At 61.8% G+C, this 56,510-nt stretch carries 57 protein-coding genes (2 of these 57 cut by a window edge); 38 read left to right on the top strand and 19 right to left on the bottom strand.

What is annotated here, in order from left to right; translation table 11 throughout:
- On the top strand, positions 1-64 hold the 3' portion of the coding sequence (locus tag F7R90_RS16915) for a PAS domain S-box protein (protein ID WP_158058568.1). 1,442 nt of this gene lie to the left of the window's left edge; 64 of the gene's 1,506 nt are visible here — the last part of the coding sequence; the start codon falls outside the window, past its left edge; the stop codon is at positions 62-64.
- Positions 65-92: 28 nt separating this feature from the next.
- On the opposite strand, the gene F7R90_RS16910 is transcribed toward F7R90_RS16915, so the two are convergent.
- Positions 93-1,472: a hemolysin family protein gene (locus F7R90_RS16910; protein ID WP_158058969.1), complete on the bottom strand. Its 1,380-nt coding sequence runs from the start codon at positions 1,470-1,472 to the stop codon at positions 93-95.
- Positions 1,473-1,612: 140 nt separating this feature from the next.
- On the opposite strand from F7R90_RS16910, the gene F7R90_RS16905 reads away from it, so the two are divergent.
- The 4 genes from F7R90_RS16905 (at position 1,613) to F7R90_RS16890 (ending at position 3,887) form a co-directional block, all read left to right on the top strand.
- Complete coding sequence (locus F7R90_RS16905) at positions 1,613-1,888, top strand: glutathione S-transferase N-terminal domain-containing protein (RefSeq protein WP_158058567.1); 276 nt, start codon at positions 1,613-1,615, stop codon at positions 1,886-1,888.
- 1 nt (position 1,889) lies between these two features.
- Positions 1,890-2,408 carry a redoxin domain-containing protein gene (locus F7R90_RS16900; RefSeq protein WP_158058566.1) on the top strand — a complete coding sequence of 173 codons (519 nt, stop codon included), beginning with the start codon at positions 1,890-1,892 and terminating at the stop codon, positions 2,406-2,408.
- A gap of 95 nt (positions 2,409-2,503) precedes the next feature.
- A complete protein-coding gene (locus F7R90_RS16895) occupies positions 2,504-3,244 on the top strand; it encodes a peptidoglycan DD-metalloendopeptidase family protein (protein ID WP_158058565.1) in 741 nt (246 codons plus the stop codon).
- 43 nt (positions 3,245-3,287) lie between these two features.
- Positions 3,288-3,887, top strand: a complete 600-nt coding sequence (locus F7R90_RS16890; RefSeq protein WP_158058564.1) for an L-threonylcarbamoyladenylate synthase — start codon at positions 3,288-3,290, stop codon at positions 3,885-3,887.
- A gap of 3 nt (positions 3,888-3,890) precedes the next feature.
- Here F7R90_RS16890 and F7R90_RS16885 read toward each other — a convergent pair whose 3' ends face one another.
- The 3 genes from F7R90_RS16885 to F7R90_RS16875 all read right to left on the bottom strand — a co-directional run bounded on the left by F7R90_RS16885 (position 3,891) and on the right by F7R90_RS16875 (position 5,980).
- Positions 3,891-4,556 carry a CRISPR-associated protein Cas4 gene (locus tag F7R90_RS16885; protein WP_158058563.1) on the bottom strand — a complete coding sequence of 222 codons (666 nt, stop codon included), beginning with the start codon at positions 4,554-4,556 and terminating at the stop codon, positions 3,891-3,893.
- Between the two features lie 60 nt (positions 4,557-4,616).
- On the bottom strand, positions 4,617-5,090 hold the full coding sequence (locus F7R90_RS16880) for a hypothetical protein (protein ID WP_158058562.1): 474 nt from the start codon (positions 5,088-5,090) through the stop codon (positions 4,617-4,619).
- Between the two features lie 287 nt (positions 5,091-5,377).
- The gene (locus tag F7R90_RS16875; protein WP_158058561.1) at positions 5,378-5,980 is read right to left on the bottom strand and encodes a conditioned medium-induced protein 4; all 603 of its coding nucleotides are present in this window, start codon (positions 5,978-5,980) and stop codon (positions 5,378-5,380) included.
- A gap of 120 nt (positions 5,981-6,100) precedes the next feature.
- Here F7R90_RS16875 and F7R90_RS16870 point away from each other — a divergent pair, with 120 nt between their 5' ends.
- The 4 genes from F7R90_RS16870 (at position 6,101) to F7R90_RS16855 (ending at position 10,306) form a co-directional block, all read left to right on the top strand.
- The gene (locus F7R90_RS16870; RefSeq protein ID WP_158058560.1) at positions 6,101-6,682 is read left to right on the top strand and encodes a biotin transporter BioY; all 582 of its coding nucleotides are present in this window, start codon (positions 6,101-6,103) and stop codon (positions 6,680-6,682) included.
- 19 nt (positions 6,683-6,701) lie between these two features.
- A complete protein-coding gene (locus tag F7R90_RS16865; RefSeq protein ID WP_158058559.1) occupies positions 6,702-7,400 on the top strand; it encodes an energy-coupling factor ABC transporter ATP-binding protein in 699 nt (232 codons plus the stop codon).
- Positions 7,397-8,104 (top strand): energy-coupling factor transporter transmembrane component T family protein, encoded by a 708-nt coding sequence (locus F7R90_RS16860; RefSeq protein WP_158058558.1) that lies wholly within the window; start codon positions 7,397-7,399, stop codon positions 8,102-8,104. The genes F7R90_RS16865 and F7R90_RS16860 overlap by 4 nt, the downstream gene beginning before the upstream one ends.
- A gap of 84 nt (positions 8,105-8,188) precedes the next feature.
- Positions 8,189-10,306, top strand: a complete 2,118-nt coding sequence (locus tag F7R90_RS16855) for a heterodisulfide reductase-related iron-sulfur binding cluster (protein ID WP_158058557.1) — start codon at positions 8,189-8,191, stop codon at positions 10,304-10,306.
- 331 nt (positions 10,307-10,637) lie between these two features.
- Here the strand turns inward: F7R90_RS16855 and F7R90_RS16850 are convergent, their stop codons facing one another.
- Positions 10,638-11,399 carry a DedA family protein gene (locus tag F7R90_RS16850; RefSeq protein ID WP_394352012.1) on the bottom strand — a complete coding sequence of 254 codons (762 nt, stop codon included), beginning with the start codon at positions 11,397-11,399 and terminating at the stop codon, positions 10,638-10,640.
- Between the two features lie 105 nt (positions 11,400-11,504).
- Here F7R90_RS16850 and hemB point away from each other — a divergent pair, with 105 nt between their 5' ends.
- From hemB to hemL, 3 genes are all read left to right on the top strand, one after another.
- Entirely contained in the window at positions 11,505-12,491 is a 987-nt protein-coding gene (hemB, locus tag F7R90_RS16845) for a porphobilinogen synthase (RefSeq protein ID WP_158058556.1), read from the top strand.
- A gap of 390 nt (positions 12,492-12,881) precedes the next feature.
- Entirely contained in the window at positions 12,882-14,546 is a 1,665-nt protein-coding gene (locus tag F7R90_RS16840) for an ammonium transporter (RefSeq protein WP_394352011.1), read from the top strand.
- 140 nt (positions 14,547-14,686) lie between these two features.
- Positions 14,687-16,027 carry a glutamate-1-semialdehyde 2,1-aminomutase gene (gene hemL / locus F7R90_RS16835; protein ID WP_158058555.1) on the top strand — a complete coding sequence of 447 codons (1,341 nt, stop codon included), beginning with the start codon at positions 14,687-14,689 and terminating at the stop codon, positions 16,025-16,027.
- A 19-nt stretch (positions 16,028-16,046) separates the two neighbouring features.
- Here the strand turns inward: hemL and F7R90_RS16830 are convergent, their stop codons facing one another.
- Entirely contained in the window at positions 16,047-16,781 is a 735-nt protein-coding gene (locus F7R90_RS16830) for a competence/damage-inducible protein A (RefSeq protein ID WP_158058554.1), read from the bottom strand.
- Positions 16,782-16,869: 88 nt separating this feature from the next.
- On the opposite strand from F7R90_RS16830, the gene F7R90_RS16825 reads away from it, so the two are divergent.
- The 8 genes from F7R90_RS16825 (at position 16,870) to F7R90_RS16790 (ending at position 22,546) form a co-directional block, all read left to right on the top strand.
- Complete coding sequence (locus tag F7R90_RS16825; RefSeq protein ID WP_158058553.1) at positions 16,870-17,166, top strand: winged helix-turn-helix domain-containing protein; 297 nt, start codon at positions 16,870-16,872, stop codon at positions 17,164-17,166.
- A gap of 54 nt (positions 17,167-17,220) precedes the next feature.
- The gene (locus tag F7R90_RS16820; RefSeq protein WP_158058552.1) at positions 17,221-17,523 is read left to right on the top strand and encodes a hypothetical protein; all 303 of its coding nucleotides are present in this window, start codon (positions 17,221-17,223) and stop codon (positions 17,521-17,523) included.
- Between the two features lie 93 nt (positions 17,524-17,616).
- Positions 17,617-18,270 (top strand): COG4315 family predicted lipoprotein, encoded by a 654-nt coding sequence (locus tag F7R90_RS16815; RefSeq protein WP_158058551.1) that lies wholly within the window; start codon positions 17,617-17,619, stop codon positions 18,268-18,270.
- 75 nt (positions 18,271-18,345) lie between these two features.
- A complete protein-coding gene (locus F7R90_RS16810; RefSeq protein WP_158058550.1) occupies positions 18,346-18,819 on the top strand; it encodes a hypothetical protein in 474 nt (157 codons plus the stop codon).
- Positions 18,820-18,904: 85 nt separating this feature from the next.
- Entirely contained in the window at positions 18,905-20,038 is a 1,134-nt protein-coding gene (gene hemC, locus F7R90_RS16805; RefSeq protein WP_158058549.1) for a hydroxymethylbilane synthase, read from the top strand.
- A gap of 13 nt (positions 20,039-20,051) precedes the next feature.
- Positions 20,052-20,795: a uroporphyrinogen-III synthase gene (locus F7R90_RS16800; RefSeq protein ID WP_158058548.1), complete on the top strand. Its 744-nt coding sequence runs from the start codon at positions 20,052-20,054 to the stop codon at positions 20,793-20,795.
- A gap of 67 nt (positions 20,796-20,862) precedes the next feature.
- On the top strand, positions 20,863-21,039 hold the full coding sequence (locus F7R90_RS16795; RefSeq protein WP_192498347.1) for a hypothetical protein: 177 nt from the start codon (positions 20,863-20,865) through the stop codon (positions 21,037-21,039).
- Positions 21,040-21,109: 70 nt separating this feature from the next.
- Positions 21,110-22,546: a single-stranded-DNA-specific exonuclease RecJ gene (locus tag F7R90_RS16790; protein ID WP_158058547.1), complete on the top strand. Its 1,437-nt coding sequence runs from the start codon at positions 21,110-21,112 to the stop codon at positions 22,544-22,546.
- Here F7R90_RS16790 and F7R90_RS22325 read toward each other — a convergent pair.
- On the bottom strand, positions 22,543-22,683 hold the full coding sequence (locus F7R90_RS22325; protein WP_192498346.1) for a hypothetical protein: 141 nt from the start codon (positions 22,681-22,683) through the stop codon (positions 22,543-22,545). The genes F7R90_RS16790 and F7R90_RS22325 overlap by 4 nt on opposite strands.
- 239 nt (positions 22,684-22,922) lie before the next feature.
- Between F7R90_RS22325 and F7R90_RS16785 the strand changes: the two genes are divergently transcribed.
- The 4 genes from F7R90_RS16785 to F7R90_RS16770 all read left to right on the top strand — a co-directional run bounded on the left by F7R90_RS16785 (position 22,923) and on the right by F7R90_RS16770 (position 27,096).
- Positions 22,923-23,255 (top strand): DUF5783 family protein, encoded by a 333-nt coding sequence (locus F7R90_RS16785; RefSeq protein WP_158058546.1) that lies wholly within the window; start codon positions 22,923-22,925, stop codon positions 23,253-23,255.
- 143 nt (positions 23,256-23,398) lie between these two features.
- Positions 23,399-24,640 (top strand): ABC transporter substrate-binding protein, encoded by a 1,242-nt coding sequence (locus tag F7R90_RS16780; protein WP_158058545.1) that lies wholly within the window; start codon positions 23,399-23,401, stop codon positions 24,638-24,640.
- A 496-nt stretch (positions 24,641-25,136) separates the two neighbouring features.
- Positions 25,137-25,496, top strand: a complete 360-nt coding sequence (locus F7R90_RS16775; protein WP_158058544.1) for a NifU family protein — start codon at positions 25,137-25,139, stop codon at positions 25,494-25,496.
- A 94-nt stretch (positions 25,497-25,590) separates the two neighbouring features.
- Positions 25,591-27,096, top strand: a complete 1,506-nt coding sequence (locus F7R90_RS16770; protein WP_158058543.1) for a sulfatase — start codon at positions 25,591-25,593, stop codon at positions 27,094-27,096.
- Positions 27,097-27,136: 40 nt separating this feature from the next.
- Here F7R90_RS16770 and F7R90_RS16765 read toward each other — a convergent pair whose 3' ends face one another.
- The 6 genes from F7R90_RS16765 to F7R90_RS22320 all read right to left on the bottom strand — a co-directional run bounded on the left by F7R90_RS16765 (position 27,137) and on the right by F7R90_RS22320 (position 36,040).
- Positions 27,137-28,174: a lysylphosphatidylglycerol synthase transmembrane domain-containing protein gene (locus F7R90_RS16765; protein ID WP_158058542.1), complete on the bottom strand. Its 1,038-nt coding sequence runs from the start codon at positions 28,172-28,174 to the stop codon at positions 27,137-27,139.
- A 189-nt stretch (positions 28,175-28,363) separates the two neighbouring features.
- The gene (locus F7R90_RS16760; protein WP_158058541.1) at positions 28,364-29,266 is read right to left on the bottom strand and encodes a ketopantoate reductase family protein; all 903 of its coding nucleotides are present in this window, start codon (positions 29,264-29,266) and stop codon (positions 28,364-28,366) included.
- A gap of 375 nt (positions 29,267-29,641) precedes the next feature.
- Positions 29,642-29,980 (bottom strand): DUF7130 family rubredoxin-like protein, encoded by a 339-nt coding sequence (locus tag F7R90_RS16755; RefSeq protein ID WP_158058540.1) that lies wholly within the window; start codon positions 29,978-29,980, stop codon positions 29,642-29,644.
- Between the two features lie 336 nt (positions 29,981-30,316).
- On the bottom strand, positions 30,317-35,353 hold the full coding sequence (locus F7R90_RS16750) for a DNA polymerase II large subunit (protein WP_158058539.1): 5,037 nt from the start codon (positions 35,351-35,353) through the stop codon (positions 30,317-30,319).
- 1 nt (position 35,354) lies between these two features.
- Positions 35,355-35,774, bottom strand: a complete 420-nt coding sequence (locus F7R90_RS16745; protein WP_158058538.1) for a PPC domain-containing DNA-binding protein — start codon at positions 35,772-35,774, stop codon at positions 35,355-35,357.
- A gap of 98 nt (positions 35,775-35,872) precedes the next feature.
- Positions 35,873-36,040: a DUF7556 family protein gene (locus F7R90_RS22320; protein ID WP_192498345.1), complete on the bottom strand. Its 168-nt coding sequence runs from the start codon at positions 36,038-36,040 to the stop codon at positions 35,873-35,875.
- 334 nt (positions 36,041-36,374) lie between these two features.
- Here F7R90_RS22320 and F7R90_RS16740 point away from each other — a divergent pair, with 334 nt between their 5' ends.
- The 11 genes from F7R90_RS16740 to F7R90_RS16690 all read left to right on the top strand — a co-directional run bounded on the left by F7R90_RS16740 (position 36,375) and on the right by F7R90_RS16690 (position 48,814).
- Entirely contained in the window at positions 36,375-38,225 is a 1,851-nt protein-coding gene (locus F7R90_RS16740) for an ABC transporter substrate-binding protein (protein ID WP_158058537.1), read from the top strand.
- Positions 38,226-38,409: 184 nt separating this feature from the next.
- Entirely contained in the window at positions 38,410-39,441 is a 1,032-nt protein-coding gene (locus F7R90_RS16735; RefSeq protein ID WP_158058536.1) for an ABC transporter permease, read from the top strand.
- Position 39,442: 1 nt separating this feature from the next.
- Complete coding sequence (locus F7R90_RS16730) at positions 39,443-40,843, top strand: ABC transporter permease (protein WP_158058535.1); 1,401 nt, start codon at positions 39,443-39,445, stop codon at positions 40,841-40,843.
- Positions 40,843-41,922: an ABC transporter ATP-binding protein gene (locus F7R90_RS16725; protein WP_158058534.1), complete on the top strand. Its 1,080-nt coding sequence runs from the start codon at positions 40,843-40,845 to the stop codon at positions 41,920-41,922. Before F7R90_RS16730 ends, F7R90_RS16725 begins: the two co-directional genes overlap by 1 nt.
- Positions 41,919-43,253, top strand: a complete 1,335-nt coding sequence (locus tag F7R90_RS16720; RefSeq protein WP_158058533.1) for an ABC transporter ATP-binding protein — start codon at positions 41,919-41,921, stop codon at positions 43,251-43,253. The genes F7R90_RS16725 and F7R90_RS16720 overlap by 4 nt, the downstream gene beginning before the upstream one ends.
- Positions 43,254-43,718, top strand: coding sequence for a DUF7555 family protein (locus tag F7R90_RS16715; RefSeq protein ID WP_158058532.1), 465 nt, complete (start codon positions 43,254-43,256; stop codon positions 43,716-43,718).
- 76 nt (positions 43,719-43,794) lie between these two features.
- Entirely contained in the window at positions 43,795-44,406 is a 612-nt protein-coding gene (locus F7R90_RS16710; protein WP_158058531.1) for a DUF7529 family protein, read from the top strand.
- Positions 44,407-44,498: 92 nt separating this feature from the next.
- Positions 44,499-45,347: a CBS domain-containing protein gene (locus F7R90_RS16705; protein WP_158058530.1), complete on the top strand. Its 849-nt coding sequence runs from the start codon at positions 44,499-44,501 to the stop codon at positions 45,345-45,347.
- A complete protein-coding gene (gene glyS / locus F7R90_RS16700) occupies positions 45,344-47,095 on the top strand; it encodes a glycine--tRNA ligase (protein ID WP_158058529.1) in 1,752 nt (583 codons plus the stop codon). The genes F7R90_RS16705 and glyS overlap by 4 nt, the downstream gene beginning before the upstream one ends.
- Before the next feature lie 3 nt (positions 47,096-47,098).
- The gene (locus tag F7R90_RS16695; RefSeq protein ID WP_158058528.1) at positions 47,099-47,674 is read left to right on the top strand and encodes a dolichol kinase; all 576 of its coding nucleotides are present in this window, start codon (positions 47,099-47,101) and stop codon (positions 47,672-47,674) included.
- Positions 47,675-47,890: 216 nt separating this feature from the next.
- Complete coding sequence (locus tag F7R90_RS16690) at positions 47,891-48,814, top strand: TSUP family transporter (RefSeq protein ID WP_158058527.1); 924 nt, start codon at positions 47,891-47,893, stop codon at positions 48,812-48,814.
- A 7-nt stretch (positions 48,815-48,821) separates the two neighbouring features.
- Here F7R90_RS16690 and F7R90_RS16685 read toward each other — a convergent pair whose 3' ends face one another.
- Positions 48,822-49,160 (bottom strand): DsrE family protein, encoded by a 339-nt coding sequence (locus F7R90_RS16685; RefSeq protein ID WP_158058526.1) that lies wholly within the window; start codon positions 49,158-49,160, stop codon positions 48,822-48,824.
- A 67-nt stretch (positions 49,161-49,227) separates the two neighbouring features.
- Positions 49,228-49,665 carry a hypothetical protein gene (locus F7R90_RS16680; protein ID WP_158058525.1) on the bottom strand — a complete coding sequence of 146 codons (438 nt, stop codon included), beginning with the start codon at positions 49,663-49,665 and terminating at the stop codon, positions 49,228-49,230.
- A 104-nt stretch (positions 49,666-49,769) separates the two neighbouring features.
- Here F7R90_RS16680 and F7R90_RS16675 point away from each other — a divergent pair, with 104 nt between their 5' ends.
- Positions 49,770-52,232 (top strand): DEAD/DEAH box helicase, encoded by a 2,463-nt coding sequence (locus F7R90_RS16675; RefSeq protein ID WP_158058524.1) that lies wholly within the window; start codon positions 49,770-49,772, stop codon positions 52,230-52,232.
- A gap of 202 nt (positions 52,233-52,434) precedes the next feature.
- Entirely contained in the window at positions 52,435-52,737 is a 303-nt protein-coding gene (locus F7R90_RS16670) for a hypothetical protein (RefSeq protein WP_158058523.1), read from the top strand.
- On the opposite strand, the gene F7R90_RS16665 is transcribed toward F7R90_RS16670, so the two are convergent.
- Complete coding sequence (locus tag F7R90_RS16665; RefSeq protein WP_158058522.1) at positions 52,724-53,116, bottom strand: universal stress protein; 393 nt, start codon at positions 53,114-53,116, stop codon at positions 52,724-52,726. The two genes, F7R90_RS16670 and F7R90_RS16665, sit on opposite strands and share 14 nt — an antisense overlap.
- A 25-nt stretch (positions 53,117-53,141) precedes the next feature.
- Entirely contained in the window at positions 53,142-53,882 is a 741-nt protein-coding gene (locus F7R90_RS16660) for an Sjogren's syndrome/scleroderma autoantigen 1 family protein (protein WP_158058521.1), read from the bottom strand.
- Positions 53,883-54,052: 170 nt separating this feature from the next.
- Here F7R90_RS16660 and mdh point away from each other — a divergent pair, with 170 nt between their 5' ends.
- Positions 54,053-54,967, top strand: coding sequence for a malate dehydrogenase (gene mdh, locus F7R90_RS16655; RefSeq protein WP_158058520.1), 915 nt, complete (start codon positions 54,053-54,055; stop codon positions 54,965-54,967).
- 45 nt (positions 54,968-55,012) lie between these two features.
- Here the strand turns inward: mdh and F7R90_RS16650 are convergent, their stop codons facing one another.
- Together F7R90_RS16650 and F7R90_RS16645 are read right to left on the bottom strand one after the other, a co-directional pair.
- Complete coding sequence (locus tag F7R90_RS16650) at positions 55,013-55,831, bottom strand: FkbM family methyltransferase (protein WP_158058519.1); 819 nt, start codon at positions 55,829-55,831, stop codon at positions 55,013-55,015.
- Positions 55,832-55,896: 65 nt separating this feature from the next.
- On the bottom strand, positions 55,897-56,510 hold the 3' portion of the coding sequence (locus F7R90_RS16645) for a metallophosphoesterase family protein (protein WP_158058518.1). It continues 46 nt past the right edge of the window; 614 of the gene's 660 nt are visible here — the last part of the coding sequence; the start codon falls outside the window, past its right edge — the gene reads right to left on this strand; the stop codon is at positions 55,897-55,899.

Below are 56,510 nucleotides of genomic sequence, written 5' to 3'. Positions count from 1 at the left end.
CGCCGACGGTGGCGCGCAGTTCGAGTTCGAGAACGTAACGCAGATGCAGAAGACGGAGAAGTAAACAGTGGTCTTTCGGGCGGCTTCGACCCTTAATTGCTCTCCGGTTCGACGCCCTCTTCTATCTCGATTTCTTCTTCGCTCTCGACTTCCGCGCGTTCTTCGTCGTCCAGTTTCGTCACGCGCGCTTTCATGATGCGGGTGTTTTCGACCTGTTCGACGTACAGGCGCACGCCGTCGTAGGTGATGTCTTCGCCTTCCTCCACGAGGCGGCCCGCGCGGTTGAAGATGAAGCCTGCGATGGTCTCGAACTCTTCGCCTTCGGGGAGTTCGATGTCGAGCGCGTCGTTGACCTCGTCTATGTTGAGTTCGCCGCGGACGATGACCGTGTCGTCGTCAACGTACTCGACTGGCTCTTCTTCCTCGCCTTCGAGGATGTCGCCGACGATTTCCTCGACCATGTCCTCCATGGTGATGAGCCCCTCAGTGGTCCCGAACTCGTCGATGACGATGACCATCTGCATGCGGTTCTCCCGCATCTCGGTGAGCAGTTCGTCTACGTTCTTGCTCTCGGGGACGTGCAGGGTCGGTTGAATCACGTCTTCGAGTTCGAGGTCCGGGCGCTCGCCGTAGTTGTGTTCCCGGACCAAATCTCGGATGTGGACGATGCCGATGACGTTGTCGAGACTGCCTTCGTAGATGGGGACGCGCTCGTGGTCGCTCTGGATGCACGTCTGAATCGCCTCCTCGATGGTGGCGTCTTTCGGCACCGCGGTCATATCGAGGCGCGGCGTCATGACCTCCTTGGCGATGGTGTTGTTGAACCGGAAGATGCGCTGGAGCATCTCGCGTTCGTCTTCCTCGATGACGCCCTCGCGCTCGCCAGTCTCGATGAGGTTCTGAATCTCGTCGCGAGTGACGTAGGAAGTTTCGATGGCCGAGCGGCCACCCGTGACTCGATTGACGAGACGAGTGAGGTGGTCGAACAGGACGACCAAGGGCAACAGCGCGTACTCGGAGAATTTGAGCGGCTTGGCGATGCGGAGCGACCACGATTCGGTGTTCTCGACGGCGTAGGACTTCGGCGCGCTCTCGCCGAACAGCAAGACGAGCGCGGTGATGCCGAAGGTGGCGACGGCGACTGCGGTGCCTTGGTTCATGTGGAGCGCGAGGACACCGGTCGCTATCGACGACATCGCGATGTTGACGATGTTGTTACCGACGAGGATGGTGATGAGCAAGCGGTGGGGGTCGTTCTTCAGCGCGGCGACCGTCTCCGAACCGGGAACGCCGTCCTCGACCAGCGCATCCACTCGGTGTTTCGCAAGCGAGAACATCGCAATCTCGGACGACGAGAAGAACGCCGAGAGACCGATGAGAACGACGATAGCTCCTGCTCCGAGCCACGTGACGAGACTGTCTCCGAAGACTATACCGAAGTACTCAGGGGGAGGAGCCTCTTGTGCGAACATAACGGCGGACGTAGAGCGTGGTGCCATTCAGTATCCCAACTTTACAATGGGGACGATTAACTCTTTACTCTTTATCCGAGAGGTCGTGTGAGACTGCCGCGAGCGAAGGCCTTACGGCTAGTTCACACAAAGAAGAGAGTATGAGTGCGTCAACCGGTGACAGTGGCGATATCACGCTGTACCGTCTCCAAGCGTGCCCGTACTGTGAACGCGTCGTCAAGAAGCTACAGGAGTACGACCTCGACTACGACTCCCGGTTCGTCGAACCGATGCACAGCGACCGGAACGTCGTCAAGCGAATCAGCGGCAAGCGCACCGTCCCAGCAATCGTAGACGAGAACACCGGCGTCACGATGAGCGAGAGCGCGAACATCGTCGAGTACCTCGACGCGACCTATGGGACTGGAGGTGCCTGAGATGGTCGATTTCGACGTCGTGACTCTCCCCGACACAGACCACGTAGACGTGGGCGACACTGCGCCCGACTTCACGCGCCCGCTGGTCAACGAGGAGTTCTGGGAAGACGCGTCGCTGTCGGACCTCACGGACGAGGGACCGGTACTGTTGGTCTTCTACACCATGGACGGGGCGTTTCCCGCGACGTACGTCTGGAACGAGATTCGGGACCGAGGATGGGGTCGCAACGGGGAAGGCGACCTCACCGTCGTCGGCCTCTCCATCTCGGACCCCTACGCGCACAAGCAACTAATCGAGGAGCGCGGCATGGACTACCGACTGTTCAGCGACCCGCAGAACGGCGTCGCAGAGGAGTACGGCATCGTCCACGACTTGGACGGGATGGCCGGAGTCAGCGAACCGCGCCCGGCGGTCTTCCTACTAGACGAAGACCGAACCGTCGAGTACGCGTGGGTCGCCCAGGAGTGGCCCGACTTCCCCGACTACGACGAAGTCGAATCCGCCGTCGAGAATCTGTAAAGAAGTACATCAATACGTTCTAAGACTTAATTTCTAGATTAGTCCTAGGAGAATTTTATTCCTCTGTAGAAGGGACCTTGATTCGAGGTCTCACGATGAAAGACGAAATCAGCAGACGAAGTTTCCTGAAAGCATCGAGCGCGAGCATCGTGGGTGGAGTCGGCCTGACGGCCGCCTCCGGAAGTGCCGCGGCCCACTACGTCGGCCTCCCCGTCTACACGACGACTGGCCTCAGCGTCCGTAACGGTCCCGGAACGGGCTACGGTCGTAAGGCAGTCGCCGAGCAGTACACCGGCGGCTACATCATCGACGGCCCGACGAACGCCGACGGCTACACGTGGTGGAAGGTCCAGTACAACGGCGACGGCAACAACGGTCGCGTGACCGGTTGGTCTGCCGAAGGCGACAACTGGCTCGCCCACGCGGACTTCGGCTACCCCTGCGTCGGACAGGTCACTCAGGAACACAAGAGCGGCCACCTCGCGCTGGACATCGCCAACGACACTGGGACGAACGTCTACGCCGCACGAGGCGGCACGGTCGCCGTCACCGACTACGAGTCGGGTGGCTGTGGCTACTACATCAAGATAGACCACGCGAACGGCTATCGGACGATGTACTGCCACCTCAGTGACATCCTCGTCAGCGAAGGCCAGAGCGTGAACTTCGGGGACCACATCGGCGAGATGGGGAGTACGGGCAACTCGACCGGCCCGCACGTCCACTTTACCGTCGAGCAGAACGGCGCGCACCAGTACGTGCCCGGCGACTTGTACGACGAGATAGACAACCACGCAGGGTTGGCGAAAAACTACAGCGGCATCGGGTCGCTGTAGCGGAACACTACATTTTTCTTCGAAAGCGCCCGACGAGTAAGTGATGAGCGACGCGGACATCGAACGCGCAGTCGAAGCCATCCACGACGGCGACCTCGTCGTGTACCCGACCGAGACGGTCTACGGACTCGGCGCGGACGCACTGAACGAGACGGCCGTCAAGCGCGTCTTCGACGCCAAACGACGCGACCGCGACAAGCCGGTCTCGCTCGCGGTACCGGACGTTGACAGCGCCCTGAACTACGTTCACGCGAGCGACCGCGAGGAGACGTTCATGCGCGAATTTCTGCCCGGCCCGGTGACGGTCCTCTGCGAGAAGACCGACGAGGTGCCGGACGTGCTGACCGGCGGTCGGAGCCGCGTTGGCGTTCGGGTACCCGACCACGAGGGCGCGCTCGCACTGCTTCGAGAGGCCGCACCGACTCCCGTTACCAGCACGAGCGCAAACGTGAGCGGTCGCCCGAGCGCGACCAAAATTGCGGACCTCGATTCGGAGATTCGGGACGCCGTGGCGGTGATTCTGGACGGCGGCGAGACGGACGGCGGAACTGGAAGCACGGTCGTCAACGTCGAGACGGGCGAGATTCACCGCCGAGGCGCGAACGCCGAGGCGGTGGAGGCGTGGCTGGCCAAGCAGACGTAACCGTCACAACCCCAGCATCGACCTGAGCGACCGCGTCTTGACGCCACACTCCTCTCGGTAGTCGCAGGGCTCGCACTTCGAGTCGCCGCTGAGTCGCGGCGGTGGCCCGTCTATCGATTGGGCGGCTTCGAGCGCCTGCCGGAACGCCGCCTTTCGGCGCGTGTGCAGGTCTATTTCGCGGACGATTCCGTGGGCGGGATACTCAACGAACGCGCGCTCGACTGACTGTTCGTGTTCCCACGAGAGTGCCTTGGCCGCCGCGACTGCCCGGACGCTCTGGCCTTCCCAGACACCATTTTCTGGTGGGTCTCCGGTGAAGACCATCGATGGCGTCGGTACCCCGAGGTCCAGCACCTTGTGGACGATGCCACGACATTCACGACCGGTCGTCAGTCGCTCGCGCTCGTTCGGATTCCGAATTGCGGGCCACACCGCCGAAAATCGGTCGCGGGAGCGGTCGAGATTTCGTCGGAACTCCTCGGGCGAGACGTGGAGTGGGAGGCCAGAAAGTTCCGAAGCCGAGGCGTCAAGCAGGTCGCCGTACCGAAACGCCAGCTTTCGGCGGGCCTCGACTTCCTCGGGCATCTCGAACTCGTCGCGGCGCTGGTAGTAGAGTTTCCGGGGGCAGTACGCCGCTGTCGAGAGTTCGCTGAAGGGGACTTTGGACACGCAGCGAGTTGGTGCCGCCTCGGTATTTGAATCTACGGACGGCCTCTCGAACTTCAGCGACTACGACGTACCCTCTTGGAGCGTCCGGGACAGTAGGCGAACGAGGGCCTCGACCAGTCGCCAGACGAGGGTCGCAAAGACCACACAGATGGCCAGCACGACGAGTCCGAACCAGAGGATGATGCCGTACTGAAGTCCGACGACGAAACCCAGCAGAAGCCCGACGGCGAGTCCGCCCCCAATCAGGACACCTGCTCCCTTCAGCGCGAGGCGTTGGTACTCGTTGAACCCGAGGGGGTCGTCGCGTCCGAGTAGCGCGGGGAGACTGACGCCAACCGCGGCGAGTCCGAGCATCAGGACTATGAGTAGACCACCGATAATCGCCGCCATTCCGTGCGCGAACCCGTCACTCTCTGGCGGCGGTGGTGGCATCGTCACCAACGTATGAACGGTCATGGCCGTAACCCCGACGCCGGTGACGACGAACACGACGCGAACGGCCGCGAGAAGAGTGGATCTCCAGTTGGAGGGCATCGACGCGACTATTGTCTGAACCGTGGCATAAGCTTTCGGCCACGCTTCTCAAACTCCTGATTTCGCTTAGGAACTACCCACCAATTTCAGCCGACCAGTCGTCCACCAGAAGACACCGAAATCTACCGCGAGCGCAGGCGGCGCGCCTTGCGCGCCGCCGAGCGAGCGGGCCAAGGAACCCGTAGAAGAGCGCGCTTCGCGCGCTCTGTCGCGGGTGACGCAGTGCTTTTCATCGACGTTTTGCCAGCGGGTTGGCGCTCTGCGCCCACCCCGCAGGAAAAGGTCGTCTAGAAGGAAACGTTCGTCTCCATGCCCTCGGTCGCGTCCTCTAACCCGTCTTTTTGGGCCTCCTCGGTCATTCGGTCGGTGAGTTCGCGGTCTTTCAGGATGTTCTCGAACTCGTCGCGGAACTGGTCGCTGACCGTCAGGCGTTCTTGTTCGGTTTCGACTACGCGGCGGTACTTCCGAACGGTCGATTCGCTCACGTCCAGTTGCTCGGCGGCCTCGGCGTTCGTGACCTCGTCCTCCAGCAGTTCTCGCAGTTCGTCGAGGTCGAACGGCGCGTCGAAGTCAGTCTCGCGGAGTAGATGTAAGTCGATACGGGCGCGCGAGACGGTCTTGCCGAGCGATTCGTCGTCTAGCTCGCGGGCGATGTCGGCGTCGGAGTCCCCGGCGTAGAAGCCGCGGACGACGGTTACGAGTTCCTCGTCGGTCAGCGTCGTGCCGAAGTCGTACCGGTCGCGCATCCGAGCAACGACTTCGCGGAGTCGTTCCTCGACCTCCGCCTCCGAACTGAGCGAGCCGTGGGACTCCTCTTGTCGTTCGGTGACGGTGGATTCGTCGGTGACGTCCATGAAGATGTCACGCAGTTCCTCAGTCTTCTCGTCCATGCTCTATGGTTTTGGCCCCACGTGACGGTGTGATTTAAACCTGTCGGCGATGAGAACGACCACCACGCGACTGCGTCGTCAACCGAAGTTTTCATTTCCGTTGACGAGCGACGAGACTGTATGAGTACCGAAACGGAAACCGTCGAGTTAGTTGGCGAGGAAGCCGTCGAGAACGTCGCTCGCGCGGCACTGCTGGCCGCGCTCACTGGCGCGTTCGCGTACGTGTCGTTCCCCAATCCAGTGTCGCCAGTAACTATCAGTTTGCAGGTACTTGGGGTCTTTTTGGCCGGGATTCTGCTCGGCCCTATCTGGGGCGGCACGTCGATGGGGCTGTATCTGGTCGCGGGTGCGGTCGGTGCGCCAATCTTCGCTGGCGGGTCGAGTGGTGTCGGTGTACTGTTCGGTCAGTCGGGTGGCTATCTCTGGTCGTATCCCGTCGCCGCGTTTCTGGTCGGCGTCATCGTTCACGGTGGCCTCCGACTGACGAATCCGGGAGAGCGCAACGTGGTTCGACTCGTCGGAGCAATGGTCGTCGGTACCGCCGTCATCTACGCCTTCGGCGTCGTCGGTCTCTCGCTCGTCCTGGGCATGAGCCTCCAGAAAGCGTTCGTCGCGGGCGCGTTGGCGTTCATCCCCGCCGAAGCGTTCAAAATCGCCGCCGCAGTCGGCATCGTCAACAGCGACCAAATCGCCGCCGAGTGAAGAGTGAGTAGCAATTCAGATGATCGAAACGCGCGAGTTGGTGCATCGCTACGGCGATTTCGTGGCACTCGACGAAGTCAGCCTCGCCATCGATGACGGCGAGTTCGTCCTCGTCGCAGGACCGAACGGCTCCGGAAAAACGAGTCTCGTCCGGCAGTTCAACGGTCTGCTCGAACCCGATTCGGGCGAGGTGCTGGTCGATGGCACGCCAGTCCACGAGGACCTCGTGGCCGCCCGCACCAACGTCGGGATGGTGTTCCAGCAACCGCGCGACGGGTTCGTCGCCGCGACAATCGGCGCGGACGTAGCGTTCGGCCCGGAGAATTTGGGTCTCTCGCACGACGAAATCGACTACCGCGTCGAGCAAGCACTCGACGCCGTGAACATGGCTGGCCGACGCGACGAGCGCATCGACTCGCTGTCCGGCGGCGAGCGCGAGCGAGTCGCCATCGCTGGCGCGCTGGCGATGGAGCCGAACCATCTGGTGCTGGACGAACCCTTTACAGGACTGGATGGTCCGGCACGCGACTCGGTAGTCGAGCGACTCGCGGGGCTGAAATCAGACGGCACGAGCGTCATCGTCGTCACGCACGACCTGCGGGACGTGTGGGAGTTGGCCGACCGCGTGGTCGCGCTTCGAGACGGAAGTGTCGCGGTGGATGCTCCGCCGGAATCGGCCCCCGAACGACTCGCGGAGTTGGGGATTCGAGTGCCGTGACGCTCGCGTACCGGCCGGGCGACTCGTTCGCACACCGACTTGATCCCCGGAGTAAGTTGCTGTTTCAGGTCGTCTTCGCGGCCGCGGCGTTCGCGCACACGACGCCGCGCGGCCTGCTCGCGCTGACTGGCGTGGTCGGGGCCGTTCTCGTTGCCGGAAAAGTTCCCGTGCGCGAAACGCTCTACGAGTACCGATTCGCGCTCCCCTTCTTGGTCGGCGGACCGTTTCTGTCGGCGTTGACGCTCGGACCGCCGTGGATTCGCGTCTCGGCAGGCATCGACACCGCGCTGGCGAGTTATCGCGTGGTGCTGGTGTTGCTCGTCAGTGCCGCGTACCTCCGGACGACGCCGGTTCGAGACTCGCGCGCGGCGATTCAGCGTCTGGTTCCGGGGAAAGTCGGGCAGTTTTTGGGGTTAGGAGTGGGGTTCGTCTTCCGGTTCTTCCCCGTGTTGCAGGCCGACTTGCGCCGAATTCGGGACGCCTCGGTCGCGCGGTTGGGCGACGAGCGAGGACTGGTCGAGCGAATCCAGTTGGTCGGTACTGCTGGTCTCTCGCGTGCGCTGGGTAGGGCGGACAGATTCGCCTTGGCGCTTCGCGCGCGCTGTTTCGCGTGGAACCCGACGTTGCCGCCGTTGTCGTTTTCGAGAGCAGACGTCCCAGTGTTCGTCGGTGTGTTCGCGCTGGGCGCGTGGGCGCTCTTATAAATTGTAAACAGATTGTTCGTTCTCGGGAGAGGGAGGCGTCGCTACTCGGTAAAACTTAAGCGAATCCTGTCCGCGGGGTAAGACATGGCAACATTTGTGCTCTCACAGGCGGGGGCCGAGACGACCCGCCCGACGTTCTGGAAGATAGGCCACCTCGGTGAGCTTATCTTCTACTACCTCGCGGCGGTGGCCATCGCCTTCTTCGTCTTCGGCGTCTACCAGCGGTTCGCTCGCTACTCGCAGGGCGGCGAAGACTGGTTCGAGCGACTCGACGACCTCGGAAGTCGAGTCGCCTCGTCCGCGAAGATAGTGATTTCGAACGAGAAGCAGTTCAACAGGGACTTCTACGGCGGCGTGATGCACGCGTTCATCCTCTGGGGTTTCCTGACCCTGCTCATCGGGACGACCATCCTCGCCATCGACATGGACATCTGGACGAAGGCACTGGGCCGAGAGTCGTTCTTCACGGGTGCGTTCTATCTCTCGTACTCGCTCGTGATGGACGCGATGGGCCTGTTGTTCGTCGTCGGCGTCGGCATGGCCATCTACCGACGTTACTGGGTCCGCAACCAGCGACTCTGGGGTAAACACACCAGCAGAGAGGACGACCTGTTCATCTGGACGCTGTTCCTGCTGGGCGTCGGTGGCTACGTCACCGAGGGCGTCCGAATTCTGGGCACCAGCGCGACCCGCGACGTTTCCTTCGAGACGGTTAGCTTCGTCGGCTGGTTCCTCTACGACGTGATGCAAGTCGCAGGTGTGACCCCCGAGATTGCGACGGCGGCCTACCCCGTGGTCTGGTGGTCTCACGCGATTCTGGCCTTGGCGTTCGTCGCCGCGATTCCGTACGCCAAGCCGTTCCACATGATTTCCTCCTTTGCGAACGTCGTCACCCGCGACGAGAAGGCTGGCAAGCGACTGCCAGGCGTTCCCGAGGACGCGAGTCCCGAGGAAATCGGTGCATCGAGCATCGAGGACTTCTCGTGGAAGCAACTGCTCGACCACGACGCCTGCACGAAGTGTGGTCGCTGTTCGTCGGTCTGTCCGGCGAAGGCGTCCGGGCGACCCCTCGACCCGCGCGACGTGATTCTCGACCTCAAAAAATACCGGGAAGAACTGGACGCGGGCGAAACCGAAGAGAAGGCGATTGTGGCTGATGGCGGAACTTCCGTTATCAACTCCGAGACGATGGAGTCCTGCATGTCCTGCATGGCCTGCATGGACGCCTGCCCGGTCGAAATCGAACACGTCCCGCAGTTCACCGAGATGAACCGCCGACTCACCGAATCGGGTCAGATGGACGCCAACGTCCAAGACCGAATGATGGACGTGTTCCAGAAGGGCAACACCTTCGGCGACCCACAGCGTAAACGTGCCGACTGGACCGAGGACTTGGACTTCGAGATTCCCGACGCGCGCGAGGAAGACGTGGAGTTCCTCTGGTACGTCGGCGACTATCCGAGTTTCGACGAGCGCAACCAGAAAGTCGCGCGCTCGCTGGCGACGATTCTCGACGCCTCGGGCGTCTCCTACGGCATCCTCTACGACGACGAGCAGAACGACGGCAACGACGTTCGCCGCGTCGGTGAGGAAGGCCTCTACGAGATGCTGGTCGAGGACAACGCCGCGGCGATTCAAGACTGCGACTACGACAAAATCGTCTGCACGGACCCCCACAGCTACAACACCTTCAAGAACGAGTATCCGGAGTTCGACGCCTGCGACTGGACCGAGGGCGACGTCTTCCACTACACGCAGGTGGTCGAGGAAATCTTCCGCTCGGACCTGCTCGGCCTCGACGGAACTGAACTCGACTACACCGTCACGTACCACGACCCGTGTCACCTCGGACGGTACAACGACGAGTACGAGGCCCCGCGCGAAATCGTGAAAGCGACGGGATGCACCTTAGACGAGATGCCGCGCAACCGCGACAACAGTTTCTGCTGTGGCGGCGGCGGTGGCGGCCTCTGGATGGACTTCGAAGAAGACCCCAAGCCGAGCGAAGAGCGACTTCGTGAAGCCCTGAACGACACTGACGCCGAATCCGGCGTCGAGAAGTTCGTCGTCGCCTGCCCGATGTGCATGACGATGTACGAGGACGGCCGCAAGACCGGTGGCTACGAGGAGGACATCGACGTGATTGACGTGTCGGAGCTGCTCGTGGAAGCTATCGGTCGGAAAGAACAGGTCGAACTCTGAGCGGCTAAGTACGCTATTTTTCCGTTCGAGAGTGGCCGTTGCTCACGAAAACGCGACTGGCTTACAGGGATACAACTGGCGCTCGTGGAAGTAGTTACTTACAGAAACGCGCTCGCGTGGTGATGTTCATTGCATGGCACGCGATGAAGTTAGCACGCGAGCGCACAGTTAGGTACGTTACGGAAGTTGTTAGGTTTGTCGCCTCACAGTGCGTCGAGTCAAATCGATATCAGGCCCGGTGGCGGGTCAGACGACCGATAGACGGGAGAAACATTTGTTTCAGAATAATTTAACTTTGGACACACCGAGCTCGAAAGCAGTCAAGAACGACTCAGAGGAACCCGAGATAGCCAGATTTAGTGAGATACAGCGTCGCCACGGTGAGCCACGACTGGAAGATAAGAGTGCCAATCGCTGAGAGGACCACGAACTCCCAGTCGCGCATCTCCGCGAAGCCCGCAGGGACCGTCAGCATCCCGCGCGTGAACAGGAGCGCGTTACTGACCGGGACGATGACGCGGCCCCACTTCTGGAACCACCCGTCGAAGCGGTCGAGCGTCGATTCGTCCACGCGGAACCAACGCTTTTCGAGGAGGTACTCGCGGCCACCGCGCTTGGCGAGCAGGAACAGCGCGTACTGGCCGATAGTCGCCCCGACGACGGCGACGAGGATGACGGCGGCGATGGTTCCCCAGTCGTTCAGCGAGTCGGCAATCAGGGTGACACCGGTCGGGACTAGTATCTCGCTCGGTGCGAAATACAGCAACATCGCGCCCTCCAAGATGAGGATCAGAAAGAGCGCGACGAGTCCGTACTGGTTAAGCCACCGCTCTGCAACCGCTTGGTCCGCGGTGAAAAAGAGGTAGATGCCGAGGATGGCCGCGACCATTACAGCGCCCACGAGCATGAGGACGCCATTGTCCGCGAAGAACTCCCGGACCCGACCACTAGCAGTCGCCGAGGATAGCAAGACACCAGTCAGACAGAGCGTCAGAAGGCCAACGAGCGGAGTCACGTCGGCGACAGTTACCAGCGGTACCGCGAGGGCCGAGTTCGTCGCCGATGAAAAACCGACGAGCGCGGACAGTGTCATTGGCTGGTGTATCAACAGGAACCGCTAAAGGCGTTGTGTCACACGGAGGTCGCTCTCGGTGCTGGGAGCGACGCGGTTTTGCCAGTCGCGCAGGAACACTCACGCATGAATCCCATCGACCGGCCACGGCGACTGCGCCGGGACGGCATCCGCGAGATGGTCAGCGAGACCGACGTGGACGCCTCGGACCTCATCGCGCCCGTCTTCGTGGACGCGACGACAGACGAACGGACGCCAATCGAGACGATGCCCGGCCACGAGCGCGTGCCCGTCGAGCAGGCAGTCGCGCGCGTCGAAGAAGTGCTTGAGACGGGTGTAGAGGCGGTGATGCTGTTCGGCATCCCCGAGTCGAAGGACGAGCGAGGAAGTCGCGCGTGGGCCGAAGACGGCGTCGTACAGGAGGCGACCCGCCGCGTGGCAGCAGAAACGGACGCCTACGTTCTCACCGACGTGTGCTTGTGTGAATACACGAGTCACGGTCACTGCGGCGTGTTAGAAGACGACGCTCGGAACGAAGCCGAAGCTCGACTCACGGTGAAGAACGACGAGACGCTCGACCTGCTCGGCAAAATCGCCGTCTCGCACGCCGAGGCAGGCGCTGACATGGTCGCGCCGTCCGGAATGATGGACGGGATGGTCGGCACGATTCGGGAGTCGCTGGACGCCGCGGAGTTCTCGGACGTGCCCATCATGAGCTACGCCGCGAAGTACGAGTCGGCGTTCTACGGGCCGTTCCGCGACGCCGCGGACGGCGCGCCAGCGTTCGGCGACCGGCGACACTACCAGATGGACCCCGCGAACCGCCGCGAGGCGATTCGAGAGGTCGAACTCGACGTGGCGCAGGGCGCGGACGTGCTGATGGTCAAGCCCGCGCTTCCCTACCTCGACATCGTGCGTGACTTGCGCGAGGAGTTCGACCACCCCATCGCGGCGTACAACGTCTCGGGCGAGTACGCGATGCTCCACGCCGCCGCCGAGAAGGGTTGGCTCGACTTGGAGGAAGTAGCACTCGAATCGTTGCTGTCGATGAAACGTGCTGGAGCGGATCTGATTCTGACGTACTTCGCAGAGGACGTCGCATACGCGCTGTAGACACGTCGGCGTTTTCGCGGTCGTTTGCCGCTGGTTTGCAGTTTCGAAGTCGATGCGAAAATCTGCCGTCCGAGCGGTCGATTTTTGCGCGCAGTGGGGGTTCGGCGCGGACGTTGTCACTTGCTAACATCGGTGACCGTCCGTCCAGAAATAGAGCTGTCGAACGTCCGGTTTCTGGACGGTATACAACCTTATATCGATATTACCTGCTTTTAAATCGGACGGCCGTCTAATAGGTGCTTGAAAAATTTTCTTTTGTCAACACACAAGCTTATGTAGCACTCCGTCATCACGATATACCGTGAGCCAGAGTACGAACGCGGATGAATACTCCGTAATCGTGAACAGTTGTCCAGATGATCTCGTCGAGCTAGCGGAGGTGGACGATTCGTGAAGGCGACGTTGCTACAGGCGACCGACTTGCAAACCCTCGCGGAGGGTGTGAACCTGATGTGGGTGTTAGTCGTGACGTTCCTCATCTTCTTCATGCACGCCGGGTTCGCTATGCTCGAAGCCGGACAGGTGCGTTCGAAGAACGTCGCCAACCAGTTGACGAAGAACCTGCTGACGTGGAGTGTCGGCGTCCTGCTGTACTTCCTCGTCGGCGCGGGCGTCTCCTCGCTCGTCGGTGGCTTGACCGGCCCCGAATCGACCACCATCGCCGAGTCGTTCGCCTACATCAACGGCGGGTCGGCCGGATGGGTGAGTTGGCTCTTCGGCGCGGTGTTCGCCATGACCGCCGCGACCATCGTCTCCGGCGCAGTCGCGGGCCGCGCGAAACTCCGCGCCTACGTGACCTACACCATCCTGCTGGCGGGCATCATCTACCCCGTCGTCGTCGGCTTCACGTGGGGCGGCGGCATCCTCGCCGAACTCGGCTTCCACGACTTCGCGGGCGGGATGATCGTCCACGGACTCGGCGGCATCGCCGGTCTGACGGCCGCCTACGTCATCGGCCCGCGTCTCGGCCGCTTCAACGACGACGGTACGGTCAACGTCATCCCCGGTCACTCGCTGACGTTCGCGGTCCTCGGCACCCTCATCCTCGCCTTCGGCTGGTACGGCTTCAACGTCGGCACCGCCGCGACGGTGTTCGTCGTGGAGAACGGCAGCCTGCAACTCGACGCGTTCAGCTACGTCGGCCGCGTCGCACTGGTGACGACCCTCGGCATGGCCGCCGGAGCAATCGGCGCGGGTGCGGTGTCGATGTACAAGACCGACAAGGTAGACACGCTCTACGTCGCCAACGGCATGCTGGCCGGTCTAGTCGGCATCACTGGCATCGCCGACGCCATCGTCTGGCCCGGCGCGATTGCCGTCGGACTGCTCGCTGGCGCACAGTTGCCCGTGGTCTTCGAGTTTGTCGAGAAGCGCCTGAAGATAGACGACGTGTGTGCGGTGTTCCCCGTCCACGGCTCCGCTGGCGTTCTGGGCGCGCTCGCCTACCCCTTCGTCGCAGTCGAAGGCTTCAGCGTCTCCTCGCTGGTCGCACAGGTCGCAGGCGTCGCGCTCATCGCAGTCTGGACGATTGCGGCGACCTACCTTGTCTTCGGTATCGCGAAGAGTCTCGGACAGGCCCGCGTCACGGCGGACCACGAGCGCGACGGACTGGACAGTTCCGAACACGGCGTGGACACCTACCCCGAGTTCGGCCAACCGGAAGTCGAGGCTGGCGCGGTTCGCACGGACGGCGGAGGCCCGCCCAACGACGGGGGCATCAAGATGGTCACCGCAGTAATTCGCCCCGACCGTCTGAGCAACGTCAAGACCGCACTCGCACAGGTCGGTGCGCCGAGTCTGACGGTGACGAACGTTTCGGGCCGCGGCAGTCAGCCCGCGAAGACCGGACAGTGGCGCGGCGAGGAGTACACCGTCGATTTGCACCAGAAGGTGAAAGTCGAGTGCGTCGTCGCCGACGTGCCCGCCGACGAGGTGGTCGAAGCAATTCGTGAGGCCGCAGACACCGGCGAACCGGGCGACGGCAAGATATTCGTCCTGCCGGTCGAGGACGCCTGTCAGGTTCGCACGGGCATGCGCGGCCCGGAAGCGGTCTGAACGTCTGGTAACGGGAGCAGATAGAACTACAATCGTCACGGTCCTTTTTTACGGTCCCCGAAGCCGTCGCGGGAGTCGCGGGAACCGCCGCGCGCGCCGAATGAGCCAATGCTAAGAAGCCCGCGACTGAACCCCCGTGCATGAACCACGAGAACTCGCGGGAACTCTACGACCGGGCACTCTCCGTCTTGCCGGGCGGGGTCAACTCCCCGGTGCGGGCGACGCGACCGTACCCCTTCTTCGTCCAGCGCGGCGACGGCGCGCACGTCATCGACGCGGACGGCAACAAGTACATCGACTACGTGATGGGCTACGGTCCTCTGCTTCTGGGCCACGACCTGCCCCAAGAGGTCCAGAGTAGGATTCAGTCGCAACTGGCCGACGGACCGATGTACGGCGCGCCCACCGAAGTCGAAGTCGAGTTGGGCGAGTTCATCGCGCGCCACGTGCCGAGCATCGAGATGGTGCGGTTCGTGAATTCGGGGACCGAAGCAACCGTTTCGGCAGTGCGACTCGCACGCGGGCACACCGGCAGAGACAAAATCGTCGTCATGCAGGGCGGCTACCACGGTGCGCAGGACTCGACGCTCGTGGAAGGGAAGTCGGGCGGCGTCGGCGCGCCGAGTTCCGATGGCATTCCGGCGGCGTTCGCTGAGGAGACCATCACCGTACCGTTCAACGACGAGCAGGCAGTGAAGTCAGTGTTCGAGGAGCGCGGCGACGAGATTGCGTGCATTCTCGTAGAGCCGATTCTGGGCAACTGCGCGTCTGTCGGCCCTGTCTCGGGCTACCTCGAAACCTTGCGTGAAGTGACGAACGACCACGGCGCGCTCCTGATTTTCGACGAAGTGATGACCGGATTCCGCGTCGGCGGCTTGCAGTGCGCGCAGGGCAAGTTCGGCGTCACGCCGGACTTGACGACGCTCGCCAAGGTCATCGGCGGTGGGTTCCCCGTCGGTGCGGTCGGCGGCCCAGCCGAAATCATGGAGAATCTCACGCCGGTCGGCGACGTGTTCCAAGCCGGAACGTACTCGGGCCACCCGCTCTCGCTGACGGCCGGGTTGGAGATGCTTCGCTACGCCGCCGAGAACGACGTGTACGACCACGTGAACCGACTCGGCGAGAAACTTCGCTCCGGGCTGACCGACATTCTGGCCGACCACGCGCCGGAGTACACCGTGCTGGGCTACGACAGCATGTTCAAGGTCGCGTTCACCCGCCGTGGACCGCGCGACTTGGACGGCCAGTGCGAAGCAGGCTGCCGCCAGCGACCGGAGTGCCCGCGATTCGAGTACTGTCCGAAGGACAAGGGCGACATAAACAGTGCCGAGACAGAACGCTGGGAGCGACTGTTCTGGCCCGCGATGCGCGAACAGGGCGTCTTCCTCACCGCGAACCAGTACGAGTCGCAGTTCCTCAGCTACGCCCACACCGACGAGGACGTAGAGGAGACGCTGGAAGCGTACAAAGAAGCGTTGTAGTGCCGCGTCGCCGCGCGGACTACGCTTCGCGGGTGACCTCGACGCGCTCGCGCAACCACTCGACGGCGTCGGCGACCGTCTCGGGGTCGGTTCCGGTCACCTTCAGGCGATTGCTGGCCGCCGCGTCGGGGTAGCTACCGACCGTCACGTCGAACCGCTCGCGGACACCCGTGAGCGCGTCTAGCAACGATGCTTCCGGTTGCGGCGTGTACAGCGTCGTGGAGACGGCGTCTCCCTCGAACTCCGCCGCGACCTGTTCGAACAGGGCCTTCATCTCGGCCGGGACTCCCGGGAACGCGTAGACGTTCTCCAGCACGCACCCTGGACACAGCCCCTCGGAGTTCACCAGCGCGCGACTCCCCTCGGGCAGCGACGCCCACGCATCGACGTCTAAGTCTAGTTCGTGCGCTTCGACCGTCTCGGGATTCGCATCCCGGTAGGCGGCCACGGTCTGGAGGACGTCTCGGTGGACGGCGTCTTCGACTGTGAGTTCGCGGTCGAAGGCATCTGCCAACGCGTCCACGGTCACGTCGTCGTGGGTGCCCCCGAGGCCGCCGGTCACAACTACGGCGTCGAAGGCGTCTGCCCACTCTGCGACCGTTTCTGCCAGCAGGTTGCGGTCGTCGGGCACTGTGAGGATGCGGACGACCGTCGCGCCGCGCTCGGTCAACCGACGCGCGAGCCACGTCGCGTTGGTGTTTTCGGTGTCACCGGCCAGCACCTCGTCGCCGACGGTGAGAATGGCGACTTCCATCGAGAAATACGACGGGTGCCGCGGGGAAAAGAGGCGCGCCCTCCGCCGACCGAGGTTATTTTCAACCCCCTACCCATCGTCACGGACGATGGACGGCGTTCTCTGGTACGTGCTGGCGAGTTCCCGCGGTGGACCCACGAGGGTCCGCATCGTCCGGGCGCTCGACCAGCGGCCGCGGAACGCCAACGAACTGGCCGAGGAGTTGGACTTAGACTACACGACGATACGCCACCATCTGGACGTTCTGGGTGACAACAACGTCGTGAAGCAGAGCGCCGACGAGTACGGCGCTGTCTACCTGTTCACCGACCAGACGAAGGCGAACTGGACGACGGTCGAGGAGATTCTGGACACCGTGGAAGCGGATGCGGAGGAAGAGGAGTAACTATGGACGAAATTTGGACAGTACATATTACCGACGCGCTCCGAGGAGGAACCGATGGCAGTCTGGCTTGACGTGGCGAGGGCCGCCGCAGGCGTGAACGTCCTGTTGCTGGTAGCCCTCGGTTCGGTCTGGCTCCGGAACTATCGACGACACGGTGCCGCTCACACGCTGGGCTTGCTGGTGTTCGGTGGCTTTCTCCTCGTGGAGAACCTCCTCTGGCTCTACTACTACGTTCTCCACCCAGACTTCGTCGGCTGGTTCGTCAACGCTGGCACGGACGTCCAGGTCGGCATGACGTTCCTCTGCGGTCTCGAACTCGTCGCGCTCGTCTTCCTCGCTCGCATCACGTGGCAGTGACACCAGTTCGAAATCTCCGAAGCCGCGAACCTTGGACGAATTTTGGACTAACTTCGGAAAACGTTCTTTCCCCGGAGCGTCGTCGCTCCTGTCATGGATTCGACCCGACGAACCTTCCTCGCCGTGACGGCCGGTACGCTCTCGGTTGGACTCGCTGGTTGTACCGGAAACACGGGGAGCCAGAGTGACGACGAAACGACAGAGACGACCACAGCGGCACCGACGGAAGGACAATCCACGACGACAGCAGGAGCGACCACTACGATGGCCGGAGACGCGACGGTTCGAACGCGCTCGCACGCCGAGTTGGGCACCATCCTCGTGGATTCGGCCGGGATGACTCTCTACATGTTCGAGAGCGACACGCAGGGTGCAGGCGAGAGCGTCTGCACCGACTCGTGTGCCGAAGCGTGGCCGCCACTGACCGTGGAGAGTGCGGATGCTGTCTCGGCAGAAGAGGACGTTTCGGCCGAGTTGGGCACCATCGAGCGGGCAGACGGTTCGACGCAGGTGACGGCGAACGGCTGGCCGCTCTACTATTTCGCCTCCGACGAGGAACCCGGTGACGCGAAGGGGCAGGGAGTGAACGACATCTGGTGGGTTCTGGACGCGGAGGGGTCGGTGGTGAAGCCGGGGTCGATGACTACGACGGCAACGGAGACCACCACGTCGGAAGAGGAGACGACGACAGGAGGTGACGCGATGGGAGACGATACGACGACAGGCTCGTCTGGGGTCGATTACTGAGCGACTGGGGAGTCGAGCGACGACCTGCTACCAGAGTACGACACCCGTATTATCCCGGAGTCCTAACGACTCGCTATGAGCAGTTCCGAGTCGGGCTACGTACGACGGAGCCACGACCACCACCACTGGTACTGGGTCGCCGCGATTCCCGTCACGTTCTTGCTCTGGCTGGTGGCGTTGGCGTGGCTCGCAGTCGCGTCTCAGTTCGAGTCGTCGTTCGGGTTCGGCGGGAGCACGGTCCAACTGTCGCTGGTCGCTCTCGGAATTCCGTTCGCCTTCCTCACGGCGTACTTCCCGCTGGCGGTGTATCGGGACGCGAGCTACATCGACCGAACGAGCGGGCAGTGGGCTCCGAACCCGATGCGACAGGCACTGTTGGCGGCACCGGGGCTAGTCGTCGCGATTCTCGTCGCTTTCATCGTCGTCATCTCCGGTAATTCCCAGTTTTCACTGCCGGTCATCGCTGGCTTCCTCGTTAGCGTCCCGTTCGCCACGTACTACATCTACCGCCGACGCGCTCGCGTCGGGGTACCCGACGTCCCGTGGTAATTCGTCCTGCAGACGACGGCGCGCCCAGCGACGACGCGCCCGAAAAACGGACAAGTGTTTCAACTTCCACCGCCCAGATTTGGGTATGAGCACACGTGGGATACAACTCCGTCTCGCCACGCGCGGGTCCGACCTCGCGCTTCGGCAGTCGGGAGAAGTGAAAGCCGCCTTGGAGGACCGCCGGTTCGACGTCGAACTCGTGGAAGTCGAGACGACCGGCGACCAACTCGAAGACGCACTCATCACGAACTTGGGCAAGACCGGCGCGTTCGTCCGCGACTTGGACCGGAAAGTGCTGGACGAAGAGGTAGACGGCGCGATTCACTCGATGAAGGACATGCCGACCGACCACCCCGACGAACTCATCGTCGCGGCGATTCCCGAGCGAGCGAGTGCGGGGGACGTACTCGTCACGCCCGACGGGACGACGCTCGACGAACTCCCCGAGGGAGCTACGGTCGGTACGTCGAGTCTCCGCCGGAAGGCACAACTACTGGCCGCCCGGCCGGACCTGAACGTCGAGCCGCTCCGAGGGAACGTGGACACGCGCGCAGAGAAACTCCTCGCGCCAGCGCTCCAAGCGGAACACGAGGCCCGAACCGAAGCAGAGAAAGACGAGAAGGCCGCCGAGGAGATTCAGCGGAAGGGCCACAAGAAGGACTTCGACGCGGAGTTCGACCGCACCGTCGAAGAGTGGTTCAACGACCTCGCGGAAATCGAACGCCGCGCCATGGAGCGAGAGGTCGAGACCGAGTACGACGCTATCGTCCTCGCGCAGGCCGGACTCGAACGGAGCGGCCTCGCCCACCACCTCCAGTACGAAGAACTGCCGAAAGACGAGTTCGTCCCCGCACCCGGACAGGGCGCGCTCGCGGTGACGAGCCTCGACACCGAGACGGCACAGAACGTCAACACCGTGCTGGACCACCCCAGAACCCGAGTCGAGACGACCGTCGAGCGGACGATTCTGGCCGAACTCAACGGCGGTTGCGTCGCGCCAATCGGCGTCCACGGTCTGATTCAAGGCGAGAACGTCCACGTCGATGTCCAAGTCTTCTCCCAAGACGGCACCGAGAAAATCGAGCTCTCCCGCGACGTGTCCGTCGAACACCACGTAAGCGGTGCCAAGGACGTGGCGCAGGAACTGCGAAAGCAGGGCGCGGCCGAGCTCATCGAAGAAGCGCGCGCCGACGAACCGCGGGAAGCGAAGCGAGAGTGAGGAGGAACTTCGAATGACCCAAGACGTGAGAGTCGCCGTCTTCCGCCCGGACGACGAACGACTCGCCGACGCAGTCGAACTGCTGGACTCGCTCGGTGCGGAACCAATCGCCGACCCGATGCTCGAAGTGAGACCCACCGGGAATGCCCCCGAGGACGGCGAGTACGTGATTCTGACGAGTAAGACCGGCGTCGAATTAGCCGCAGACACAGGCTGGGACCCGGGTTCGGCGACGGTTTGCGCAATCGGTGATTCGACCGCCGACGCGCTTCGGGACCACGGCTACGAAGTCGATGTCGTGCCCGAGGAATTCTCCTCCGCAGGACTCGTCGAAGCCCTCGAAGCCGAAGTCGAGGGGAAACCAGTCGAAGTCGCCCGTAGCGACCACGGGAGCGCAGTTCTCACGGATGGCCTCGCTGACGCAGGCGCGGTCGTAAACGAAACAGTGCTATATGAATTGGTCCGCCCCGCCGACTCGGGCGACTCTGCGACGGCCGCCGCAGACGGGGAGATTGAGGCCGCTCTCTTCACTTCCTCGCTGACAGTCGAACATTTCTTGGCGGCCGCCGAGGAGCGAGGCGTCCGCGAGGAGGCGATTGGGGGATTGAACGAGGCGATCGTCGGGACGATTGGCGAACCGACCCGCGAGACGGCCGAGGCCGAAGGTATCGAGGTGGATGTCGTGCCTGAAATCGCAGACTTCGAGAAACTGGCTTGCGAAGTGGTTGAGGAAGCCGCACCGACGTATCACGAGTAAGCGACGGATTAGAGACGGCGAAATTTCGAGCGGTGAACCTTTCACTCCTGACGTCCTCTGTCGAATCATGGGACTCGACTGCACGTACTGCGGTTGTGACGTAGAAGCCCACGACCCGGTGTACGTCGAAGAGCGAGTCGAAGGGGCGCGCGAGCAGACAGGACAGTTTTGCAACTACGGTTGTCTCTCGGCACACGTCGAAGCGGAAGAGTTGGCGACTGGGACGGTCTGTAACCTCGAATAGAGCGGCGAATTCGAGGAGTCCTCGGTCGAGAGCGATACTTTATAACCGATAGCGACCAACTCCTCGGCGAATGGCTTGTGCTGGTCCCGTCCCCGAACTCACAGAGCGTGCCGCGGCGTGTGCCGACCGACTGCGCGACGCCGACGAAGTGCTGTTGGCGTCCCACATCGACGCCGACGGACTGACCAGCGCAGCGGTCGCCGCCTCGGCCCTCGAACGCGCTGAGATTCCGTTCGAGACAGTGTTCAGCAAGCAACTGGACGCCGAGGAAGTGGCGTCGATTGCCGAAACAGAGTACGAGACAGTTCTGTTCACCGACTTCGGGAGCGGCCAGTTAGACATCATCGCGGACCACGAGCAAGCAGGCGATTTCACACCGGTCATCGCCGACCACCACCAGCCAGCGGACCCAGATACCGAGTTCCACCTCAATCCGCTGTTGTTCGACATCGACGGCTCTTCGGAGTTGTCCGGCGCGGGCGCGAGTTACGTTCTCGCGCGGGCGTTAGAACCTGAAGGTGGAGACAATCGTGACCTCGCCGGGCTCGCCGTCGTCGGCGCAGTCGGCGACATGCAGACCTCGGGCGGCGAACTGGTCGGCGCGAACCAGCAAATCGTGGACGAAGGCGTCGAAGCGGGCGTTCTCGACACGGCCACCGACCTCGCGGTGTACGGCAAGCAGACGCGCCCACTTCCCAAGTTGCTGGAGTACGCCAGCGACGTGTACATCCCCGGCATCACCAACGACCAGAACGGCGCACTGCGGTTTCTGGACGGACTGGACGTAGAGTTGAAATCGCAGGGCGAGGAGGGAACGAGCGGCGAGTGGCGGCGCTGGGTGGACCTCAATTCGGCGGAGCGCCAGACCGTCGCCAGTGCGCTGGTCCAGCGCGCGCTGAGCAAGGGTGTCTCGCCCGACAAAATCGACGGCCTCGTGGGGACGGCGTACACGCTCGTCGAAGAACCGACCGGCACGGAACTGCGCGACGTGAGTGAGTTTTCGACGCTCCTCAACGCGACGGCGCGCTACGAACGAGCGGACGTTGGACTCGCGGTCTGTCTCGGTGACCGCGACGAAGCGCTCGAACGTGCTCGAAAACTGCTGAGCAACCACCGACGCAATCTCTCGGAGGGACTTCAGTTGGTCAAGCGCGAGGGCGTCACGAAGGAAGATAATTTGCAGTGGTTCCACGCCGAGGACCGAATCCGCGAGACCATTGTCGGCATCATCGCGGGCATGGCCGTGGGCGCGGACGGCATCGACCGCGGGACGCCGATTCTCGCCTTCGCGGAGAAGAACGACGACGAAGTCAAAGTCTCCGCACGCGGGACGCCGTCGCTCACCCGGCAGGGATTGGACCTCTCGGTAGTGATGCGCGAGGCGTCACAAGCAGTCGGCGGCGACGGTGGCGGCCACAACGTCGCTGCCGGTGCGACGGTACCGAAAGGCACCGAGGAAGAGTTTGTCGAGCGCGCGGACGCGCTCGTCGGCGAACAACTCGGTTAGGAGTCGTCGCGGTCGTCTTCGTCTACAGTCGTTTCGCCGTCACCATACTCCGGTGCTGCCTCGGCGGAATCGTCGTCTTTCATGGTTTCGCAGGCCCAGCGTCCCGCTTCGAGGCATTCGGTTGGAACATTAACCATTCCGGAGATTGCATCAACAGTCTTCGTTTTTCGAACGTCCGGTACAGAAACGAGGAGCAGTATTGATATCGTCGTTGTTGGTTTATCGGCGAAGTGCGCCCAACTGTCGCCAGAACGGCGAGGCTGTCGAGAAACGCCGAAAAGGCCCCAAGTGCCGGAACGAGCAGTATCGGTCGAGCAGAGAGCGCCGAATCAGACAGACCGCCTCACTTTTGTCCGGGCCACACCTTCGCTCTCGTATGACCGACTTCGACGCCGAGAAGTTCGAGGACAAGTACGTCCACTACTTCAACGAACTCCAGCGCGCGTACAAGAACGCGTTCAACCGACTGAACGAGCGATACGACTCCCAGCTCATCCACGCAATCGACCAACAGGTACTGAACGAGAGCGAACCGTTCTACGAGGGAGACGGCGAGTTTCGCGTGGACCTGCCGGAGAATCCGGCCGACCGAGTGACGGGCGTGCTGGTAGACGACGAGAAGTTCGAAGAGATTCTCGACATCTACGTCGAGGAGATAGAGACCGAGTTGCGGCGAGTGTTCGGGTTCGAGTCGGGAAGAGAGGAGTAACGCAGTTATAGCGCCAGTTCGAGAGGAATCGTCGGATCCACTGGTTGGACAGTGACTGTTCAGATACTACTAAACGGCAAATATATGCCATTAGTTTAGGCAGACCAAAATATCTAAGTCGCGTTTAGGTAAACCTAAATCGTATGCGTAGAACCTCGACGCCGTTTCTCACGCGGCGCAACTTTCTGAAAGGTGCGGGAGCAGTCGGTGCAGGTAGCGTCCTCGCTGGTTGCATGGGAGATAGCGACAGTGGCGCGAACGGGACCACGACTTCGAGTCCGTCGAAGACGACGAACGGGGGCAACTCAACTACCCAGACCGCGCAGTCAGACGGGCCGTACTCGGTCTCGATGTCTCCGATGGGCGAAGTCGAATTCGACACGGTTCCCGAGAGCGTCTTCACCGTATTCCCGCAGTACGCGGACATGGCGCTCGCGCTCGGTCACAGTGATTCGCTTAACTCGGTGTACGTGCCGGAGATGACCGGAACGACGCTAAACCACTACTGCCACCACCTCGACGGTGTCTCCTTCGAGTGGAAGGACCTCGAGGACCCGTTGAGCGGTGGACTCACCAAGGAGTTGCTGTTCCAACTCGACAGTGACGTACACTTCGCTGACCCGGCGTGGGCCACGACCCAGAAGAACTGGAACAAGTCGGACGTTGAGGAAGTGAACTCCCAAATCGCGCCGTGGTTCGGGAACTTCTACAGCGGGACGCAGGCGAACCCGCCCGAGAAGTACAGCGACTACGAGTACTACACACTGTGGGACATGTTCGGCAAGGTCGCCGAAGTGTTCCAGCAGACAGCGAGGTACGAAGCGCTCGCGGAGGTACACGCGAACCTCGTTTCTACGATTCAGGCGGACCTGCCGCCGAAGGAGGAGCGTCCGACCGCAGTCCGGGTCACGCTCGCGGCCGATGGCCAGTCGTTCTACACCTACCACCTGAACAAGCCGGGGTACTGGCTGGCCGACACCCGGCCGCTCGGCGCGAACGACGCCTTCGCAGACGAGGACTGGAGCAACCTCTGGGGGACCGTCGATTACGAGACGATGCTCGAAGCCGACCCGGACGTAATTCTCCACCTCTGGGGCCTCACACCGAGTTACAGCATGAGCGAGACGATGAAGAAGCTCGAGGACAACTCGGCAGGCAGTCAGCTGAAGGCCGTGAAGAACGACCGGGTCTACCCCGGCGGAATGCGGTACCAAGGTCCCATCATGAACCTGTTCCAGCTAGAGATGGGCGCGAAACAGCTCTACCCCGAGCAGTTCGGCGAATGGCCCGAGTACGAGGACGGCAACCCGTACCCGGAAATTCCGGAGGATGAGTGGCTGTTCGACCGGAAGAAGGTGGCCAGCATCATCACTGGCGGCGAATAGAAACACGCGGCGACACAACTCTTCGGTTTCGAAGTCCACAGCGGGCCGAACGTCATCCCGAAACCGCGATTTTTCTTGGAATCTACGCGACAGAGCAGTCAGGGTGCAAAACCAACGATTGGTGGGGTGCATTCCTGCCTTCGAGGGTTTATAAGATAGCCCAAGATAAATTATATTCCGATATATCGAATGAGGAGTGTCGCAGTTCGGCGACAGTCACCTGTATCGCCCGACTGGCCTCGTGCGGTAGTCGGGTACCCCGCTGAAAGTCGATGGATGTTCACCGCGAGCGGAGGCGGCGCGCAGGGCGCGCCGCCGAGCGAGCGGGCCAAGGAACCCGCAGAAGAGCGCGTTCCGCGCGCTCTGGCGCGGGTGACGCAGGCTTTTCATCAACGTTTTGCCAGCGAGGTCGTGTAGAAGCCGACGGCTTCCACCGACCGACCGCAACAAAAGGTTGAACCAAAGGCCTAAGCCGTCTCGAACCCAACCTCGGTTCATGAGCACGGACACACAGGACGACGGAGACGACCTCGAAGAGCGCGTCAGCAACTTCCTGCGGCGCAACTTCCCGCAGATTCAGATGCACGGAGGTAGCGCGGCCATCCAGAACATCGACCGAGAGACGGGCGAAGTACACATCCAACTCGGCGGCGCGTGCAGTGGCTGTGGCATCTCGCCGATGACGATTCAGGCCATCAAGAGCCGCATGGTCAAGGAGATTCCCGAAATCGAGCAGGTCCACGCCGACACCGGCATGGACGGCGGTGGCGGTCACGGCGGCGGCATGAGTCCGTCGTTCCCCGGCGAGACGAGCGACGACGGCGAGGACGACGAAGGGCCACAGGCACCCTTCTAAGTCCGACTTTCCACACCCTAAACCAACTACTTCTTCGGCTATCGCGGACTTAACATCAGGATATTTATCCCGACGGGGGTTGCACGGTACTGGTATGACCAACGACGACGACGGCGTGGGAAACGTCGTGTTCGTGGTCATGGACACGGTTCGCAAGAGCCACCTCTCCGTCTATGGCTACGACAAACCGACGACGCCCGGTCTCGAACGGTTCGCCGAGGAGGCGGCCGTCTTCGAGCAGGCGGTTTCGCCCGCTCCGTGGACCCTTCCGGTACACGCGTCGCTGTTCACGGGAATGTACCCGAGTGAACACGGCGCGAGCCAAGAGAATCCGTATCTCGAAGGTGCGACCACCCTCGCCGAGTCGCTGTCGGCCGAGGGGTACGACACTGCGTGTTACTCCTCGAACGCGTGGATTACGCCGTACACGCACCTGACCGACGGGTTCGACGACCAGGACAACTTCTTCGAAGTGATGCCCGGCGACTTCCTGTCGGGACCGCTCGCGAAGGCCTGGAAGGCGATGAACGACAACGACAAACTGCGGAAGGTCGCGGACTACCTCGTGAGCGTCGGCAACAAGATTCACGAGTACACGGCCTCCGGCGAAGGTGCCGACTCGAAGACCCCGCAGGTCATCGACCGAACCATCGACTTCATCGACGACGCCGACTCTGAGTACTTCGCGTTCATCAACCTGATGGACGCTCACCTGCCGTACCACCCGCCCGAGGAGTACCGCAAAGAGTTCGCTCCGAACGTCGATTCGACCAAGGTGTGCCAGAACTCCAAGGAGTACAACTGCGGCGCGCGCGACATCAGCGACAAAGAGTGGGGCGCAATCGAAGGGCTGTACGACGCCGAGATTCGCCACATCGACGACCAACTCCAGCGACTGTTCTCCTGGCTCAAGGAGAACGACGAGTGGGACGACACCATGGTCGTCGTCTGTGCTGACCACGGCGAACTCCACGGCGAACACGACCTGTACGGCCACGAGTTCTGCATCTACGACCCACTCGTGAACGTTCCACTGATGGTCAAACACCCCGAGATGGAACCGGGGACCCGCGAGGACCAGCAGGTCGAACTCATCGACCTCTACCACACCGTCCTCGACCACACGGGCGTGGAAGCGGAGCGTTCGACCAAGCCGTTCGAGTCGGTTCGGTCACTACTCGACGCGGACTATCGAGAGTTCGCGGACGACCAAGTGCAGGGCGGCGAGTACGCCTTCGTGGAGTACTACCGGCCGGTCGTGGAACTGAAGCAACTCGAACAGAAGGCGAGCGACGCGGGCATCTCGCTCGACACCGATTCGCGGTTCTACTCGCGCATGCGGGCCGCACGGCGACCCGACGCGAAGTACATCCGGAACGAGCGCATCGGCGACGAGTTCTACCACCTCGACGAGGACCCCGAAGAAGAAGACGACGCGTGGGGCGAAGGGAGCGACGAGGAAGTCGAACTGGAGGAGGCGCTCTCTGCGTTCGAGGAGAGCGTCGGCGGCGAGTGGAACGAAGTCGAAGACGACGACGTGTTGGACGAGATGAGCGACGACGCGAAAGACCGACTGCAAGACCTCGGTTACATCGACTGAGTCGCCGGTCGTAAAAGCGAACGAGTTTTTTCTGCGTTCTTTAGGACCCCTGTTGCACGGTATCGACGCCGACCACACTGAGGACGCCGCCGCCGATAACGACGGGGACCCAGTACACTGCACCGCGGTAGATGATAACCGCGGCGAGTGCGGCTTCCACGCCGATGGCCGTTCCCGGAAGACTCGACAACAGCGCGACCAGTACCGCTTCGATACCGCCCGCGCCACCGGGGAGTGGCGTAATTCCGGCGATAGCGCCCACCGGCACGACGAATAGCATGATAGAGAGCGGAACGGACTTGCCAATGGCGGCGAACGCCAACCACAGCGCCACCATCTGGAACGCCCACCCCGCCGTCGAAGCAGTGAGTGCGAGCGTGATTCCGCGGCGGTTGGTGGCGACGCGCTCGATGGAGTCCACGAAGTGACCGATGCGCGACCGGATTTCCTCTCTGTTCAGCGACGAACTGACCGGCAAGATTCGGGTGAGGTATTTGATTATCGGAGCGACGACGCCCGTAATTCTCCGTTGGATGCTGTCGCGTTTTCGCCATCCGACGTATGCAACCGACGGAACGAGGACCGAGAGCGCGACGAGGGCCGCCGTCGCGATTCGGAGGCGACGACCGAGGGAGCTCTGAGTTGCGTAGAACGCGGCACCGACCAGTGCGAGCGAGATAGAGGGGATGAAGTTGAGAGAGTCAACACTGGCGATAGCGGCCAGTCCTCGCTCGTACTCGGTGTCAGCTACCTTCGAGATGAGCAACGCGGTCACCGGTTCGCCGCCCGCCTGCCCGAACGGTGTGATGTTGTTCGAGAACATCGCGCCGTTGAGGATGAAGAAAGACTGCGGGAGGGAGACGTCAACGCCGAGTACGTCGAGGACCGTCTGGAGCGAGAACCCCCACGCCGAAAGCCAGCCGAGCGTGACCAAAACGACGAGCGCGACCGTCCCGTTGTCGGCCCGCCTCAGTTCTCCGATAAACCCGTCCACCCCGACGAAGTACAGCAGCAGCCCCAAGATGGAGAACGTGCCGACAAACCCCAGAAGAGTAGTCCGCAGTTGCTTGCCGTTCATGCGACTTTCTGCTTCGTCTACGTTAATCAGTATGTCGGAAGTCGGGCCCGGAACGATTCGACTTAGAACGTGGTAAGATGCCCGACGAAGACAGATAGAGTCGGTATCGAGGTGTTTCGCGGCGCTAGTTCGAGCCTAAGGAGACCAGCACAGTTCAGAGGAGGCGTGGTCAGTTCGGCGGAGACGGACTCAGTTCTCCGAGACGTTCTCACGCTCCCACGCACGGAGCAGTCTGGTCAGCGTCTGGTTCGTCGGGACGGCGACGTCGTTCGCCTCCGCGCGTGCGCAAAGATATTGGTTTATTGCGCCGACTTCGGTTCGGCGGCCCGCCAGCACGTCTTGGTGCATCGAAGAGGTGTTGGCGGCGGTCTCCTCGGCGACGCGCTCGACGGCTTCTGCGGCCGTCTTCTCGTCGAGTTCTATTCCTTCGGCGCGAGCGACGCGAGCGGTTTCCCGGGCCGCTTCGACCGCGACTTCGTGGGCAGGTCCGTCGAGGAGCGCACCGTTCTCGACGCGCCCAAGCGCAGTCGTCGCGTTGATGCCCGCGTTCACCGCGAGTTTCTTCCAGAGCCTGCGCGGCATGTCGGCGGCGACGGTGGCGTCGAACCCGGCGGTTCGGAAAGCAGTACCGACGCGGTCGGCCGTCTCGGAATCGCCACCCTCGCGTGCGCCGAGGACGATGCGACCTTCCCCCGTACACTCCACTGTGCCGGGGTCGAGGCATACCGCGCCGTAGGTTGCAGTGCCTGCGAGAACCGGGCAGTCGAGATAGTCGGCGAGGATTTCTTCGTTGCCCATGCCGTTCTGGAGCGAGAGGACTGCGTCGAAGTTGCCGGTCGAGAGGTCGCGGGCGGCCGACTCGGTGTCGAAGGCCTTGACCGTGACGACGGCGAGTTCTGCGGCGAGGCCGGTCCCGTCGATCGTCGCCTCGGGAGTGACTTCGAAGTCGAACTCGCCGGAGACGCGCAGGCCGGAGTTCCGGATTTCCTCGACGTGGGGGTTTCGGCCGACCAGCGTGACGGAGTGTTCGCGTGCGAGGAGGCCACCGACCAGGCTGCCGAGGCTTCCCGCACCGAACACGACGACGTTCATATCTCGACCTTGGGACCGGGGGTTGAAAAGGGGTTAGTTGTTGGTGGGGTTGGTCGGCGACTGGCCGGATGGCAGAAACGGCCGGTGACGCATTGACTAGTGACGCCCAGCGAGACAAACCACCGAAATACCCGACCGGCGAACCGACGGCAACGCCCGGTGCCACATTCACCATGGGTGGGAATGAAAGAGGCCGCCTGCTCGCGCCCGAAGGGCGTGGTCGTCTCAGTGACCACTATCCGCGTGCGGTTTGCGCGGATGTGTCACTGAGCGGCCGCGAGCAGGTGGGGGCTTTCGAGACTGTCACAGTCGAAATGGCTCTACAACTCTCACAGCCCGAAAAGCAGTCAGAAGATGCCCCAAATCTGCGTTCTGCTAGTCCTCGGTCCAGTACATCAGGTCGGTCTTCGGGGCGTCGCAGTTCGGGCAGACGTCCGGAATCCCCTCGTCGATTTCGCCCATCTCGCCACACTGGGTGCAGCGCCACATGAGTTCGGCTTCGCCGAAGTCGTGGCCAGCGCGGGAGTGTTCGATGCTCATGCTCTCGACGCCTTCTCGCGTCGAGACGAAGAACCCGCCCTTCTCCAAGCCTCGAACGCGACCGATTTCGTTGCCATCTTCGTCGTAGACGGTCTGGCCGAAGTTGACTTCGAGTACCGCTTCGACTGCTTCCTCGTCTCCTTCCTCGGCCGGAGTTTCGCCGTGTCCACTCATACGGGACAGAGATACACCGGCATGGAAGATAAAGGCGGAGGCCGACCAGGAGGAATGTTTCGCCAGCCGAAACCACACCCGAGTCGGCCGGTGGACCTCGTGTGGTTGCTGTCGAGTTACGCTACCGCGAGCGACGCGAGATTCCTCCGGAATCTCGCTAAGTGAGCGCGTCCGAGGGACCCTCGTCGGCGCGGCTTCGCCGCGCCAGAGGGGGTGACGACGTGTCATCGGGAGCGTAGCGACCGATTGCTCGGAAGACGCGGTTTGTCTTCCGGTGGTTTTCATGAACGTTTTGCCAGTGGGTGGGCGCTCTGTGCCCACCCCGCAGGAAAAGGTTCACATGAAGTCCGCGATACCTGACTGCTTGTTTTTGTCGTTCTCGAAGATGCTCTCTAAGCGGGTGTTCATGATGTCGAGTCGCTGTTTCGTGTACTCCCGGCAGTCGTACTTCTCGGCCACCTGAATCGCGGTGTCCATGTACTTGTTGACCGACCCTTGGTGGACGGTCAGGTTGACGCGCCCGCCACACTCACGGCAGTCGCCAGTGAGCGGCATCCGGCGGTACTTCTCGCCGCAGTCGAGACAGCGCGTCTCCTGTCGGGAGAACGCCCGCAGGTTGCCGATGAGGTCCGGCAGGAAGTGGTACTCGATAACCCGCTCTGCCACGTCCGTCTCTTCGACGGCCCGGAGTTTCCGGGCGAGTTCCAGTTGGGCGTCCATCTTGTCCATCATCGACCCGAGCGTCTTGTACGCCGAGAGGTCCGGGCCGAGCGCGATGTTGCTGGTGTCGTGGCTGTGGTGGAAGTCGGTGTACTCGCGGTCGGTGCCCAGCGTCTCCTCGGCGATTTTCATCACGTCTTCGACCTCGCCGGGGTCGGCCATCTCGCGAGTCGCCTCGTAGAACTCGCGGGGATACTGCCGGACGATGTCCATGTTGTGCGCCTCGTCGTCGATTTCCGAGGGGTCGATGCGCGAGGACATGACGAGCGGTGCGTCCATCTGCCCACCGCGCTTGTCGGGGAGGAACTCCTTGCTGAAGTTGAGTAGGCCGTCCATCAGGAGCATCACGCAGTCCTCGTCGCCGTCGCACTGACCGACGAAGAGGTCGTTTGCGACGAGCGTGTGGGTGTCTTCGACAGTTACGCAGTAGGTATTCTCCACATCGCTTTCTACGATTTCAATTGATTCTATTTCGTCAAGCCAAAGGTCGCCTCCATCACCGAAAATACGTTGCGACCGCACAGGAACCGTTTCGAGAGCGTTTTCCAGCGTTTCGGTTTTTCTCTGTAGATCGAATCCGATTTGGTCAGCAAAGAGAGCAACGTTTTCTGATGTTACTTTGAGAACCCAAGATTCAAACTCTGGTACCGGTTCATCGTCGTAGAACTCCGCGATTGCTCCAGTCGAAGGCCTACGGAGTTCCGTATAGACCTTGCTCGCAACACTAAACCGCTTCAGCATCCCAACGAGATCGTTTTTCAGCTCATCACTAATCGTGTGCGCTCGAATTTCCACCCTATCGCTTGCTACACTTCCATCCCCACTGAAGTAGGAGCGAAGGAACTCCCGAACGACCGATTTTGGAGAGTTCACAACGCAGTTCGGAATTTGCTTACTCTCAGCAGAACTGCCAGCGTTGAGGACTTCGTTGAACAGTAGGGCGACAAGACGACTTGAAGTCGTGACTTTCCACTCGTTTTCCTCGTAGGGTGTTACCGAGAGTTTGTCTTCGACAGTTTCGATGATGTGCTGTCGTGGCTCTTTATCAGGCGTGCAAATAGTCGTCTGATAGAATTCGCCCTCTTCGAAGCGGCTGAAGCCCTCAGCCGCGTAGTAGCCGAGGACTTTCGCCATGTCCTCCCCGATAGTGAGAGTTCGACTCACCGACGCGGTATCCCGTCTGACACCGAGTTCGACATCTTGTGAGAGTGTTTCCAGAGTTTCTTTTGTTCCGAGAAGCGTAACGAACACCGATGCCGGAACGCTGTCTCGGTTAACCCAATTATAGACAGATGAATCACTCTTTCCGAGTTTTTCAGCCACTGGTTTGAGGTAGCCACTCCCCTCGGTAGCAGAGTCGAAAATAGCCTTTATTCGTTCTGCTCCAAGTCCTCGGATCATCAAGTCCGTATTTAGGATTGAGTCGAGATGTAAGAACTCTTCGAGAAGGTCAATCGATGTATACTCGCCCTCGAAGGCCACCTCTTTTGGGGACGGTATTTCGTCGCCAATATCTAAGCATCGAGCTTCAACTTCCTCGACACCATTGGAAGACCAACGACGCATCGAGTGGTCCGGCGTAACCGTAATCTCGCGCCCGCTCCGCGTCTCGATTTTGAGGAGATGGTCCGGCGAAGGATGCTTCGACACCGTTTCGATGGGTTTCTGCATGACTTCGCCATCTTCGTCAATCGACGGAACTCTAACTTCGCCATCTAACTCTTCGACTAACGCGCCGAAGTCGTCTTCCCGTGGGTCGTCCAGTCGCTCTTCGACCAACTGCTCAATCTCGTCGTAGTGCCACTCGCCTGCTTCGTCTTCGAACCAGACCTTCGTCTCGGGATGGAAGCAGTTGCGTCGTTTCGCGGCGTGGAAGTAGGGATGTGCGTACCCGACCGCCGCGCTCGTGAAGCCGATGATTCGGCCGACGACTGCGGCGGAGGTGTGGGGTGCCATCCCGAAGACGAGTTCGCCGACGAGTTCTTCGCGTTCGTCCATCTCGTAGTACGGTTCCAGTCCGTAGTACTGCTCCAGCAGGGCGTCCACGAAGTTGGCAGTCTTGAGCATGTGTTCGGCCGCCCCATCGGAAAGGACGATGTCCTGCACTTTGAGTTCGACCAGTTGGTCGTCGTGGCGCAGGGGGTCGCCACGTACGTCCTCCTCGTAGCCGAGTGCTTGGAACTGCCCAACAGTCACGTCGAGTTCGCTCGGCCGAACTGCGGTCACGGGCAGGTCGGTCATGTCGTAGCGGACCGTCCCGTCCTTGAACGAGGAAACACCGTGCTTGGCTCGCAGGACGCCCTTCTCCATCGGTTCGGGCGTCTTGTACGACGAGGAGAGCCCTTTGACGCCTTTGAGTACGTCGAAGGCGTTTTCGCGCTCGCCGACTGACTTCATCGCCGACCGGAACTCGTCGTTGATGTCGATGGTTTGCCACTCGACGCAGGAGGCTTCGACTTCACAGCGGTCGCAAATCGCGCGCCCGGATTCGTCCAGTTCGACTACAGAGCCACAGTCAGGGCACTCGAAGTGCGCGAAGGTGTTGCCCCCGCAGTCTGGGCACCTCGTCTTGAAGGTGTGCTCGCCACAGTCTTCGCATTCTCGGCGACCGACTTGCATATCGACTTCACCGGGGGTGCTGGACATGTCCGGTGCCCACGAAGCGGCCGCGGACACGTCGCGCTGACTCCCGCCCGCTTCGCCGATGGGGAACAGCGTGTGGACCGCTGGGGAGAGTTCGCGCTTCTCTGACTTCTCGGGGCGGCCCATCCGGTTACCGATTCTGGTGGGTGCGCGCTCGCGGAGTTCGAACGGCGCGACTTCTTGGGCGGCTTTCATCGCGTTGTCGCCCGGTTCGTCTTCGCCCCACTCGCGTGCGCGCGAAGATAACTTTTTCCACGTCTTCTCGCGGTCCTCGGTCAGGCCGAGCGAGAGCGCGAGCGGTCGCCACTCCGAAACGCGGATGCGTTCTTCGCCCTGCACGTGGGGGACGAGCAGATGTTCGAGCGTCTGGCGAACTGCGTCGTCGTTCGGAAGGACGAGCGTGCCGTGGTCGGAGTCAGTATTTTGGATTTCGCCCGCGACGACTGCCTCGGCCAGCGTCTCGAAGGCTTCGACGGATACGTCGTGCCAGAGGTAGGTGTACTCCGGATGGAGCGGGCAGTCGAACTCCGTCGCCCACTCGATTGCCTGTTCGACAGACGGCGATTCGAGGTCGGTTCGTGGGGAGTCTTGCAAGGCCTGCACGTCCGCACCCGCGGCTTCTAACTCTTGAATCCACCACTCGAAGGTGTAGGAGGCAGGGGCGAGCGGGTGGTTGTTCTCCACGAACTCGCCGTAGTTGACCAGGTACTCGCCGAGGTCGAGGATTTTCTCGACGCCGTTGCGGAGTTCGAGGGCTTCTTTCGGGTCGTCGATGCGGCGAACGTCGCCGTTGGCGAGTCGCACCGTCGGTCCTTCGATGGAATCGACGGGGACGACACCGGCGGCTTTGCCGGGGCGCTCGGTTTTGATTTGGGTTCCTGTGGCGAGGAAGTCGTCTACGAGGTGCATCGTCGCGGGGTGGACGCCCGCGGTTGCGAACCCGTGATTGCGCGCTCGCCCGTAGCGCAGTCGGAAGCCGCCCGCCTTGCTCGGATGGCCGAAGACGGGACGACCGGCGATGAGGTCCCGGAGGAACTTCGTGGCGGATTCGACGCGTGGTGGTCCGGTTGCCTCTGGTTCGGCGTCCTCTGCGTCGTCAGCGTCTTCGTCGCCGTCCTCGGTTTGGGCGTCCTCGGCTTCCTCCACTTCGTCTTCGTCGCCGTCGTCTTTGCCGATGGTGCCGTCGATGAGGTCCTGCAACCACGGCCAGTCGATTTCGTCCAGATTCCGAGTGTACCGCTGAATCTTGGGAGCCTTGAGCGCGATACCCTCTGCGAGGACGAGACACATGCCGCCGCGGGCGTTATTTGTATCGACGCGTTCGAGGTCGCGGAATCCGGATACTTCTTCGTCGCCCGTCGCCTCGCCGTCGAGCATGATGGGCATGTTCTTCGCGATGAACTTCGACTCCTTGTCCTTCGGCGAGTACTGAAGTCCGGTCTCCTTGTCGTAGAGGTTTATCTCCTCGGCGTAGCGTTCAATTTCGTCGTCGCGGGCTTTGTACTGCTCCATCCCGACGAGCGCGCGAGTGTAGTCAGCCACGAGGACCGAGAGTGCTTGGGCGGTCCCGCCCGCGGAGCGAATCGGGCCCGCGTAGTAGACGTTGACGAACTCGGTGCCGTCGTCGTTCTCCAGAATTTCGACGCGGTCGATTCCCTCGATAGGCGCGGCGACGACACCCTCCGTGAGGAGCGCGACTGCAGTTCTGACCGCACCTTCGACTTTCCCGGCTTTCGACTCGTAGTCGCCGACACGGCCCTCTGCGAAGTCCTCCGCGATTTCGAGGGCGGCCTCCTCGCGGGACATTTCGCCCTCCAGTTCGCGGACACGTTCGGCGACGCCGTCGATGCCCAGAATGTTCTCGACGCGGTCGGCCATGTCCTTCGCGACCGGAATCTCGACTTCGGGTTTCGGGTCGCCGCTGTTCGCGCGGGCGGTCTCTGCGACGTCGAACGCTTCGTCCAGTCCGCTTTCGAGTCGCTCGAAGTATCGTTCGTCTTCCTCGCGCATGTTACAGCCAGAGGTCCAAGTCGGTGGGTTCGTCGTGTTCTCGGGCGAGTTCTTCTTCGAACGAGCGCACGTACAGTTCTCCGGCGAACACCGTCGCCGAGTCGAGGTGGCCCGCGAGGGTCTGGCCGCTCCGACGCGAGAGGACCGCGTGGGTGTGTGCGAATCGCTCGCCGTCCAACCACGAGACGTTCCCGACGCAGGCGGCGACTTCCAGCGGTTCGTCGAACTCGACGTCTTTGTACTCCATGTCGGTCTGGTCGTAGAACCAGATCGTCGCGTCCTGTACGGCACCCATGGCGACGAACCACGCGGCGTCGATTTCCTCGTCGTCCGCCAGCGACTCGATTTCCGCGCGCCAGTCTTCGCCGTGACCGAGTCGAGCGACGAACTCGCGGTCCCCGGACACCTCCCGATAGTTCATACTGCGGTCAATGGAGAGGTACGACTAAAAAATTTCACTTGCGCTACGGGGCGCGGAGTGCAAGTTCGATAGGAATCGAAGAATGGGGGAACTGCAACTCACCGCCAACTCGGGAGTGCGGAACTCTTGGAGGCTGGCATCGAGAGCCACGCGTCGTCGGCTGTCGTGTCTGCGATAATGAAACGCTCCGTGCGTCCATCGTCGTCCAGCGAGGCCATGACCTCGCACTCTGCCGCTTCCGACGGGGTGGCCGTATCGGTGACCATACGTGTCACTTGGTATCATGGGTTATAAACGCTCCGAAACGGCAGATCCGTTGGAAATCGAAGCATACTTCAGTGTTATCGGGGACCGTGAAACAATACTACCTGCAGGAAGACACGTTTCCGGGGCATCACGGCGTTTCGAGGCAGGTTTGGAGTCGGAAACGTCGGATGACTCGAATTTTCATGTACCATGGTAACAAGGGCCGAAATTCGAATTCGAGTAAAAAGAAGTTGGGGAACTCATCTAGTTATGAATGCATTCGGCCATTAAGCTATTGTTTCTCAAAGTAATAAGCGGTAGGTTTATCCGCGCTCATTGATAATGAGGCGTTGGATGACAGATACTGACAATCTCAGCCGTCGTCGCTTCCTGCAAGCGACTGGCGGTGCGGCATCGGCTGTAGCTCTCGCTGGCTGTACTGGCGGCGAAGGCGGTCAAAGTACGACTACTTCGGGTGGCAACAAGTCGAAAGGAAATAAGGTCAACAAACCGGGCGACGACGCGAACGTCCTCCGCCTGATCAACTCCACGATGAGTACGATGGACCCGATCAAGGCGACCGACACCGCGTCCGGGACGGTCATTCAGCAGGTCTTCGACGGCCTGATGAACTACCCGAACGGTACCGTCGAACCGAAGGCCCAAATCGCCAAGAGCCACCAGGTTTCCGACGACTACAAGACGTACACCTTCAAGCTCAAGGAAGGCGTCAAGTTCCACAACGGCGACGAAGTCACGGCTGACGACTTCGTCTATTCGTGGGAACGCCTCGCAGCCTCCGAGAACTCCCGCCGTGCCTACTTCATCCTCGACTCCATCGGCGTCAAACACGAGACCAAGACGGTCACGCAAGACGGCGAGGAGAGCGAGGTCTACAAGCCCGGCACGCTCGGCGTGTCGGCGGAAGGCGACTACACGCTGAAGATCGAGCTGTCGGCCCCGTTCCACTCGACGCTCCCGATGCTCGCGTACACGTCGTTCGCGGTCATCCCGAAGGGCAGCATCGGCGACAAAGGCTCCAAGGACGACAGCAAGAAGCACAAGGATTTCGCCACGAAGAACCCCGTCGGCGCAGGTCCGTTCACGTTCGAGACGTGGGAGAGCAACACGGAATGCCGCGTCAACAAGTACGACGACTACCACGGCAAGAAAGCCAAGGTTGACGGCATCCACTGGCGCATCTCGTCCAGTTCCGACGCGCGGTTCACCTACGGTATCGTCAACAAGAACGCCGACATGGTCACGTCGTTCCCGACGCCGAAGTACGACCCCAACAAGGTCAGCGTCGATAAGACGGACAAGCTCGGCCGCAAGATCGGTACCTACGGCAAGACCAAGGGTGGCGCGACGATGAAGTACGAGGCCGTCCCGACCATCAACGCCTTCTACATCGGGTTCAACATGAACTCGGTCGAGAAGCCTGTGCGACAGGCGGCCGCCTACGCGCTGAACCAGAAGGAGCTCGCCGACAAGATCTTCAAGGGTCGCGTGAAGCCGAGCTACCACTTCACGCCGCCGTCGATCTACCCGAACGGCGCGAAAGAGTACACCAGCCACGCGAAGAACAACTACCCGTACGGCTACAACGAGCAGGACCTCCAGCAGGCAAAGAAGGTCATGGAAGACGCAGGCTACGGCCCGGACAACAAGGCCAGCTTCACCTTCACGGTCTACGAGTCCTCGCCGACGTGGGCAGAGGCCGGGAAGCTCCTGCGTGACAAGCTCCAGAGCGCGCACATCAACATGAAGGTCGAGAAAGCGCCGTTCTCGACCCTCCTCAAGCGCGGTCGCAACGGCAAACTCGAAGCCTACTCGCTCGGCTGGATCATGGACTGGCCGGCACCGGACAACTTCCTCCAGCTGCTGAACCCGCCGCAAACTGACACCTCGAAGGCCGCACCGACCTCCTACATCAACTGGTCGGGCACCGAGGGAGCCGAGCAGGCGGCAGAAGCGTGGAAGACGGTCCAGGACAACGCCGCACCGACCGACGAGGCCCAGAAGGCCCGCAACGAGGCGTACGTCGCCATCGAAGAGGCAAACTGGGAGGACGTCGGCTTCCTGCCAGCCTACCACCGCATCGACGAGCGGTTCACCTACAACTGGATCACCCGACCGAAGTTCGGCGGCGCTGGCTACAGTCGCCAGATGTACAACACCGTCGAAATCGGCGACCGCAAGTAACGCGGTTCCCGGTTCTTTCTTTCGATACGCCTATTCGTTAGTGGCATCTCCATCCGTTTTCACACGAATGAGTATGCGGAAAAGCGCAAGACATAATGAGAGGACCCGCAAATTCAACAGATATGTGCGCGGTCCAGTTTGGGAACGGAGAATTTGAACGCAGCCGTAGCGGCGGTGAGTCACCGTGAGTCGGTGGCGTTACTTCGCACGGCGGTTGCTATTGTCAGTACCGATTCTGCTCTTCGGAGCGTCGATAACGTTCTTGGTGATTCGCGCCGGGCCACTAGACCCGGTGTCGGCTATCCTCGGACCGAAAGGAGACCCCCAATCGTACAACACGATTCGGCGGCAACTCGGTCTGAATCAGCCGCTGTGGCAACAGTACATCGACTACATGATCAACCTCTTCACCTTCGACTTGGGCGAGTCGTGGGTGGTCCAGCCTGACACGAGCGTCTACTCACTCGTCGTGGACTACGCGCCACGAACCATCTGGCTGGGCTTCTGGTCGGTGCTAATCGCGCTGTTCGTCGGCATCCCGCTCGGTTTCTACGCGGGACTCAACCCGAACACGTTCAGCGACTACATCGCTTCGTTCGGTGGTATCGTCTGGCGCGCCATGCCGAACTTCTGGCTCGCCGTCATTCTGATGAGCCTCCTCTCGCAGTCCGAGAAGTTCCTCTTCGGGTTCAACTGGGAGAACTGGATAGTGCCGGTCATCGTCACTGGTCCACCACCGCTCCCCGACCCGATTTGGGGACTGTTCACCGACCCGACGCAGTTCATGAAGGCGCTCAAGAAGATAGCCCCGGCCGCACTCGTGCTGGGGTCGGCGTCGATGGGTAACGAGATGCGTATCGGTCGAACCGCCGTCTTGGAGACGGTCAACTCGAACTTCATCGAGACGGCGAAGGCGAAGGGCGTCCCGCCGCGGTCGCTCGTGTGGAAACACATCTTCCGCAACGCGCTCATCCCGCTGGTGCCGGTCATCACGGGTGAGGCGTTCATCCTCATCGGCGGGTCCGTTCTCGTCGAGACCGTCTTCGACATCAGCGGAATCGGCTTCCTGTTCTTCCAAGCGGTCAAGAACGGGGACATGCCGCTCGTCGGCTCGCTGATGTTCATCTTCATCCTGCTCGTCGTGCTAATCAACATTCTACAGGACTTCCTGTACACGATAATCGACCCGCGTGTCGGTTACGATGGGGGAGCCTAATATGAGTCGTCAACCTGACGAAGCCGAAGCGACGTTACGTGAACGAGTCGCAGAGAATCCCCGCCCGGCCATGATGTGGTTCGCGGGCGCACTGTTGCTGTTCCTGCTCGAAGCGGGTGCAGTCATCAACTTCATCACTGGGTTCTTCGGTCCCGGCGTCGAGATTCCGACGCTGTTGACCCGAGACTTGATGCCGAACAACGGGTTCAAGGCCCCGAGTGGCGCGTGGAAGGGGACGTTCCTCGGACTGCCCGCCGCCTACGCGTGGGCGATTCGCGTGACCCTCATCTACGCGTACGCGTTCGCCTGCCTGTGGTGGCTCTGGAAGGGCTACGAGGTCTTCCGAGAACACTACCGCTACGCCGATTGGACGCCACGCGACGACATGGTGGACCGCCTTCGCGGTCATCGCTGGGGCCAGTTCGGTGCAGTCATCGTCTTCGCGTTCGTCGTGATGGCAGTCTTCGCGCCAGCGCTCGGTCCGACGACTGTCGAGCGGACGATTCAGGACCCATACTCGCACTACATCGAGTACACGAACTCTAGCGGTGGCGTCGAGAACATCACCGTCGGTGCGGCGAATCTCGGGTCCCGTTCGCAGGGGACTCCGGACCGAAACGTGGCTCCGATGAGTTACGACCAGTACGGGCGGTGGCATCCGTTCGGGACGTTACCGACCGGGAAAGACATGTTCACGTTCATGATGGCGGGGGCGCGCGTCTCGCTGTTCATCGGCGTCACGGCCATCGCGGTGAGCGGATTCATCGCCGCAGGGTTCGCGCTGTTGACGGCGTACTACAAGGGGCTGGTAGACCTCGCGGTGGTCATCGCGGGTGACTCGATAATGTCGTTACCCAGACTACTGTTCGTGATGCTCCTCTCAGTCGTGTTGAGTAACACGTGGATAGCGAACCTCTACAACGGCGGATTCCTGTTAGCGGTCATCTTCGCGGGGACCGGGTGGCCGTTCCTCTGGCGCTCGGTCCGTGGCCCCGCGTTCCAAGTCGCGGAGCAAGAGTGGATCGACGCCGCGAGGAGCTTCGGACAGCGTCCGCACGTGACCATGCAGAAACACATGGCGCCGTACATCCTCGGCTATCTGCTGGTGTACGCGTCGATGAGCCTCGGCGGTTACATCATCGCCGTCGCAGGCCTGTCGTTCCTCGGTCTCGGCGTGAACCCGCCGACGCCAGAGTGGGGCCGCGCAGTCAACACAGGCCAGTCGTACGTCACCACGTCGTCGTGGCACATCTCGTTCATCCCCGGCGTGATGATCGTGCTGGTCGTGACCGCGTTCAACGCACTCGGTGACGGCATCCGCGACGCCATCGACCCGCAGAGTGCAGGCGAGGGTGACGGCGACGGTGCCGAAGCAGCCGCCGCATCCGGAGGTGGTGCCTGATGTCCCAACAGCAGTCCACGATACGAAGCGAGCAAGAGGCCCTGCTGTCCGTGGAGAACCTACAGACGGCGTTCTTCACCGACAAGGAGGTCATCCGTGCGGTAGACGGCGTCAACTTCGACATCCACCGCGGCGAGACGGTCGGTATCGTCGGCGAGTCCGGGTCGGGCAAGAGCGTGACCGCCCGGTCCATCATGGGACTCGTCGATTCGCCCGGCCGAGTGCTGGACGGCAGTAGCATCCAGTTCCGCGGCGAGGAGTTGACCGAGAAGAGCGAGCGACAGTACCGAAACATCCGCGGTGGCGACATCGCGATGGTGTTCCAAGACCCGCTGACCTCGCTCAACCCGGTGTACACCGTCGGTAACCAGATCAAAGAGGCGCTGCGTCTCCACCAGAACTTGAAGGGTTCGGAGGCGACCGAAGAGGCAGTCAACCTGCTGGAAGCGGTCGGTATTCCCGACGCGTCGCGACGCGTCAAAGAGTACCCCCACGAGTTCAGTGGCGGAATGCGCCAGCGCGCGGTCATCGCGATGGCACTCGCGTGCGACCCCGAGTTGCTCATCTGTGACGAGCCGACGACAGCGCTCGACGTGACGATTCAGGCACAGATTCTGGAACTGCTCGACGACTTGCAGGAGGAGCGCGACCTCGCCATCATGTTCATCACGCACGACATGGGCGTCATCGCGGAAGTCTCCGACCGCGTCAACGTGATGTACGCGGGCGAAGTCATCGAGAGCGCACCCGTCGAGGAGTTGTTCGAGAACCCGCGACACCCCTACACCGAGGGGCTACTCAAATCGATTCCGGGCAACCAAGCCGAGGGCGAGCGACTCCAGACTATCGAGGGTGACGTGCCGACGCCGAACGAACCGGCGACCTACTGCCGGTTCGAGCCGCGGTGTCCGAAGGCCTTCGAAGACTGTACGAAGGTCCACCCGGTGTCCGTGGACGTGAACGATTCCGCGGACGACCACACGGCCGCCTGCCTGCTCTACCCCGAGGACAGTTCGGAACAGGAGGCAGTCCAGTTGCACAAAGAGCGTGAGAGTCAGCGAGAGGTGAGCGAGCAATGAGCGAGCAAATTCAGGAACAAGAGTCGGTAAGCGTCTCGACCGGCGAGACGCTCGTCGAGATCAACGAACTCAAGACGTACTACGGCGATGGCGGCATCATCGACTCCAACCCCGTCAAAGCGGTTGACGGCGTAGACTTCAACATCAAGCGCGGCGAGACGCTGGGTCTCGTCGGCGAATCTGGCTGTGGGAAGACGACCCTCGGCCGGACGCTCATCCAGTTGGAAAACGCCACCGACGGCGAAGTGCTGTTCGATGGCACCGACATTACGGAACTGTCCGGGTCGGACCTCAAAGACTGGCGACGCAACAGCCAGATGGTGTTCCAGGACCCCGAATCCAGCCTCAACGACCGGCTGACTATCGGGGAAATCATCCGCGAACCGCTCGACGTTCACGACTGGAACACGCCACAGGAACGGCGCGAACGGGTTCGGGAACTGCTCGACGTAGTGGGACTCCAACCGGAACACTACTACCGGTACCCCCACCAGTTCTCCGGCGGGCAACGCCAACGCATCGGCATCGCCCGGGCGCTGGCACTCGAACCGGAGTTCGTCGTGCTGGACGAACCGGTGAGTGCGCTGGACGTGTCCGTGCAGGCGCAGATTCTGAACCTCCTCGAAGACTTGCAGGAGGAGTTCGGACTCACCTACCTGTTCATCGCTCACGACCTCTCGGTCGTTCGCCACATCTGCGACCGCGTGGCCGTGATGTATCTCGGTCACGTCATGGAGTTGGGCGAGACCGAAGAGCTGTTCCAGAATCCGAAGAACCCATACACGCACTCGCTGCTGTCGGCGATTCCGGAACCAGACCCGACCGCGAACAAGGACCGCATCACGCTCCGCGGGACGCCGCCGAGTCCGCGCGACCCGCCACAGGGCTGTCCGTTCACGACACGCTGTCCGATGAAGATTCGGCCGGAGAAGTACCAGAACATGGACCCGGAGCTCTGGGTCGCCATCGAGGTGTTCCGCGAAGTACTGCGCGAGCGCTCGCGGGCCGAGAAGTCCCTGACCGACCAAGCGAAGGAGATGCTCGGGATGGAGACGCGGTACTCCGACATCGGCGAGATTCAGCAGGAACTGTTCGCCGAGTTGAACGTGCCGTCCGAGGTGCAACAGCACATCGAGAAGGCGGCGACCTTAGTCGAAAACAACGACGAGCAAGGGGCGCGCGACTACCTCTTCGAGGAGTTCGGCAGCGTCTGTGACAGAGAGTCGCCGAGCGACCACGAGGTCAGCGCCAGCGGGCGATTCAGCCACTGTCACCGTCACGAGAACGAACACACTGAACCGGACGAGTTCACGCCGTACACCGAGCGGTAGATGACGGCGCCCCTCTCCCGACGACTCCGACGATTGCTCGACGCGGTGATGTACGGTCTCGCGGTCACCGCGGTCATGTTCGTCGTCGGTGCGGCCCTCGGACTCGGATTCGTGCTCGTCTTCGGGGGAGGAGACGTTCTCATCACCGTGAAGTTCTGGCTGTTCCTCGTCGGCATTCTCATGTTCGGCTACTCGACGTTCCAACTTCGGCCGTCGCGGCCGTGGAAGACCGAGGAAGGCGAAGACGGGAAGCTGAAAGTGACTCGGACAGAGCCGAAAGGCGAAGTCGTCGGGGCGCGCGAGGAGACGACGTTTCAGGCGACGATTCAGCGGATACCACCGTTGTCGTGGTACTCGTTGCCCCCGGACCAGCGGTGGTCGGTCGGCGCGAAACTGTTCGTCGCCAGTCTCGTCGTGTTGCTGACGTCGTTCACGATGGAGTTCGTCTTCGGCGTCAGGGTGTAGTTGGGCTGGTAGGTCACGGAGTAGCCCGAGCGTACGAACAACAGCTTTTACCGCTCGTAGGCCGAGAGACACAGGTATGCCAGAGACGGGAGCCGGGGACGACGAACCAGACTACGCCGAGCAGATCGCGGCCAACGCGGACGTGCACAAGAACGCGTGGCAACAGACGCTAGACGACATGAAGGCGTTGGGCGAAGAGTTGGAGTCGGAGGGCTGGGACGTCCAGACCATCGGCGCGGGTCACGTCGCACCGACGAATCCGGACGCTGGCGGGAGCGACCGGTTCGGTCTCGTCTACGTGATTCCGGACAACATGGCCGACGAGTTCGAGCAGGCCGTGGAGACGGGGTCGTTCCCCCAGTATCAGGTGTTCCGCAACGAGATGCAGGGGCGCGTGTTCCAAGTCACGAAACTACTCGACCCGGAGACCGAGCAGGCGATACTGCTCGCCGGGAGCTACGAACTGCGCCACGCGCCGGGCATGGTCAAGACCGCCTTAGAGAGAGACGAGATGTACACGCACGTCCAGACGCTCGACCAGACCCACCTCGGGTCGTTCCGTCACGAAGACGTCGAGACGTTCTTCCCGAACCCACAGCGCTACGAGGACTACGAAGTGGACTTCGAAATCGGTGCGGAAGCAGTGGGCGAGGACTACGAGGACGAAGTGTACGACGACGAAGCGTAGCTGATTTTTGGCCTGCTCGGAGCGAATCGTCCGTGGGACCGAGACCCGCGGCTTCGTAGAGTACAAGAAGGCCCAACACGTATCCGCCGGACATGAAAGTCGGCGAAGCCATGACGCCACGTTCGGAGGTCGTTACGGTCGAACTTCCGGGCACACGCGACGACGTACTCGAATACCTTCAGGAGCGGTCGTTCTCGTCCGTACCTGTCGTCAAGGAAGAAGACGGCCACGAGCAGTTCCGTGGTCTCATCTCCCGCGACGACCTCATCGAGAACCCCGACGAAGACCAACTCGCGCTACTGATGCGCGAGGTTCCGACCACGACGCAGGACGCGACTATCGAAGAAGTCGCCGCGCTGATGGTCGAAGAGGGGACCCGTCGCGTGCCGATCGTCGATGGCGAGTTAGAGGGCATCGTCACCGTCACGGACGTCGTGCGAGCCATCGCGGACGGCGACGCAGACGGCGGGACGCGAGTCGGTGACCTCGCCGCGCGAGACGTGAACACGACGTATCTCGAAACGCCGCTGACCGTCGCCGAGCGCGAACTGTACTACGCGAACGTCCCCTACGCAGTCGTCTTGGGCGAGGAAGGCGACATGAGCGGCGTGCTGACGGAAGTGGACATCATCGACGTAGCGCGCGTCGTGGAAGGCGAGGAAGAGACCGGTGAGAGCCTCGCCAACGAAGACGACGAGTGGATGTGGGAGGGCATCAAGGCCGTCGGCAACCGTTATCTGCCGACGCGGAACGTCGAGATTCCCGCAGAACCGGTCGAGTCGTTCATGACCACCGACGTGGTGACCGTCTCGACGGACAAGACCGCCCAAGAGGCCGCACAGCAGATGCTCCGCGAGGACATCGAGCAGATTCCGCTCGTCACCGGCGACGAACTCACCGGCATCGTCCGAGACATCAACTTGCTGGAGGCACTGCGATGAGTCGTGCGGACCTCGTGGAACTCGCCAAGCGGCGCGGCTACTTCTTCCAGTCCGCGGGCGCGTACGGCGGCGTCTCGGGGTTCTACACCTACGGTCCGGAGGGCGCGACGCTGAAACAGAACGTCGAAGACTCGTGGCGCGACCGGTTCCAAGTGCAGGAGGGCCACCGCGAAATCGACGCCCCGACCGTGATGCCCGAACCCGTCTTCGAGGCGTCGGGCCACCTCGATACGTTCGACGACATGCTCGTGGAGTGTCCCGAGTGTGGCGAGAGCCACCGCGCGGACCACCTCATCGAGGACAACACCGACATCGAAGAGGCCGAGAGCTTCGCCCCCGAGAAAGTGATGGACCTCATCGAAGAGAACGACCTGCGCTGTCCGAGTTGCGACGCCGAACTCGCTGGCGTCGAAGTCGAGGACTTCAACCTGATGTTCGAGACGAACATCGGGCCGGGCGACTCCTCGCCGGGGTATCTGCGGCCCGAGACGGCCCAAGGTATCTTCGTGGAGTTCCCGCAACTCGCGGAGTACGCGCGCAACCAGTTGCCGTTCGGTATCACGCAAATCGGCAAGGCCTACCGCAACGAAATCAGCCCCCGGAAGTCCATCGTCCGCACGCGAGAGTTCACGCAGGCCGAACTGGAACACTTCATCGACCCGACCGAGGACGAACCGCCCATCGAGCGCGTCGCCGACGTGGAACTCAAACTCTACCCCGCCGACGAGCAGGAGAAAGAGGGCGGCGACTACGTCGAGATGACGGTCGAGCAAGCCGTCGAGGAAGGCGTCGTCAACGACTGGGTCGCCTACTACCTCGGCGTCGGCAAAGAGTGGTACGAGTCAATCGGCGTGGACATGGACCGGTTCCGCTTCCGACAGCACCTCTCGGGCGAACTCGCTCACTACGCCGCAGACTGCTGGGACGCCGAGAGCGAAGTCGATGGCGACTGGATAGAAATCACCGGCTTTGCCTACCGGAGCGACTACGACCTGAGCAAACACGACGACTACTCCGACGACGACTTCACCATCTTCAAGCAGTACGACGAACCGAAGGTCGTCGAGCGCGCGACGGTGGACCCGGACATGAGCTACCTGGGTCCGGAGTTCGGCGGCAAAGCCGCCGACATCGGCGAGGCACTCGAAACGCTGGCCGAGCGTGACAGAGCCGCATTCGACGGTGAGGACGTGACCGTCGAAGTCGATGGCGAGGAGTACGCGATTCCAGTCGAAAAGACGGGGTTCAGCGTGGACGAGGTGAAAGAGTCCGGCGAACACGTCATGCCCCACGTGGTCGAACCGTCTATCGGTATCGACCGCGTCATCTACACCGTGCTGGACCACGCCTACGCAGAGGACGAAGTCGAAGGCGAGACCCGAACGCGTCTCTCGCTTGAACCGAGCGTCGCGCCGACGTTCGTCGGTGTCTTCCCGCTGATGGACAAGGACGGCATGGGCGAGCAGGCCCGCGAGATTACCGCGACCCTGCGTGAGGCTGGCTTCGATGTAACCTACGACGACTCGGGCAACATCGGTCGGCGCTACCGCCGACAGGACGAAGTCGGCACGCCGTTCTGCGTGACGGTTGACTACGACTCTCTAGAGGAAGACACCGTGACGCTCCGCGAGCGCGACTCGACAGAACAAGTTCGAGTTCCGATTTCGGAGGTGCCGGACATGCTCGCGGACCTCCAGACCGGCGAGACCACCTTCGAGAACCTCGACGCGCCAGCACCCGAACAGTAAACCGTGACGAGCGAGGTCAAGCGCCGACTGGTACACGTCGCCGGGACGGGCTATCCGGCGCTGTACTTGCTCGGACTGGCGACCTACGAGCAACTGCGTTACCTGCTGGTGTTCAGTTCGCTGGTCGCGCTCGCGCTCGAAGTCGTCAGGCTGTTCGTCGGACTCGACTGGCGTATCTTCGACGAACTGACCCGCGAGTACGAGCAGGACAACCTCGCTGGCTACGCGCTGTACCTGTTCGGGATGACCCTCGCCGCGCTGGCGTTCGAACCACGCGTAGCGATTCCGGCGATGCTGATGCTGACTATCGCCGACCCCATCAGCGGGCTAGCGAGTTCCGGAGACTTAGGCGTCAAAGCGACTCATACCTTGCTGCTGACCTTCGGAGTCTGCATGCTCATCGCCAGTCTGTCGGGACTTCCGGTGGTCACGGCGATTTTGGGCGCGCTCGCGGCGACGTTGGCCGACGGCGCGAAACCGGTCATCGCGGGCTACGTCATCGACGACAACCTGACGATTCCGGTCGGTGCAGCAGTAGTGATTTATCTCTCGTTGCAGTTCGTGCCCCCCGTGGTGTAACCGCCGTCGAATTTCTTGCCGATTTCTCGGACACAGTTCCAGTCACGTATCGTACGTTCAGGAGCCCATAGACTGTATTCGGACGCTATTCGGCCCCGCTTTGCTCGACTCATCTTTCAACACGAATTACCGACGGCTACAGACGAATAAGCGCGGATACGCATATTTTGGGCACGAGCCGAGTTCGGACGGGGTCGAGCGAGGCGAGGTCAACCAATGAGTACGAGTGAGTCACAGATAGACGTCGAACAGTTTCTCACGAACCTCCGGTCGTTCGAGTACCGTGAGGTGATGATGGTATTCGCGACGCTTGCCGTGGTCGCTGGGTCGGTACTGCTGTACCCCGGAGCGGAGAACGTCACGAAGGGCCTCCAGTCGAACGTCTCGGCCGGATTGCTCGCGCTGTTCGTCCTCGTCGCCGTCGTCGCTGGCGCCGTCAAGGGAATGATCGGGTTCGGGTACGCACTCATCACGACGCCCATCTTCGCGTCGGTCATCGACCCGACGCTCGCCGTCGTCGTCCTCGCCATCCCGCCGTGGATGATAAACATGTTCCAGATAGGCGAGACCGACACGGGGCTCGAATTTGTCCGCGAAGAGTGGGCGTTGATGCTTCTGGCCGTCGTGGGTTCCGTCGTGGGCGTCGGCTTTCTCGCGGAGTTCTCCACCGGCCCTATCGTGCCGTTCCTCATCGGCATCGTCATCTTCGGCTACGTCCTCTTCCAAGTCGGACAGAATTTCGTCCGAATCGAGGAGGCCCATCATCCCGTCGCTCTCGGCGTCGCGGGTGCCCTCGAAGGGTTCCTGCTGGCAGTGGCGAATCTCGGTCCACTGCTACCGGCGTACTTCCACACGTTCGAACGCGACACCGAACGATACATCGGCGGTCTCTCGATGGTTCTGGGAACCATCTTCACGGTTCGAATCATCCAAATGGCGCTGTTCACGGACCTGCTGACGACGTATCGCCTCTGGCTCGGTTGCGTCATCGCCGTCGTCACCGTCGTCGGGTTGCTCGTGGGGACGTATCTGCGCCGACTCGAAATAGACGAACGGAAGTTCAACTGGTTCGTCGTGGCGCTGTTGTTCGTCATCTCGCTCAACATCTTCCGGAACACGGTTCCGGCGCTGTTCTTCTAATACGAGGTTAGGGGGTGATGTAAGCGTACCTCGACGACTGGAGTCGGGTGAGTTCCCCGACGCCGGAGGAAACCAGTTCGACTCCCGATACAAGGTCCGATTCGCTAATATCGGTTCCTTCGATGGTGTTCTCACACTGTTTGAACTGAACGCCTCGCTCCCGTAGTCGTTCGACTCGCTCTCGGTACGGTGAGTCCTCCAACAGCAGTTCGAGACCACCGCTGTTGGCGACGAGTGCAACCGAATCGAGTTCCATTGTCTCGTCGTCCAGCAGATTGGCGACGTTACCGAGAACGCGGTCGTGAAGGCCTGGGTCGTCAGTCGATTGGTGGAACACGGCTTTCATACCGGGCGAGAGGCGTCGAAGTGAGAAAAAACCGCGGTCGAAGGGTCGAAATTCCGGCGAGAACGTCTCAATTCAGCCATTCGCCGAGTTTACCGGCGACCCAGGGATTGGCCTCCTCGGCGAAGTGCTCGCGGTTCCGGTGGATGAAAACGGCGTAGCCGCCGAGCAAGGCACAGCCGACGCCGAGCGAGCGAGTCCACGACGCGCCGGGTGCGACCGTCGAAAGAATCGTAAAGCCGACGACACCGCCGACGATGCCGCCGAGTGCGGTAACGAGACTATCGGCCAGCACAGTTCCATCCTCGTAGTACGCTTCGGAGTCGAACGTCTCGGTCCACGAGTAGCCGAAGAGCGCGACTGCTGGGACCGCTATTCCGAGGCCGACCACTGTGGCGTACCCCGAAGGGACCCCCGCCGCGAGGAGCGGCACGAGCAGGAGTCCAGCACTCAGCAGTCCGAGTACTGCGAACGCGCCGACGGTTGCGAATGCACGTCGTTTGGTCACAGCTCCGTCATCTCAGTGTCCTTGTAAAAATGTAGGTGACTCGCGTTCTACTTTCACCCTGCAACGCGAACCCTTTAATCACTTGGCGACCAACCTCGCCACGAATGGCGACGACCGGGGAGCCCGATTACGTCGAACACGAACTTCTCGTCCCGGAGTTCATCGAGCGGCGGATGTATCAGTTGCAGTTGGCCGGTGCGGCCAAAGACCAACACACGCTCGTCACCCTCCCGACGGGGTTGGGGAAGACGACCGTGAGCCTACTCGTGACCGCCGAGAGACTGGCGAGCATAGGCGGGAAAGTGCTGTTTCTCGCTCCGACGAAGCCGCTCGTCACGCAACACGCCGAGTTCTACCGAGAGGCACTCAACCTTCCCGACGAGGACATCGTAGTGTTCACGGGCGAAGTGTCGCCCGACGACCGCGCGGAACTGTGGGAGCGAGCGAAAATCGTCATCGCCACACCACAAGTCGTGGAGAACGACCTCGTCGGCAGTCGCGTCAGTTTGGCGAACGTCACGCACCTGACCTTCGACGAGTGCCACCGCGCGACCGGCGACTACGCGTACAACTACATCGCCGAGCGCTATCATCAGGACGCGGAGAATCCGCTCGTCACCGGGATGAGCGCGTCTCCCGGCGGCGACGAGGAAGAGATTCTGGACGTGTGTGAGAACCTCGGCATTCGAAACGTCGAAGTGATGACCGAGGAGGACAGCGACGTGGCGGAGTTCACCCACGACACGGAAGTCGAGTGGGAGCGCGTCGAACTCCCCGACGAGATTATGGAGATTCGGGACGCGCTGAACGAGGTCATCAGCGACCGACTGGAGAAGCTCAAACAACTCGGCATCACGAACAAGACCAGTGCGGACATTTCGGAGAAGGACATCCGCAAGATACAGGCCGAGCTCCAGAAACTCATCGACAACGACCAGTCGGAGGGGTTCAAGGGAATGTCCGCACTCGCAGAGATTCGGAAGCTTCGGACGGCAGTGACCTACGTCGAGACCCAGAGCGTCGAAGCACTCAGACGGTACTTCGAGCGCCAACGCAACGCCGCGCGCTCCTCGGGGGCGTCGAAAGCCAGCCAGCGGTTCGTCTCGGAGCCGAAAGTCAAGGAGGCGATGCGCAGAGCCGAAGACTACGACGGTCTCCACCCGAAATACTCCCGTACGCGAATTCGACTGGCCGAGACGCTCGGCATCGAGGGAGGACAGCGCGTCATCGTCTTCACCGAGTCCCGGGACACCGCAGAGGCCCTCACCGACTTCCTCGGCGACCACTTCGACACCCACCGGTTCGTCGGGCAGGGCAACAAGGAGGGAAGCGACGGGATGACCCAGAAACAGCAACAGGAGACCTTGGACAAGTTCCGGAACGCGGAGTTCGAGGTTCTAGTCTCCACGTCCGTCGCCGAAGAGGGTCTCGACGTGCCCGAAGTGGACCTCGTGCTGTTCTACGAACCGGTACCGACCGCGATTCGGTCGATTCAGCGGAAGGGCCGAACAGGCCGTCAGGCGAAAGGGCGCGTGGCGGTTCTCCTCGCCGAAGACACCCGCGACGAAGCCTACTTCTGGATTTCCAAACGCCGCGAGGGGAAGATGGAAGAGGAGATGAAGAAACTGAAGGGCGTCGCCGCCGAGGTCGAAGAAGAGCTAGACGACTCCCAGCGCCAGTTGGGCGACTTCGGGAGTGACGCTGGCGGCGACGAGCGCGAAGTCGAACACGGATTGCAGGAGTTCGACGCAGGCGGCGACGAAGTGGAGACGGTCGAAGAAACGGAAGGCGACGAACCGGCGAGCGAGACAGCAGACGAGGCGTCCGAATCCGACAGCGAGACTGCCGCGGCAGGCGAACCGACCGAGTCCGACGCGGACAAAGCCGTCGTCGCCACCGCCGAACCGGACGACGAAACGGTCGAAATCGTCGCCGACCAGCGCGAACTCGACTCTAACATCGCGCGAGACCTCTCGACTCGCGAGGGTGTCGAGACACGTCTGGAAACCCTCGAAGTCGGCGACTACGTGCTGTCCGACCGCGTCGTGGTCGAGCGCAAGTCCGTGAGCGACTTCCTCGACACGCTGACCGGCGGCGACCGCTCGATGTTCGAACAGGTGGGCGACGCGACCCGCCACTACTCGCGGCCAGTCGTGATTCTGGAGGGCGAAGACCTCTACGGCGAGCGCAACGTCCACCCGAACGCGATTCGAGGCGCGCTCTCCTCGCTGGCCGTCGATTTCGGTGCGAGCGTCCTCCGAACGACCGACGAAGCGGACACCGCCGACTTGCTGGAGGTCATCGCCACCCGCGAACAGGAGACCGACGACCGTGAAGTGTCGGTCCACGGCGAAAAGCAGAGCAAGACGCTCACCGAGCAACAGGAGTACGTCGTCGGGTCCATCGCGGACATCGGCCCGGTCACCGCCCGCGCACTGCTAGAGGAGTTCAGGAGCGTCGAAGCAGTCATGACCGCCCGGAAAGACGATTTGCTGGAAGTCCAAGGCGTCGGCGAAGTGACCGCCGAGCGGATTCGAGAAGTGGTTGGTAGTGATTACCAAGCGTAGCGGAGCGGTCGAATCGTGAACGGTCGTGAACAGTCGGGTCGAAATCCGCCGTTACGCTCCAACGATTTCCGTGTTTCAGGGTGCATAATATCTCCATTACCTTAAATTAAGGGGACACTTACGCACCTTTCCGTGTCGAAAACCCAGTGAAACGGGGGTCGGCAATTAAGGGTGCGTGTAACGACCATTAGGTAGAGAGTAAATGAGAATCGAGCAACCCTCCGGCGAAGACACGACCGATACTCCGGACTCGCTGTACGGGTCGCCGCTTCACGAGACGCCCGAATCAGGAGACGAAAAGGAGTTGTACGGTAGCCCCTGTCACGACAACCGAATCGAGGACGACGACGAACAGCGCCTGTACGGAGACCCACAGCACGAGGTCACGCAGGACGAATCGTTCGACCCCGACCTCGTCTTCGTCCAGTCGCTCGCCGACCGGGTAGTGAGTCCCGGAACGACCGTCTCGCCGACGGAACCCCGTGCGAAAACTACGGAACAATAGTCACTGGAACCGCCTCTTCTTCGATGACGGTGTGTGCGGCACTGCCGAGAATCGCTCGCTCGACAGCGCCGGAACCGTGGTGTCCCATGACGACGTGGTCGTAGCCGCGTTCCTCGACGAGTTCCAGAATCCCTTCGCCGACCCTGTTTGCGGGCCGAAACGTGAGTTCTACGTCGGTCGAGACCTCCGGTTGGTCTTCGATACCAGCCTCCGCGAGTAGTTCGCGGGCGCGGTCTGCGATGTCGTCCGTGGCGTCGGTTTCGGCGTCGGTGATGTGAACGACGTGGAGCGACGCCTCATACCGGCGGGCGAACTCGGTGGCGAATTCGAGCGCGCGGAAGCTACAGTCCGAACCGTCGATGGGGACGAGAATCTGCATACCACAGACGACGAGCGAAGAGAGTTTAACGGTTCGCCCGGTCGAGGGCGTCCAGCGCCTCTGCGGCTTCGCGGGTCGCCGCGAGCAGTTCGCGCGAGCGGGAGACGTCGTCGGTCTGCTCGGCCTGCCGGGCGAGGTCGGTCAGTTTGCGGACGAGCGAGTCACGTGCGTCGGCGAGGTCGCCGTCGGTGGTCGCTCCGTGCGAACGACTGCGAGCAGTTCGGCGGCCGCGACCGCGCTCTCCGACGGATTCTCGGTTCTTCCCAGACTCTCGGCCACCGTGAGACTGGTCGTCCTGCTGTGACGGCGGTCGGCGGTGAGTGTCGTGGGAGTGCTGACCAGCGACACGAACGTCGTTGATTTCGACGCGGGGTTCGCCGTCGCCAGAGTCGCCCCCGGTGGCAGGTTCCGCCGCTGCTCTCGTCTCCGGGTCCTGTTTTGGCGTTACTTGGGAGGCGTCGTCAGTTTCGGCTGGTCGGGTGGTTTCGGTACCGCCACTCGCTTCGGCAGATTCTGCCGTCGGTGTCGTCTCTGTCGTTTCGGCTTGGGCGGCTTCTTGTGCGGCGTTCTGGCAGGATGGACAGAACTCTTGGCCGTCGTAGCGGAAGATGGGGTCGCCGCAGTTGTTGCAGTGTTTGCCCGTCATCGTCGCGCCTTGCAGGAGGAGTTCGCTCATCCGCTGGGTAGATTCGCGGTCCTTCTGGTCGGCCTCGTACTTCTCTCGAAGTTTCTCTCGCTCGGCCTCTTTGTCGAACTCGTCGCTCATACCACCAAGAAGGCACGCAGAGCGGAAAAAAGCTACTCGACCCAGCGCGTCGTCTCTCCGGCGTTTGTTCGGCAACTGTCGAAGTTTCGCACGTCGTCTGCCGTTTCAAGAGGCCGTTTTTCGGCCGTTCCGGAGCATTTAACGGTGTTGCGGGCGGTGATTTACGTGGTATGACGAAAATCAGCGTGGTCGGCGCGGCAGGCACCGTCGGGGCCGCGGCGGCGTACAACATCGCGCTTCGGGACATCGCGGACGAGTTGGTACTCGTAGACATTCCGGACAAGGAAGACGACACCATCGGACAGGCCGCAGACGTGAACCACGGGGCGGCGTACGACGCGAACACTGTCGTCCGACAGGGCGACTACTCCGCTACCGAGGGTTCGGACGTCGTCGTCATCACGGCGGGCATTCCGCGCCAGCCTGGCCAGACCCGCATCGACCTCGCGGGCGACAACGCGCCCATCATGGAGGACATCGGCTCCTCCATCGCGGAGTACAACGACGACTTCGTGACCGTCACCACGTCGAACCCGGTGGACCTGCTCAACCGCCACCTCTACGAGACGGGCGACCGAGCGCGCGAGAAGGTCGTCGGCTTCGGCGGCCGTCTGGACTCCGCGCGGTTCCGCTACGTCCTGAGCCAGCGATTCGACGAGCCGGTCCAGAACGTCGAAGCGACGATTCTCGGCGAACACGGCGACGCACAGGTGCCCGTGTTCTCGAAGGTCCGAGTCAACGGCAAGGACCCCGAGTTCAGCGACGACGAGAAGACCGAGATTCTGGACGAACTCAAGACGAGCGCGATGAACGTCATCGAGAAGAAGGGCGCGACTCAGTGGGGTCCGGCGACGGGCGTCGGCCACATGGTCGAAGCCATCGTCCGCGACACGGGCGAAGTGCTGCCCGGGTCGGTCAAACTCGACGGCGAGTACGGCCACGACGACGTTGCGCTCGGCGTCCCGATCAAGCTCGGTTCCAACGGCGTCGAAGAGGTCGTCGAGTGGGACCTCACCGAGTTCGAGCGCGAACAGCTCGGCGAGGCCTCCGACAAGCTCTCCGAGCAGTACGAGAAGATAGAATAGACCGATTCTGCGGCTTTTACGGACTCTTGCGGTTCCTCGCGTTTTTCAGATGGTACAGTACAGCATCGAAGTCCAGCGTAACTTCTCGGGTGGGTCCTCGCACCACTCGGCGACCGGGTCGTTGTAGTCGTTGGTGTAACGAACGTCGTACCCGAATGCCTCCAGTCGCTCGACCAGACTCCATGGGTCGGTGTCGAAGCGGTCCCGAAGTTCGCCCGGATGGAGTTCCACGAGGAGCGCCGGTGCGTCGCGTTCGAGGACGCTCGACAGTCCCCGAAGAACAGACGACTCGCCACCCTCCACGTCGATTTTGACCAGCGACGGAGACACGTTCCGTTCGACGCAGTAGCGGTCCAACGTCGTCTGGTCGGTCGTCGCTTTCGGGTATTTTTCGAGCGACTGCACGTTGGTCGTGTGGTCGTCCGGTGGGTCGTCACTCGTGTCCTCGCCGACCCACGTTGGGTGGAAGTTCACTCGACTGTCCGTGAGGTCCGCGTCGTTACGCTCGAACACTTTGCTTCGAACCGGGTGCGGGTCGAAGGCGTGAACGTCGCTCGCGTCTGTTACGTGGGTTGCGAGGAAGGAGAAGTAGCCCTGTCCTGCGCCAACGTCGAGGAACGTCGAACTTGGGCCGAGTTCGTCCAGTAGCGTGGCGGTCGTCAGCGGTTCGTAGAAACCGGTGTCGTCGGCGACCTGAGAGAGCCAACTGTCGCGGAGAACCGTCAGTTCGAACTCGGGTCCGGCGGGCACCGCAATCTGTCGGCTCGTCGCAGAGAGTGCCGCGTAGAGTTCGTACTCGCCCGCGTTCAGCATCGCCTGCCCGACGGGCGCGGGAATCGACGCTCTCGATACCTGGTTCGCCATACAGAAACTGGCTCTGCAGTCGTATTAACGGGTTTTCGTGGCTGTAGAGAGCACCGAGACACTCTTCACCGACCAGCAGAGAGACGTCTCCCGATCTGTTCCGGGAGCCCAGCGTCCTCGACTGCTCGCTGGACGTCCTCGACGTCGTAGCTCACTCGCTGTTCCTCCACAGACAGGTCGTCCAAGTCCAGCACGGCGTAGGCGGCCTCGGGGTTTCTATCACGTGGTTGGCCAACACTACCGGGGTTCATCACGATTCCCTCGTCGTACACTTCGTGATGTTGGATGTGCGTGTGACCCATAATCAGCACGTCCTCGTCGCCGAGCAGGTCCGGCGAGAACTCCTCGGGCCGGGTGTAGTGGTCCGGGTCGTTGGGGTGACCGTGGACCACGTAGACGCGGTCGCCGAACTCCCGACGGGTCGTCGGTAGGGATTCGAGCCACGCGAGTTGACTCTCGGAGAGTCGCTGCTTGGCGTGTTCGACCCCCGCGGCCGCCATGTCGTTGAACCGGAATCCAGAGTCGCTGGCGACCGCTCGGTCGTGGTTGCCCATCACTGTCGGAATCTCGCGCTCGCGAAGCGTATCGATACAGTCGCCGGGCCACGGGTTGTAGCCGACCACGTCGCCCGCACAGACCAGCGCGTCCACGTCCGGCATGTCGGCCAACACTGCGTCGA

Origin of the sequence: Halorussus halophilus (assembly GCF_008831545.1) — an archaeon.
Taxonomy (GTDB): domain Archaea; phylum Halobacteriota; class Halobacteria; order Halobacteriales; family Haladaptataceae; genus Halorussus; species Halorussus halophilus.
The sequence above is the reverse complement of the archived record's forward strand: the minus strand, read 5'-3'. Positions and strand labels throughout refer to the sequence as shown.

Bases quoted from the DNA above. Each gene is read 5' to 3' on its own strand.
- F7R90_RS16650 (WP_158058519.1), bottom strand. From the start codon at position 55,831: ATGGCGAACCAGGTATCGAGAGCGTCGATTCCCGCGCCCGTCGGGCAG.
- F7R90_RS16745 (WP_158058538.1), bottom strand. From the start codon at position 35,774: ATGAACTATCGGGAGGTGTCCGGGGACCGCGAGTTCGTCGCTCGACTC.
- F7R90_RS16815 (WP_158058551.1), top strand. From the start codon at position 17,617: ATGGATTCGACCCGACGAACCTTCCTCGCCGTGACGGCCGGTACGCTC.
- F7R90_RS16855 (WP_158058557.1), top strand. From the start codon at position 8,189: ATGGCAACATTTGTGCTCTCACAGGCGGGGGCCGAGACGACCCGCCCG.
- F7R90_RS16865 (WP_158058559.1), top strand. From the start codon at position 6,702: ATGATCGAAACGCGCGAGTTGGTGCATCGCTACGGCGATTTCGTGGCA.
- F7R90_RS16850 (WP_394352012.1), bottom strand. From the start codon at position 11,399: ATGACACTGTCCGCGCTCGTCGGTTTTTCATCGGCGACGAACTCGGCC.
- F7R90_RS16875 (WP_158058561.1), bottom strand. From the start codon at position 5,980: ATGGACGAGAAGACTGAGGAACTGCGTGACATCTTCATGGACGTCACC.
- F7R90_RS16905 (WP_158058567.1), top strand. From the start codon at position 1,613: ATGAGTGCGTCAACCGGTGACAGTGGCGATATCACGCTGTACCGTCTC.
- F7R90_RS16660 (WP_158058521.1), bottom strand. From the start codon at position 53,882: ATGAGCGACGAGTTCGACAAAGAGGCCGAGCGAGAGAAACTTCGAGAG.
- F7R90_RS16795 (WP_192498347.1), top strand. From the start codon at position 20,863: ATGGGACTCGACTGCACGTACTGCGGTTGTGACGTAGAAGCCCACGAC.
- F7R90_RS16770 (WP_158058543.1), top strand. From the start codon at position 25,591: ATGACCAACGACGACGACGGCGTGGGAAACGTCGTGTTCGTGGTCATG.
- F7R90_RS16790 (WP_158058547.1), top strand. From the start codon at position 21,110: ATGGCTTGTGCTGGTCCCGTCCCCGAACTCACAGAGCGTGCCGCGGCG.
- F7R90_RS16750 (WP_158058539.1), bottom strand. From the start codon at position 35,353: ATGCGCGAGGAAGACGAACGATACTTCGAGCGACTCGAAAGCGGACTG.
- F7R90_RS16705 (WP_158058530.1), top strand. From the start codon at position 44,499: ATGAAAGTCGGCGAAGCCATGACGCCACGTTCGGAGGTCGTTACGGTC.
- F7R90_RS22325 (WP_192498346.1), bottom strand. From the start codon at position 22,683: ATGGTTAATGTTCCAACCGAATGCCTCGAAGCGGGACGCTGGGCCTGC.
- F7R90_RS16775 (WP_158058544.1), top strand. From the start codon at position 25,137: ATGAGCACGGACACACAGGACGACGGAGACGACCTCGAAGAGCGCGTC.
- F7R90_RS16730 (WP_158058535.1), top strand. From the start codon at position 39,443: ATGAGTCGTCAACCTGACGAAGCCGAAGCGACGTTACGTGAACGAGTC.
- F7R90_RS16785 (WP_158058546.1), top strand. From the start codon at position 22,923: ATGACCGACTTCGACGCCGAGAAGTTCGAGGACAAGTACGTCCACTAC.
- F7R90_RS16900 (WP_158058566.1), top strand. From the start codon at position 1,890: ATGGTCGATTTCGACGTCGTGACTCTCCCCGACACAGACCACGTAGAC.
- mdh (WP_158058520.1), top strand. From the start codon at position 54,053: ATGACGAAAATCAGCGTGGTCGGCGCGGCAGGCACCGTCGGGGCCGCG.
- F7R90_RS16720 (WP_158058533.1), top strand. From the start codon at position 41,919: ATGAGCGAGCAAATTCAGGAACAAGAGTCGGTAAGCGTCTCGACCGGC.
- F7R90_RS22320 (WP_192498345.1), bottom strand. From the start codon at position 36,040: ATGGTCACCGATACGGCCACCCCGTCGGAAGCGGCAGAGTGCGAGGTC.
- F7R90_RS16740 (WP_158058537.1), top strand. From the start codon at position 36,375: ATGACAGATACTGACAATCTCAGCCGTCGTCGCTTCCTGCAAGCGACT.
- F7R90_RS16800 (WP_158058548.1), top strand. From the start codon at position 20,052: ATGACCCAAGACGTGAGAGTCGCCGTCTTCCGCCCGGACGACGAACGA.
- F7R90_RS16710 (WP_158058531.1), top strand. From the start codon at position 43,795: ATGCCAGAGACGGGAGCCGGGGACGACGAACCAGACTACGCCGAGCAG.
- F7R90_RS16780 (WP_158058545.1), top strand. From the start codon at position 23,399: ATGCGTAGAACCTCGACGCCGTTTCTCACGCGGCGCAACTTTCTGAAA.
- F7R90_RS16910 (WP_158058969.1), bottom strand. From the start codon at position 1,472: ATGTTCGCACAAGAGGCTCCTCCCCCTGAGTACTTCGGTATAGTCTTC.
- F7R90_RS16665 (WP_158058522.1), bottom strand. From the start codon at position 53,116: ATGCAGATTCTCGTCCCCATCGACGGTTCGGACTGTAGCTTCCGCGCG.
- F7R90_RS16725 (WP_158058534.1), top strand. From the start codon at position 40,843: ATGTCCCAACAGCAGTCCACGATACGAAGCGAGCAAGAGGCCCTGCTG.
- F7R90_RS16870 (WP_158058560.1), top strand. From the start codon at position 6,101: ATGAGTACCGAAACGGAAACCGTCGAGTTAGTTGGCGAGGAAGCCGTC.
- F7R90_RS16830 (WP_158058554.1), bottom strand. From the start codon at position 16,781: ATGGAAGTCGCCATTCTCACCGTCGGCGACGAGGTGCTGGCCGGTGAC.
- F7R90_RS16670 (WP_158058523.1), top strand. From the start codon at position 52,435: ATGAGAATCGAGCAACCCTCCGGCGAAGACACGACCGATACTCCGGAC.
- F7R90_RS16765 (WP_158058542.1), bottom strand. From the start codon at position 28,174: ATGAACGGCAAGCAACTGCGGACTACTCTTCTGGGGTTTGTCGGCACG.
- F7R90_RS16895 (WP_158058565.1), top strand. From the start codon at position 2,504: ATGAAAGACGAAATCAGCAGACGAAGTTTCCTGAAAGCATCGAGCGCG.
- F7R90_RS16690 (WP_158058527.1), top strand. From the start codon at position 47,891: ATGAGTACGAGTGAGTCACAGATAGACGTCGAACAGTTTCTCACGAAC.
- F7R90_RS16890 (WP_158058564.1), top strand. From the start codon at position 3,288: ATGAGCGACGCGGACATCGAACGCGCAGTCGAAGCCATCCACGACGGC.
- F7R90_RS16755 (WP_158058540.1), bottom strand. From the start codon at position 29,980: ATGAGTGGACACGGCGAAACTCCGGCCGAGGAAGGAGACGAGGAAGCA.
- hemC (WP_158058549.1), top strand. From the start codon at position 18,905: ATGAGCACACGTGGGATACAACTCCGTCTCGCCACGCGCGGGTCCGAC.
- F7R90_RS16820 (WP_158058552.1), top strand. From the start codon at position 17,221: ATGGCAGTCTGGCTTGACGTGGCGAGGGCCGCCGCAGGCGTGAACGTC.
- F7R90_RS16685 (WP_158058526.1), bottom strand. From the start codon at position 49,160: ATGAAAGCCGTGTTCCACCAATCGACTGACGACCCAGGCCTTCACGAC.
- hemB (WP_158058556.1), top strand. From the start codon at position 11,505: ATGAATCCCATCGACCGGCCACGGCGACTGCGCCGGGACGGCATCCGC.
- F7R90_RS16825 (WP_158058553.1), top strand. From the start codon at position 16,870: ATGGACGGCGTTCTCTGGTACGTGCTGGCGAGTTCCCGCGGTGGACCC.
- F7R90_RS16675 (WP_158058524.1), top strand. From the start codon at position 49,770: ATGGCGACGACCGGGGAGCCCGATTACGTCGAACACGAACTTCTCGTC.
- hemL (WP_158058555.1), top strand. From the start codon at position 14,687: ATGAACCACGAGAACTCGCGGGAACTCTACGACCGGGCACTCTCCGTC.
- F7R90_RS16715 (WP_158058532.1), top strand. From the start codon at position 43,254: ATGACGGCGCCCCTCTCCCGACGACTCCGACGATTGCTCGACGCGGTG.
- glyS (WP_158058529.1), top strand. From the start codon at position 45,344: ATGAGTCGTGCGGACCTCGTGGAACTCGCCAAGCGGCGCGGCTACTTC.
- F7R90_RS16760 (WP_158058541.1), bottom strand. From the start codon at position 29,266: ATGAACGTCGTCGTGTTCGGTGCGGGAAGCCTCGGCAGCCTGGTCGGT.
- F7R90_RS16880 (WP_158058562.1), bottom strand. From the start codon at position 5,090: ATGCCCTCCAACTGGAGATCCACTCTTCTCGCGGCCGTTCGCGTCGTG.
- F7R90_RS16810 (WP_158058550.1), top strand. From the start codon at position 18,346: ATGAGCAGTTCCGAGTCGGGCTACGTACGACGGAGCCACGACCACCAC.